Raw genomic sequence first — 57,671 nt, 5'->3', positions numbered from 1 at the left:
CTCAGCTAGCGGCTTAAATAAAGAGATACCGGCATTGTTAACCAGGATGTCGAGCTTTCCAAACTTATCTACTGTTTCCTGAAATAGGCGGCTAATGTCTGCAACTCGGGTGATATCGGCTTGCGTGGCTATTGCCTTTCCGCCTTGTCCTGTAATAGCCGATACGACTTCCTGCGCTTTATCAGCACTATGAGAATAGTTAACAACGACTGTGGCACCTTCTTGAGCTAATTTTTCAGCAATAGCCCGTCCGATACCACGCGATGCACCTGTGACAATTGCCACTTTTTTAGCGAGAGATGCCATAGTCTAAAAACCTCGTTGACTAAGGAATTGTCTAAAAGATTGGCAAATGTCCGGAGGTGTTGTCTTTTACGTTCTTGCGGAAAATGTTCTCATCTTGCGAAAACTTGACAAACAGATCAGAATTTCTCCACCGCAGGTCGTAAATCAAGTTCCAAAGTCCATGCAGTTGCATCCTGCTGATAAAGTTGCCAATATGTTTGGGCGATCGCCTCAGGAGCCAGTAAAGTATTGTCCTCACGCTCCGATGCCATTGCTCGCACTCTTGGAGTGTTAATCATGCCATCAATAATGATATGAGCTACGTGAATGCCCTGAGAACCAAACTCCCGCGCCAACGACTGCGCCAATGCGCGTAACCCAAATTTGCCCACCGCCAATGCTGCAAACTTGGCTGAACCTCTCACCGCAGCAGTTGCTCCCGTCAACAGGATAGTCCCGCCACCTCGTTCAATCATCGCCGGAAGGACCTGCTGTACCGCTAGAAAAGCTCCAAAACAATTGACTTTCCAGTTCTGTTCAAACTCTTCTGGTGTCAGTTCCAGTATGCCAGCCATCTTAAATGCTCCGGCATTGTAGACAAAGACTTCAGGAGAACCGAGTTGCGAGGATACCTCTTCAAAAGCAGCTTTTACTGATGCGGCATCAGTGGCATCAACGGTAACAGACAATGCCTTACCGCCAGACTGTTCAATCTCTGACTGAATTTGAGTCAGCTGCTGTGAGCTTCTTGCCATCAACCCTACAGCAAAACCTTCTCGTGCAAACCGATGAGCAACTGCGGCTCCCAGCCCCGGACCCACCCCCAGAACAACTGCAACCTTAGACTGACCCATGTCATCCTATCTCCTTACAGCGCTCATTCTTATGATTAGACCACAGAAAATAGTAGGGTGGGCGATGCCCACCCTACTATTTACATAGCAGAACGAAGACGGCGTTGACGCAGAGGAAACCAGCAGCCGTTACTTCTAGGCCGATGAGCACCAAGTTCATTTTCGGTTTCTGCAACTTTTCGACAAGTTCTGGAAACCACTTAAGAAAGCTTTACCTCTTAGGGGAGCAGTTGGTATTCATCAAGTGGTTCAGTCTCAGAAAAATTCAGTATGCCAGTAGCACCAACGAATCTACCCGAACCGCCAGTGATAGTTATAGTGCCAGTACCATCTAATGTACCGGTTACGTTGTTAATGACAGCGGTGGCGTTACTGCTACCAAACAGCTGATCCTCGCCATTGCCAAAAAATCTATCAACGCCTACTGGTAACCCTTCTAAACCAAACTGTGTTGCGTCAGGAACAAATGTGAACACACCAGTAGCTGGGTTAAACTGACTGTAGTTATTAATGCTTGTAAAGTTAGTTAGACCGTACGGAGCATCAGGATTAAATCCTGAAACAGAAGCCCCTAAGACCTCCGGCGTGATGGGTGTCAAAATAACATTTGTATCATAAACTACATTAAATGGATATGTAGTTTGGGCAGTTGCTTTCGCGGCACTTGCCGCAACACCAAGTAAAGTGACAGCTACAGAAACAAACCATGCAGCATATGAGCGAAATATCATTTGCAACTTCCTATGATTTTGTTGGTTGAACTGCAAGAAATGGGTAGTCAGTGTATCCCTTATCGTCTGGCCCGTAAAACGTTCTTGGATTTGGCGCGTTCAAAGATGCATCCAATTCAAAGCGTTTTGGTAAGTCAGGATTAGCGATAAATAACTTGCCAAAGGAAACTAAATCTGCATCACCGCTCTTAAGTATGCTATCACCCTTGAGATGGTCATAGTCGCCATTGGTAATTAAAGTCCCTGTGTAAATTTTACGGAAGTATGGTGTTACCGGGTTCATCACATCACGGTTTGCCAAATCAACCTCATTTGGTTCCATCAGGTGGAGATATGCCAAATCAAAGCGGTTGAGAGCATCTATTGCATAACCAAAAGTCTCTTGCGGATTCGAGTCGCCCATTCCGTAGTATGTGTTACTGGGCGAAAGTTTGATACCAACACGATTTGCACCCCACACATTAACGACGGCTTCTACAACTTCCAGCATAAATCGCGCCCGATTTTCTATAGAACCACCGTATTCATCAGTACGTTGGTTTGTGCAATCTTGCAGAAACTGGTCGATTAAGTAACCAAATGCCCCATGAAATTCCACGCCATCAAATCCTGCAGCAAGAGCATTTTCTGCACCTTTGCGAAACTGCTCAACAATTTCAGGAATTTCGTGGGTTTCTAAGGCGCGAGGAGTTTCCATTGCTACTTTGCCTACAGGAGTGTGCAGTTGCCCAGGGGCGGCAATAGCAGAAGGTGCAACTGGCAACTCCCCACCCAGTAAAGAAGAATGGGAAATCCTTCCAGAGTGCCACAGTTGCAAGAAAATTCTTCCCCCTTTCTCATGTACGGCATCGGTCACTTGCCGCCATCCAGCAACTTGTTCTTCTGAGTAAATACCCGGACAGTTGATGTAGCCCAAGCTCAAGGGTGAAACCATCGTGCATTCAGTGACAATCAGCCCTGCTGTTGCCCGTTGCGCGTAGTATGTCGCCATCAATGAGTTGGGGACGTTGTCAATTGCTCGTAAACGAGTCATTGGTGCCATCACCATCCGGTTTGGGAGGGTGTAGGGACCAAGTTGAACGGGGGTGAAAAGATTGATATTGGAAGTCATAGGTTAAATCTCCGTTACAAAAAGCAAACACCAATTCATCAAAGTGGCACGTTGGTAAGCAACAGATGATTTAACGGATGTAACCCATAGATTGAATGTGGAACTTACAGATATATTCATGCGCTACATCTGCCACATCATCCGTTGCTAAGCTCATTAATCAGCAGGCTGAGTGTAAACTACCTCGTAAAGATGAAACTGGTTTTCAGCCAAACCTTGCCAATACTCACTCAAAGGCTTGTACTTTGGGTCTTTCAAAAGTTCCTCAAAATCTTCAAAGCTGCGCCATTGCCCATAATTTACATTGTGGACACCATCAAGGGAACGGTGGAAATTACCAGATAAAAGCCCAGGATTTTGCAAACCCAGAGGTAGATATTCCCTTTCCAATTCCACTAAGCGCATCTGGTTTTCTGGCTTGACTCGGAATTCGGCAAGGTGAATTTTACCGCCTTTAGTAATTTTGAGTTCGGCGTCATCTGGTAGCGAAACAACGACTTCGTAGACGTGTGCTTCATGGATCTGGAACTGAGAAAGTTTTGCTCCCTGCGCTTGCACCTCGGAATTGTTGATAAAGGCTTGGTAGTCTTCTTGAGTTTTCCACTGGGCATAGTTCATCACCCGCACCCCATCTATACTTTTATGGATGCTGGATGAGACAAAACCAGGCTGGTGTTTCACCGTGGTTTCGAGAAATTCCACAATAGTATCAATGAGTTCTTGCTGGCGTTCCGGTTCTACGGCGAAGATAATGATCACCGTAATGACATCGTTGTTTTTGGCGATCGCAGGCATCCCTTAATCTCCTGATGACTTGATAAGCAATTATTTTGAATTACGGAAAATCGGAAGCTTGGAAGCATCGTACCTTGTATCATGCACCACTGCTACTAGCCATTTTTCTAGGTTTGGAGTTACAAAAGTTACGCTAAGCGGCACAGCAGCTTGAATTGGAAGCACAACCATTGTTGTCAGCAATAAGCGATTGTAATGATTCTATTTATTAAGATAAACAGAAATTTTTGTGTCTTCCTCTCAGTTCGCCTCTTTAACCTCAGCAGAAACCTTGGCTGATTCTCGAACTTTTGCTTCAGCAGCAACCTGATTGGATCCAAACACAACCGATAATAAAGGCGGTGCTAAAAAGGTAGTGACAATCACCATCACAATAATGGCAGCATCCAAGGCACTTGAGAGAATACCACTTGCTGAACCAATACCAGCAAATACAAGTCCCACCTCACCTCGTGGAATCATACCGACACCAATTGCTAGCCGATTTGTATCTGGTTGACCGAACACTGCAAAGCCGCTAACCAGTTTACCCAAAATTGCGACTACAATCAGAAAGCTTGCCATAATCAGCCCTTCGCGATTCTCAGGGATCAATGGATTTAAAACACCGATATTCGTTTTGGCACTGACAACGACAAAGAAAACAGGTACCAGTATATCTGCAATTGGTATCACCTGATCTTTTAGCTCTCGGCATTTTTGAGTTTCGGCTAAAATTAAGCCAGCGGTAAAAGCTCCCAGAATCGCTTCTAACTTGATAATAGTTGCGATATAGGCAAGAACAAAAGCAAAAATCAGGGCTGGAATGAGAAGTTGACCGCGTGTTTTGAGTTCACTAACTATTTTCACAAAGTAAGGATTGAACAAGCGACCGAGAAAAACTGCTCCTACCAAGAAAACTACTGCACTGACAATGAGATACAGCACATTGGTCAGTTCCACCTCTCCAGTCTTTGCCAGACTAGCCACCACTGCGAGGACGATAATACCTAAAATATCGTCTAGCACTGCTGCGCCAATAATAATCTGACCTTCTTTACTATTGAGATATTGGAGTTCTGCCAGCACTTTCGCCGTAATGCCGATACTTGTTGCAGTTAAGGCTGCACCTGCGAAAATAGCAGCAATAGTAGGAACACCGAACAAGAATATTAACCCTAAAGTTCCCGCAACAAAGGGTGTGACGACTCCTACCACTGCTACTATTGCTGCTTGGGGACCTACTTTGAGTAGTTCTTGTAAGTCTGATTCCAAACCAATTTCAAACAGCAGAATGACTACACCAATTTCTGCCAAGGTCGAAATCACTTCGCTGTCTACTTGAAAAATAGCTGTTGCATCGTTTGGACTCAAGCCAGCGGTGACTTCCAAGAAATTCATCATCAATGAGTCACTAATATCACCACCTTCAGGAAAGACCAGCAAATGAAAGGCTGAAATACCTACCACTAAACCGCCTAGCAGTTGTCCCAATACAGGAGGTAAATTGATGCGGACACAAATTTCTGCACCGATGGTGCTAGCAAGGTAAATGACAACCAAACTCGCCAGTACCCCTGACAGTACCATCGGTGCATTTTCTGCTTCTGTGGCTGTTGCAAGCAGAGGGATGATTTCGCATAAATTAAGAGAAGTGATGGTAATAGTATCTACTAGCGCCATGATGTTTTCTCTAATATTTGATTAGGCAGATTGTTGGGATAAGTGTCTTCGCCTGTCCATTCTTCAATAGCGGACAAAGAATAGGGTGGGCAATGCCCACCCTCAGTCAATTTACTTATGGATCTCAGTAGGAACTCTACCATCCTCAACTGGTTGTAGCTGTGGAGATTTGCGGCGTCGTTGTAGGCGATCGCGAATGTTGCCAATCACGATATACAGAACTGGCACAACAAACAGAGTTAAGAAAGTAGCGATAAACATCCCGCCAAATACCGCTGTCCCTAGAGATTGACGGCTTGCTGCGCCTGCGCCTGTAGCAATTGCTAGCGGAAAAATACCCAACAGCGTAGAAAGGGCAGTCATGAGAATTGGTCGCAAGCGTTGCTGTGATGCTTCCACAACTGCTTTGGTGGTTGAAAGACCTTGGTCTCGCAGTTGGTTGGCAAACTCCACAATCAAAATCGCGTTCTTACTTGCCAAACCAATAAGCATCACCAGACCAACCTGGCAAAAGACATCGTTGGGTAAACCCCGCAATGACTGTGCTAACAGCGCCCCAAAGATAGCCAAGGGAACTGACAGCATAATGATTATGGGGTCAACGTAGTTTTCGTACTGAGCAGCCAGCACTAGGAACACGAAGACGAGTCCCAAGCCAAAAATCAGCGGCGCTTGACCGCCTGAGTCCCGCTCTTCTGCGGAGGTTCCGGACCATTCGTAACCAAAACCTGCTGGTAAAACCTGCTTTGACAGTTGCTCCATTGTTTGAAGGGCTTGTCCTGAACTAAAACCTGGAGCCGGTCCACCGTTAATTTCAATTGACCGGAACAAGTTGTAGTGGTTAATTGTTTGGGCGCTGGTCGCTGAGGTAATTTTCACCAGATTGCTTAGGGGAACCATTTGGTCGTTGGCAGAACGGACATATAAACGACCAATATCCTGGGGATTAGAGCGAAACTGAGAGTCTGCTTGGATATACACCCGATAAGTCCGCTGGAGATAGTTAAAGTCGTTGACGTACCGCGAACCTAAGTAACTTTGTAAAGTGTTAAAGATATCGTCTACATTGACTTGCAGTGCTTTGGCTTTATTACGGTCTACGTCAATCAAAAGCTGAGGCGTATTCGCTGCAAAAGTGCTAAATACAGCTTGCAACCCTGGTGTCTGATTTGCACGCCCCAGTAACTGACCCATGATTTGCACCATAGTATCCAACCCACCAGTGCCTTTCCTATCTTGTAGCTGAAATTGAAAGCCGCTAAAACTGCCTAAACCTCTAATTGCCGGCGGGTTAACTGGCAAAACTCTCGCTTCTGTAATTGTTGAGAGCTTTCCTCGCAAATTATTTAAGATTGCTTGCACTGACTGACCTTGTCCAGTACGCTCCTCCCAAGGCGTGAGGGTAGTAAAAATCACACCATTATTAACAGTGCCGCCACTAAAACCAAAACCACCTATGGCAAAGGTACCCACGACTTCAGGCAATTTGAGAATTTCGTTCTCTACCTGGCGCATAACATTGCTGGTGTAATTGAGCGAAACACCTTCTGGACCTTGAATAATGGTGATGAAATAGCCTTGGTCTTCTTCCGGGATAAATGCCGTAGGTACGCTGGTGTAAAGCCACCCTGTCAACCCTAAAGACAGAATAAACAGCAGCAGCACAATGGCTTTTAAGCGTGTGAGGCGCTTGAGTGACCACTCGTACCCCGCGCGCATGGACTCCAGGAACCTGTTAATGACACCAAAAAACCAGCCGATGATACCGCCCTGTTTTCGTCGGCGACGCAGTAGCAAGGCTGAAAGGGAAGGTGTGAGGGTAAGAGCAAGGAAGGTGGAGATAGCGATCGAAAAGGCAATTGTTAAAGCAAATTGTCGATAAATCTGACCAGTAGCGCCAGGAAAGAAGGCAACGGGGACAAACACAGCCATCAGCACTAGCGATGTGGCGATAACTGCCCCGAAAAGTTCGTGCATTGCCGAAGAAGCAGCCTGACGCGGCGACATCTCTTCTTCCTGAATCAAACGGGCAATGTCCTCAACCACAACGATCGCGTCATCGACTACCATCCCTGTTGCCAGCGTCAAACCAAATAAGGTCAAGGTATTGATCGAGAAGTTGAAAGCCTTAACGAAGGCGAAGGTACCAATCAATGCCAAGGGAATGGTGAGGATCGGAACTAGGGTAGTTCGCCAGTCTTGCAAGAAAAGAAAAATCACCAAAACAACCAGGGCGATCGAGAGCAACAGGGTTATGAGTACTTCCGATAGTGCCGCTTCTACAAATGATGTTGTGTCAAACGCTACCTTATATTCCATCCCAGGAGGAAAATCTGGCTCCAGTCGAGCCATTTCTTCTTTAACTGCCTTGGCAACAGTCAAAGCATTACTTCCTGGAATGGGAAATATCCCAATACCTACACCCTCCTGACCTCTAAACCGAAGGAAGGTGTTATAGTTTTCTGCTCCCAGTTCCGCCCGACCCACATCTTTAAGCTTGACAAGCGTACCATTTTGACCTGTTTTAATAACCATATCGTTAAATTCCGATGGTTCCCTAAGTCTGCTGAGGGCTCGCAGGTCTATTTGATACATTTGATCCTTTGGACCAGGCTGCTGTCCAATTTGCCCAGCACCCACCTGTATGTTTTGTTCGTTGAGAGCATCAACGACATCCTGGGCGGTGAGGTTCCGACTGGCGAGACGGTTGGGGTCGAGCCAAAGACGCATTGCATAGCGGCGTTCACCAAAAATCCGCGCCTCACTCACACCATTGATTCTTTGTAGGGCATCTACTAAGTAGAGGTCAGCGTAGTTGCTTAAAAAGACGTTGTTGTACTCGTTGTTGCCGCTGTATAAACCTATCGCTAACAGAATGTCGTTGGTTTGCTTGCTTACAGTCACCCCAGTTCGTTGTACTGGTTCTGGCAACTGCGGTTCAGCTAGCGACACTCGATTTTGCACATCCACTGCTGCAATATCTTTGTTCCGCGATGCATCAAATGTGACTGTAATCGTACTGGTGCCAGTGTTACTACTACTCGAGGTCATGTACTTCATACCTTCGACGCCGTTAATCTCCCTTTCTAAAAGAGTCGTAACGGTATTTTCTACGACTTCAGCACTGGCACCTACATAGTTTGCACTAACGTTAATTTGAACTGGGCTAATTTCTGGATACTGCGCCGTGGGTAGTGTGGGGATACTAATTGCCCCAACCAGCAAAATAATGATGGCGCAGACACTGGTGAAGACAGGTCGCTTGATGAAAAAGTCAACGAACATAGGGGCATAGAGTAATGGGGAATTGGGGAACTCGCGCTTCCCCGCTCCCGTTGGCACGCATAGGGAGTGGAGATTAGGGGTAATGGGCATTAGAAATTGGGGATGAGAGATTAGGGATTACCTATTCCCCAGTCCGCAGTCCCCAATCCCTAGTCACCATTACTTATGATTCAGGAACGATAGGAGCACCATCTCTAAGATTGAGTAACCCTGAGACAATAATTTTGTCTCCTGGCTGTAATCCTTCCAGAACTTGGTAGTTATTACCTTTGATATTGCCTAGCTTCACGCGTTTTTGCCGAGCTACCAGTTGAGATGCTCCTTGTTGAGCTGCTTGAGGTTTTTCTCGTTTTTCTCCTTGAGGAGGTTGTGAGGGTGCTTGAGCTGTTACATACACAAAAGTTTCTCCTGCCACACGAGTTACTGCTGTTGCTGGGATTAATACTCCAGGGCGCTGGCTCCAGATCACTCTTGCGCGTACAATTTGGTCTGCTCGTAGTTGATTGTTCGAGTTATCAAAGAGCGATTTAATAAGTATACTTTGAGTATTATTACTTGTATTTGGAGCTATAAAAAATACCCTACTCATACCTATAACCTTGTCTTGTGCGTCCATGATCTCCACCGGTGTTCCCTTACGCACTTGAGGTCCCCGGTCAATTGACACGGATATATTGACTTCTAAAGGTTGGTTTTGAGTGATAGTGACTAATTGTGTAGATGTATTGACAAAATCACCAATTTTTACTGGTACGTCCCCAACTGTGCCAGCAAAGGGAGCCGTGATTTTGTAATACTGAAGCTGGACTTGTCGTTCACTGGTATTAGCTTGTGCTTGCTTTAAGGATTTTTCAGCTTGGTTAATGCTAGCTTGCTGTGCTTTAATCCGGGCTTCTACTTCACGGACAGCAGCCTGTGATGTTGCCAATCTGTTAGCATACTGCTCACTCGTCTGGCGAGAGACAGCTCCTTGAGATGCCAAATTGGTATACCTTTCGTAGTCCTGCTGATTCAATCTCAAATCAGCTAGGCTAGATTGCCGTTCAGCTTCCAGGGATCTCAGGGTAGCACGGGCATTTTCCACTTGTGACTGAGCCACCTCAGCAGCAGCGTTCACACTACTGACAGCTGCTTGTTGCTCTCTAGGGTCGAGTTGCATAATGGGATTTCCCGCAGCCACTGTATCTCCGGATCTAACAAATATTTGGGCTACTTGACCCTGAACTCTCGGCTGAAGATTCACCGAGCGGCGGGATTCCAAGCTAGCATTGTACTGCTCACTATCCTCAATAATACCAGCTTGTACTGTGGATATCTTGACTGGTACTTTTGGCGGTTGAGCGTTAGCAGCTGTGGGTGCGCTTTTTTGAGGAGCAAGCCAACGCCAAAGTCCATAGCCTCCACCTGCTACTACTAGGGCTAACAATAACCAAAGCCACCTTCGCGATCTGCGGGGTGGCTCTTCTAATCGGCTTTCTGGACGATTGTCTTCAAAATGAGTTTGAGGCTCAGGAGATTTCATGACTTACAGGCACCTGTGAAGAAATTAACAAAGAACCGAATCAAAACTGGAGCCGTTGATAGAGAAATTGCTTAAGTAGCATAAGGCTCACCTGTGAACCACTTAGTAATCCATTTCAATATACTTTTTCTGTCCTGTTGTCAAATCTATCGAAAGGGGAATGCTAAAAATAAGCTTACAAATAATTTTCCCCTGTTGTCTTTTCATTTCTTGCGAAAAATGTTTTAATCTTGCTATTACTGAGTTTTTTTGCTTTTGAGTGCGTTTTTGTTGTTAAGCCTCAAATGTCAAAAGGTTTGCATTGACTCACGCTGGGCTTTTGACCAAGTTTCAACTCACAACTGTTGCACTCACAAACCCGAAAAAGTTGTGTGCAACTGGGTGGCAAGTAAGAAAAAGAACCTGCCACTAGAAAATCATAATTCAGAATTCTTCTCAGTTCTGCGTTCACTGTTCTGTGTTTTTTTGTTATCGCAAGTTTTACTAGTAACGGTATAAATTGCCTCTACCCTGTAGAGCAATTGGTAGATTCATGAATGATATAGTAAAAAATAATACATAAAATTTATTTACGTAAGTATTGACCTTTTTTGAATTCACGCGTTCACGCGTTCAATCCGGAAGAATAATTTTGAATTGATTAATTCTGGGTACAAGCTCCCACCATGCGGATGCAGATTTGGTGGTCAATAAGACAGTAGCGCTACACCCGCTCCCACTAATTAAATTTTGAACGCGGCGGCGTGAATGTTTGAGAAGCGAGTGACGGTGAGGCTTACGAGTTCACAAAAAGTAGATTTTATGAAATTTAGAGCCTTCTGCCTTCTTGCAGTCGTTTGAACAAGCTCACTTCTTAGTAGCAAAATTAGTTAAACCTTTTTTCAGGAATATCAAATAAATGTGTTGTAGGAGTAGACAAGTAATGCATTTTTAAGGATGAAAAATCAATGGCAATCTAAGGAATTTCTACACCGGAACGTCAAACAGCACAAGGATATCGTATTCCTGATTACTCCAAAAATAATTATAAATAATTGATGAATCTATTGGATGAATTTGGACATGTAAACCCAGAAGACTAAAGCAATAATGTTGATAAAAAAGCTCTGAATAATTTCTAAAAAAATATCAAAAATACATTACAAATGATGGAATTTATGATCCAAAGAGCCAAGAAAAACTAGCTGAAGCTATGAGAATTTTTCACGGAAAATTAAACAAAGTTTTAGGAACAAATTTCTCTTTCAATGAACCATTTTACGAATCTATAACTACTGATGCAGTAGAACAGTTTCAGAAAAAGTATAACGTAGGTGCACCAGCAGGAGAAGCTAATTTAGCAACTCGTACTAGACTTGCCGAAGAAGCGAGTAAACGTTAGGAACCAGAAATACACAAAGAAGACAAAAGTATAAAATCCAGTTTTTGGGAGAATTTTGCGGAACACACTGTCCTTCGGGACAATCACCCTAATAATAATTTCCCCCAGAACTGCCATGTGCGATCGCTTCTTGGCTCCCGTTTCTAGGGAACAGAAAATTTTATGAAGTATGAATTACTGATTGAAATCAGGTAGTCTTAACTCACACTCAAGAAAACAAAGGAGTACAAAACAATGCAAAGTAAAAAACCTTGTCAAGCTATAAGTTTGTCTTTGTCTATCTTTGCTGCCTCTGCTATTGGCTTGCTGGCTAGCACCACTGTAGTACAAGCACAGAAAAAGCCAGTTCAAAGACCTACAATTGCCACAGTAAAAAGCATAGTAAATGGTGACATCATGTGCTACGTCAACTTAGTTGATGACAAAGCAAGACAATATAACAGTGTCGGTGCATCGTTTGAGTTGTGTGCAAATGAAAAAACTTTTTTAAACAAGAAAGTACGGCTATCTTATAGCCGAGTTTCGGTAAACGATTGCCAAAGCGCTGAGCCTTGCGGTAAATCTCGATTAGAGACTTTAATTACGAAAATGCAGATCATCCGATAAGTGTAAGCGTACTGAAGATTATTCAAAATTAGCATATATAGCAATCCGGTTTTATTCTTGAAAAAATCTAAGTATCTGTAGGGTGGGCAATGCTCACCAAAACCCAGCTATAACTTAAAGACAGTAAGCATTGCCCACCTTACGTGTATTTCAAAATTTAAATAGGAGTTCTATAGATATTTGATGAAAAAGCTGAACTTTATATTGATTTGGAAAAATAGTAAACTAAATTTTTCTTAAAATCAGTAATCAAGCTCATAAATAGCACCTTTTTCTTAAATTATAACTACATAAAGGAGAAAATCATGTATAGATTATTCAACAAGCGATTGACTGCTTTAGGACTTTTAATGGCTACTTATGTTGGTGGGTATACTCTTTTTCAAACACCAGTGAGTGCTAAAAATCTAGAAAAAAATATTCAAGAGCTAGCTTTAATAAATATCCCTACCGCTGAGGATACTAAAACTATACCTTCAACAATTAACGACACACAACCCACTACACTTCTATTAGCAAAATCTTCCCAAAATTACGTCGGTACATGGTCGAATGGTCGAGGAGAAACTCTGTTAATTAATCCAAATACCATAAAGTTCGGTAACGATAAAAAGGTTAGTTACAAAAATGTAACTAGAGCTACTGATGGAACTTACTTTGAAATTCAAATCACTAGTTCTGGAAAAATAAACTTTTTTCAAAAATTTCTTTCTTTGAAAATTGAGGGAAAACAGATGACAATGACAGGCTACAACTCATACAGAGATATGAACTTGGCGCAAAACCAAGGCTTACAGGTAACCTGGTATCGTGATTAATCACTTCCTTTGCTGACAGTGTCAGACAAATTCCCCTTTATCTGCTTCGCGATTGTTGGCGCGAAGCAGTACAGTAGTTGGAAAATTTCTATTTAGCACGCGTATATACATATCTATCAAATCTCTATAAATTTGGCTTTTGTAAAAAACTCCATGAGCAAAAGCTCACAAATAAAAATAAAAATAGGCTTTAAATGAAACTTTATTATTTATTGGTAAATAAATTATCAATATATATGTTATGGTTTGTATAGGAATCAAAAAAAGCAAAAGCACAAAAAGACTTCAATAAAAAATTGAGGTAAGTTGAATATAGTTTATTTGCTTTGGTCAATCCACTTCAATTCGCTACAGCTTTTAATTAAGGGATAAAGCCAGATGAAGCAGGATAGTGACCTTTGTAACAACTTCAAGTTAATCAGAACTCGTCTGGTTATGAGCCTACAAGAGTTGGCTAACTAAGCTAGCTTATAATCAAGCACGCTATTTGCTCACTACCTTGGGACATTCGCAGGTTCACTGACAGTTAGAGGTTCTCGGCGGTTATGATACTAGCAAAACTGGGAACGTGGTAGCAACGATTTAGAGTGGATTGCTATTTTGGTTGGTTGTGTGGCAAAAACTTTACGTAAATTCAGAACTCCTGCTGCAACCATTCTAAAGATTTGAGCTACGATTAGGGTTTTGTTGTAAAAGCTGGCGATGATCAGATACAAGTTTTCAAAGCTTCGTTATCGATACATATAGAGTTTCCCTACATCAACTCCAAGCACGCTTACTCTACCCTATGGGAAGCAAGCTACAGATAGCGTCACTTCGTTTGGAGAAATCATCTATCTGATACCAAGTTGCGTTCATACATCTTACCCTCTCTCCTTTGTGTCCCTTGTCCCAACAACTGGCTGATATCTTTGAACGCAATTCCCTATAACTGCGCGTCTGGTGACATTTGCACTATCCGCCAAAACGCCAGAATTCATCTGAAATCGACGAACGACTCGTAGCGGTTTGACGAGAGCTAAATCGAATAGGACTTACGCATTCTCATCTTTTTATCTGCGTTAGCAGCCGCTTTGCGGTTCAATAAATTGAGCTTTTTGGCAATTTTGGCGTCAGTTGTGTCGAACTCAAACGAGAGTGGAAATATATCTGCCTCAGTGTGGATTGTTTTGGCAACCCTCAAGATTGACATCAAAGCCAGACTGGGCGATCGCACGCAGTACCCGCAGCCCGCTGCAATGGCACAGAGTGCCCGCCTCCGGGCGATCGCTGTTGACTGTAGAACCAGATAGTCAAAGCAATTGAGCCATTGCTTATTAGTCATTGTTCAGGAAAAAAGGACTCATGACTAATAATCAACACAAACTTATCAACACTTGCATATGTTCTGGATTGTAACTGTTTTTGAGGTGGTTCGTTCGCCTCCAGTAGGCGCTATATGCCAACGCAAGTGTGAACGTCTCACATAAACCTTCAGATCCACCAACAAAATCATTGTAGGAAAACACTAACCATGACTACTGACGAAAAAATCAGACAGATAGCTTTCTACGGTAAAGGCGGTATTGGTAAATCTACCACCTCTCAAAACACCCTTGCTGCTATGGCAGAAATAGGTCAGCGTATTTTGATTGTAGGATGCGACCCGAAAGCTGACTCTACCCGTTTGATGCTACACAGCAAAGCTCAAACCAGCGTTCTCCAATTGGCTGCTGAACGAGGCGCTGTGGAAGATATAGAACTCCATGAAGTCATGCTCACCGGCTTTCGCGACGTACGTTGTGTGGAGTCTGGCGGTCCTGAACCTGGTGTAGGTTGCGCCGGTCGCGGTATCATCACTGCCATCAACTTCTTGGAAGAAAACGGTGCTTACCAAGACGTTGACTTTGTGAGCTACGACGTGTTGGGTGACGTTGTCTGCGGTGGTTTTGCTATGCCTATTCGTGAAGGCAAAGCACAAGAAATCTACATCGTTACCTCTGGTGAGATGATGGCGATGTATGCAGCTAACAATATTGCTCGCGGTGTTCTCAAATATGCTCACACTGGCGGTGTGCGCTTGGGTGGTTTGATTTGTAACAGCCGTAACGTTGACCGGGAAATCGAACTGATTGAAACCCTGGCAAAACGCTTGAACACCCAAATGATTCACTACGTACCTCGCGACAACATCGTTCAGCACGCAGAATTGCGCCGGATGACTGTGAACGAGTACGCACCTGACAGCAATCAAAGTAACGAATATCGGACATTGGCTAACAAGATCATCAACAACAAGAATCTCACAATCCCCACACCCATTGAGATGGAGGAGCTAGAAGAGTTGTTGATTGAATTTGGTATTCTCGAAAGCGAAGAAAATGCTGAAAAGCTGATTGGCAAGTCCAGTGCTCAAGCAACAGTCTAAGTAAGCAATGCTCTAGGGTGGGTAGCAGCACACCCTTTAATTCATAGCCAAGAAACGGGTTGGTGGGTAGGGATTGGTGGTTGATTATTGGGGATTGGGGATTAAGAAGATTCTTCCCCAGTCCCCTATTCCTAATGTCTATTCGGCGTCATTCGACTTCATTTTTGCTCAGCCATGTCTGTACAGATTGCAACCCAAGAGCGATCGGCTGTTATAACGAGGACTCCAGCCAAGCTGGTGCCGGATTGAGTCATTCTTAACTACGCTAGAAAATTTAAGCAAGTCCACTGCTTGTGCTGTAATAATGAGTAGCACAAGCGATAGATGCGTGACTCAAAAGGTGACATGCTCCCGGTCGTTTTCTAGCTAGCGTGAAGGCAAAGTTATCAATTGATAGTTGATATTGTTGGGAGACCGAATTTTTTTATCCGCCTTATATCCCCGGACTACGGCGTTGGGGATGGGGTACTACGGCTTTGATAATTTTAAGAAATTAACTATCAAAACTTTATATTTCGTTTGCTACACTTATATAAGCAAACATTAAGTTTGCTCCTCACACCACACCGTAGCTCTCTTGTTAGTCAATGGCAAGAGAGCTTTTTCTTGGTTAGTATCAAGTTTGCTCATGCATTAACTGACAAAAAAGGAATATTCTCAGCCAATGCATCATTAACGGTAATACCCTGTTTTTTTGCCCAAAACTGACTTAAAAAGTGAATTTGCCTCAAACCGACGATTAAATTCAATCCTGGTATAAACAGCCACCAAAGCACCAACGGTTCTTTCATTCCTGCTTGGCGGTAGAGTTCGTTGACTGTTTTGTACAACTTGAACTGAACGATGTAAATCCAAACGATACCCAGCAACGAAAACCAGCCAAACCATCCTGGAACATCTGGATCGAATATCCGCAAGGCTTGGGGAACTGTTACCCCCAAGACAAACGGCGCTAGCGATCGCGTACCCGACCAACCATAGCCGTTATAGCGCCGTAATTCCTCTTGGATAATCCATTTATACCACCCGTAATACAGCATCAAAGTGACTACAGATAAAAGAATGACTCGCCACAGAGGACGGGGTTGACCTAATGGTTGACTGGACATACTTACGCCTGAGATGTCAAAGTATTGTTCTTAACATTTCTTAATGTATAACAACTTTGACAACCCAGGTAAGATGATCTAACTACCTTGCTGCTGTGGAATCTGTGGTACTTGTTCGCTAAGCTTTTCCTGATCTTTACGGCGTTTTCTGGCGTAAAGCTGAATAGTCGCCGCCATCGCAATCACCAAGCCAACAATGCCCCAAGCTGTGATATCTGTCGGTAAATTATTCTTGAACACAGCCAGCAACACAATGACTATCAACATCACAGTTGGCGCTTCATTTAACGCCCGCAACTGCTGACTATTCCATTTGCACTTGTCTTCTGCCAACTGCTTCATCAGACGCTTGCAGTAATGATGATAGCCAATTAAAAGGACAACAAATCCTAGTTTGACGTGCAGCCATCCTTCTTTAAGAATGTCTGGTTCCGTAGTCAATAAACCAATTGCCATTGCTACGGTCACCAGCATCCCTGGAGTTGTGATAATACTGTACAGACGCTTTTCCATGATTTGATACTGATTTTTCAGTATTGTGCGTGCTGGTTCCGGTTCTTGGTTAGCTTCAGCGTGATAGATAAAAAGACGCACTAGATAGAACAAACCAGCAAACCAAACGACTATACCAACAATGTGAAAAGCTTTAAACCAGGAATAAGCCATGAATATTTTTCTCCATTAATGCATTTTCGCCGCAAGTTAAGTAACACGACAGCGCTATAGAAATCCTATCTGATCCATGAAACTGAACTTGAGTTATTTAATGAAGCGCAAAATAGATGGCGGACAAAATGCCCACCCTACAGACACAAGAATCTTAAGAATATATAAAGGAAATTTGAATTTTGAATTCCAATTGCTATCATTGGTACCAAAAAAGAACTCAGAACACAGTTGTCAGAACTCAGAATAAAAAGCGCCTATGCGCCCTTCGGAATAAGTTCTCCACAACTGGATGCAGAGTATTGGTATAAAGGCGAATGTATTTATTCATCGAGAAAAAAAGAATTTTTTCCTTGCCAAATAGAACATATTTTCTTTATGGAAACCCAACTGTGTTCTGTGTTCTGCGTTCTGTGTTCTTCTTAACTTACATCTTTGACACGAACAAAAGGCAAAAGGTCTTCAAGAATTGTTTCGTGGTAGTGTTCTTGGGGATAATGCCCAACGTTGTTAAGTTTAATTAAATCTCCTTGTGCTAGCGGGCTTACAAAATCTTGCGCTATTTTTAGCGGTAGCCAAGGGTCTATCATTCCCCACAAAATTAAAATTTGTTGTTGCCATTTTTTAAAACCAGATTCGATTTCTGTCATTGCTGACGGCAACTGTAGATTACGGATAGTTGCTAGAAGACTTCTTCCAGCAGCAGAACTTTTCAAAAAGGGTTTACGATAAATATCTAAATCCTTATCTGTAATGACGTAACGAGAACCACCTTCTAGAGTCCGGTCAACAAGTAAGGGGTCTTGGGTAATCATTTCACCTGCCAAAGGTAATCCCATTTGTTGAATTTTCCAGGGTAACTTTGCTTGGCTAGAAATTGGTGTATTGAGTATAGCGATATTGGCAATTTGTTCTGGATGACGCAAGGCATATTGTAAACCGACAGAACCTAAAAAGCCTTGCACAACTAAAGAAAAACGTTCAAGCTCTATGGATTTTAGAAACTCTTCTAAAGCCGTAATAAAGGCATCAGGTGTGTAAGCGAAATCTCTTTTTTCTGGCTTGGAAGAAAAGCCAAAGCCAATCCAATCAGGCGCTATTGCTCTTGTCCCTTGCTTTGCCAAAGCTGGCAAAATGTTGCGCCAACTGTAACTTTGTGATGGTAGTCCATGCAGCAGTAACACAGGGAGCAAATCAGTTCTACCAATGGGTAAAGATTCACGGTAAAACCATTCTAATGACCCAACTTGAATTTTTTTTTCTGTTATTGACATTTCAATGAAAAGCTTCGCGCAAAGGCGCAAAGACGCAAAGATAAAAAGGGATGTTATTAAAAATACGTGAGTTCGATGTATATTGATTTGACCCCTCTCCAAACCTCTCACGCCAGATGCTTCAACGGGGCACCCAACGCCAGTCACCTGCGACGGGAAACCCGTCTTCAGTGCTGGCTCCGCAACACACTGGCTCCCCTGCAAGGGGAGAGGCTTAAAACTCTGATTTTTACCTTGCTCCTCCCTCTCCTTGTAGGAGAGGGAGGTTGGGTGGGAGAGGTCTATCAAACTCACGTTAAAAATCGTTATGAACAATCATCTCACGAATTGCGTCAGCTGTTGCAGGCGCTAGTAAAACGCCGTTGCGATAATGTCCGGTAGCAAGCAGGATGTTATTATATCCAGGCAATTTACCAATCACTGGTGCTGGGCGTCCTTCAGGGCGGGGACGTAACCCTGACCAAGTACGGATAGTCGTTGCTTTGGCTAAGTCTGGGCAAAAGGCGATCGCTTGTTGTCTAACAGACTCCAGCAGTTCTTTGTTGGGTGGTATTTCATCTTTATTGCTAGGAAATTCAACAGTAGCACCTATCCAGTAATCTCCAGCACCTACGGGGACAATATGGACATCATCACCAGTGATCACAGGTTGGAAGTCGGGATTTCCCAAAGAATACCCTAAGCGGAGGTGCAAAGCTTGCCCAAGCACAGGGCGGATATCAATCATTTGCTGTAATTGTGCTGTAAGCAAAGATGAACCCAGCCCAGCCGCCACAACAAACCAATCGGCGGCAATTTTTCCCTGTGTTGTCTCAAGTTGGTAGCAATATTTTTCAGCACCTCTTCCCCGTTCATGCGAAGGGGACAGAGAGTGGGGTTCTGTATCCCCTCTCCTTTCAAGGGGAGGGGGTAGGGGGTGGGGTTCTATACCCAAAACCTGAACGTCAAATTTGAAAGTTACGCCGTGATGCTGTGCAGCGTCAACTAAAGCTAATGTGAGTGCTGTGGGGTCAACTTGGCGATCGCATCTTGAGTAAACAGCGCCCACAATCTTATCGTTATCGACCTGAGGACAAATTTGCTTAAGTTTAGTCTTATCCCAAATTTCTAGGGAAAAACCTTGAGATTGACGGATTTCTTGGAGCTTTTCCCATTGTAAGATTCCCGCATCTCCTTCTAAACAAGACGTTGAGGGTTCAGGGAGTAACATGAGAATTCCCTGGCGGTTGAAGAGAATTTTACGACCTGTGACGGCTTCCAGTTCAGGGATGAGAGTTTCATAACGCTGGATGCTTGTTTGTCGCATCTGCCAAGCCTTACCCTTGGTTTTTTGGCTGATGATACCCATCAAAACACCCAGTGCTGCTCCTGTCGAGGCAAGGGCTGGTGGCTGTCGGTCAACAACTGTGATTTCTAGCCCTTTTACCTTGCTGAGTTCGTAAGCAATTGTTGCCCCAACCACACCGCAACCGATGATAACTACATGACTCATTCTTTCTTTTTGCCAAGAGAGAGAAGATCGGGAGGTGGAGTGATGGGAAGCGCTTAAAGACAAATTCATCTTTTAATCTCCCTCATTTCCCTCATCTCCCTTATCTCCCTCATCTCCTCAGCCTATCACGCTTCGCTTTCTTCTGACTGGCTGCTTGTTTTAGGAACCAGCTGTAGGAATTTGTCAATATCTGCGAAAGCAGCTACGGAGTTATTCAAGGCACTATTCGTGTTACCCACATCAGCGGCTTGGTCGATTTTAATCAGGTGATCCAATAAATCACGCACTAACTCACGCCCTGCTGCTTGGTCTTTAGGGAACAGATTGGATGTGATGTAGTTCATCGACAGCCTGGCTTCTGCCATAGGACCGTGTGTGAAGTTTCTGACGTTGATCCACTGTCTGGTTTGGATCAGGTTTTCCAGTTCTTGTGAGCGATCGCGCACAGCCTGAATTTCAGGAGTATATTCCTGAATTTTCACGATTTGAGCTTGTGTGTACGTTGGAGGTGGTGTTGCGACGCTAGGACCGCCACAACTAATGAGAAATGTTGCCAACAATACCAGAATCAATGACAAAATTGAGCGTTGACGCGGCATAAGCTGAACTTATTTACTTGCCAATTATCAGTGTCATTTTAGATCGCTAGGGTATTTTCTCGTGCTTGCTAACGAGGGATTTTGCTGAAAATCCTCTATCTTGACGTGATATTTTGCCTCGAAGGCATATTTTCAGTATCTTTTCTAAAAATATTAAGTACAATTACTTAATATAGCCATACCAGTTTCAAAACCGCTGAATTAAGATTTTTGGACGATTGGTTAACCGCATGAGTTTTGATAGGAAGGCACGTGAGCGCAAAGAGCGCTCAATGAGTTTAGGACTAAAGTCCTTACTACGAAATCAGACAACCATCATAATTAATGCGATAGACCACTAGTTGCTAAGTTAAAGAAGTCTTGATAAGCTGAAAGCCAAACACGTCAAGCCTTATAGCGGTTTTTCTGTCGTCACACAAAGTCAGCCGAAACAACATAGGAGCATTTTTCGTGAACGCATCTGAGATGGCAACAAACCTTGAATTCGCCAGCAAGATTGCTACCGTAGTAAATTTATTCAAATTTGAGTTTCCAGATGCCAGATCGGATCTCAAACCTTGGAAAAATGACCCGCAAACCAGGGAGTTAGTCGATCCAGATTCTATAGACATAGGTTTTCACTTTCCTGGTATCAGTAAATCCTGGCAAAGCCGCAGTATACTAATTCAAATCCGTTTTTATCAAGACCCCTTAAACGGTTCACGTCGTGCAATAGGTGTGGAAGCCGCTGGGTTCAACCATCTTGGTGAACAGTGGCGGCTTTCTACAGTGGAAAACTGGAATTTTGTTGGTGCATCTGAACCTTCCCCACAGATAGGGGAAAAGCTTAAACAGTTTTGTCAGCAGACACTAGAAATTTTTAACTCTGATTCGGTAACTGTCACGGATGATAATTCTGAATCATAATGCATCGTTTTTAGCTGTGTTGCAGCTACCGTCAACACAATACACAGATTTATAAGTACTGGAACGCTTGCCAAAAATGGTGTAACGGTTATCGCGGATTTGTTCGTAAACCTGGTCGCCCATCCACTTTACCCCAGGTAAAGCGCGATATGCATCCACAAATACACTCCCTAAAGGTAACAGCCGTCCAATTTCCTCAGCCGCCGCACTGCCTTGCCAGCGTCTTTCTGGTGCATCCGCATCAATGAGAATCATACCAAGCTCACAATCTTGGGGTGTAATTCCCCACCGTTTGATAGTTGCCTCATCTTGCATGGGGGCGTAGCGAAACAGTTGTCCTTGGTCAAGGTTCTCCAGCAATTGCACACTGGTGACACAGAGATTACAATTCCCGTCGTAGATAACAAAGTAACTCATCAAAGTCGCAAATTATTTTGAACGCTTAGTGTGTTAATATTTTAAACATTAAACATTTTGCTTTTAAAGACAACCATCCAGGGAATAAAAAAAGTCAGCAAAGGTTAAAGGTTAAAAGCAATCGTTTCTGGAGTGAGAGCGATGCCAATAGAGGAAATCATAAATATTGATTTTACTCAGGAAGATGCCTGTTCACAAATTCTTCCGCGATCGCCCCTTGCGTCCAGTTACCATGCCAACTGGGATGGTATCCGCTTGGATCATCATCAACAGCCAGCTTTTGAGACACCAGAACATACTCCTCAACAGCACGTCATTGGTGTCAGCCTGACAAAACAGTCTATTAACGCAGAACGGGTGTTGAATGGACACGTTCAGCATGAGTGTATCAAATATGGCGATGTTGCAGTCGTTCCAGCAAACAGTTATCACAAAAGCAGTTGGGAGTTAGAATCTGAATTTTTAGTCCTGAGTTTAGAAAAAGCTTTATTTGCTCGTGCTGCCTACGATTCAGTCGATTTGCAACAGATGGAGATCATACCACATTTTGCTGCCGCAGACCCGCTGATTCAGCAAATTGGACTGGCGCTACACTCAGAACTGGAATCAGATGGCAAAGGTAGCCGTGTTTACATCGAATCTCTCGCAACCACCCTCTGCATTCATTTACTAAAGCACTATTCTGCACCTTCCGCTAAGATTGCCAGACATTCCGATTCCGAAGGGCTTTCGCGTTTGAAGTTGCAGCAAACAATTGAGTATATCAATCAAAACTTAGAAAAAGATTTAGGCTTGGCTGAAATTGCCACTGCTGTGGGAATGAGTATGTATTATTTCTCACGCCTATTTAAACAATCAACTGGTTTTTCGCCGCATCAATACGTGATGAATTGCAGAATAGAGAAAGCAAAAAGGTTGTTGGCTAAAACAGAAGAAGCAATAGACCAAATCTGCGAGCAAGTAGGTTTTCAAAGCCAAAGCCACTTCACAAACGTCTTTCGTAAGCTCATGGGTACAACACCTAACGCTTATAGAAAACAGGTGAAAATTTAGCTTTAGTCACTTTTGGGTGATGTGTTAGTGCTAGTTAAAGCAAGATGAGCGTTGCATGATTCAATTGTACAGAGACTAATTCTCGGTCATTCGTGGCACATTAGTGTACTAATTTAATTAAGAGATGAGCTACTGAACAAAAAAACAAGGAGGAGCATGAGCAGGAACACAGCAATAAAGTTGAAAGGAACAACAAGAAAAACAAAATAATCCCTTTAATTGTTGAAGCGCAAGGTATAGTACAAGCCCCGATGGTCAAATCTATTTTGTTGCTCCTGCACCTGTTGCTACCCCATCATCTCAACCTACCGCTTCTCCTTGTCCTAGCCAAAATTAGGGGATAGGGTTTATAGTTCTGTTACATACTAAAATTAGTAGACAAAGCCTATAAATGAAAATAGTTTGTATAGATTTTTAGTGAATTATCCATCTTTTCAGACTCCTACTTTGTAAGCTTTTTGCACTTTTATAGTGGTCGAAGGAACATCGTTGGTAACAGTTTTCGCTTCTTCAAAAGCTTCTCGACCTGTAATCAATCTAGAGCGACGACTACGAGTGAGATAATTCCATGCCCACTGAAATACTACTAGTAATTTAGTATCGAACTCAATTAAGAAGTAGATATGAACGACTAACCAAAATATCCAAGCAAGGAAACCTTGGAGTTTGATAAAGCTTAAATCTACAACAGCTAAATTTTTGCCAATCATCGCCAAACTACCTACGTCATTGTAACGAAATTGTGGTAGTGTTTGACCTTGAAGGCGTTTTTTAATGAGTTTAGCTACATACTCTCCTTCTTGTTTGGCTACGGGTGCAACACCAGGTAAGGGTTTTCCATCTTGATGAGAGAAGTTGCCTAAATCTCCGATGACAAAGATGTTTTTATAACCCTTAATCGTCAAGTCTGGTTCTACAATTACACGTCCGGAGCGATCGCACTCTACACCTGTGCGGTTTGCTAAAACTTGCCCCAAAGAGGAACCTTTCACACCTGCTGCCCATAATATAGTTTTTGAGGCAATTTCTTGAACTTGATCACCTTGCTTGAAAGTAACAATATCATTTTCAATATTTGTCACTCTGGTATTAGTTTGGGTATCCACACCCAACTTTTGCAAAGATACTTTTGCTACTTCTGATAACTGTGGTGCCATATGAGGGAGGATGCGATCGCCACCTTGCAATAATAAAATCTTAGTATCTGAGGTGTCGATGTTGCGGAAATCTTCGTTGAGAGTTTTGTATGCCAATTCTGAGATCGCACCTGCTAACTCTACACCAGTGGGACCCGCTCCGACAATTACAAAAGTCAACCAAGCACGGCGTAGTTCGGGATCAGTTTCTTTTTCTGCTGCTTCAAATGCCGAAAATATCCGGCGACGTATTTCTATGGCGTCTTCAACAATTTTCAAGCCTGGAGCCAATGGTCTCCAGTTATCGTGACCATAATAGGAATGGTTAGCACCTGTAGCAACAACTAATGTATCGTAGGGTATTGTTCTATCACGCAGAATAACTTCTTTGCTTTCTGGATCAATATCATTTACTTCTCCCAACAACACTTTTGTATTCTTGCTTTTCCTGAATACAGCTCGTAATGGTGAGGAGATATCAGCAGGTGATAGCGTACCTGTCGCAACTTGATATAAAAGCGGCTGAAATAAATGAAAGTTACGTTTATCGATGAGAGTAACATTGACATTCGCTTTGGCAAGAGTCTTTGCTGTATACAGTCCACCAAAGCCTCCACCAATGATTACAACGTGATGTGGTGCATTATTCTCATGTACAACTACCATCAAAACTATTTCCTTTCGTTAAGCGATTGTAAACTTTCTTAACAAAGATCTAGCAAAATTAGAATAAAGGCTGCTGTTTATTTGTGGCATTTGAAGAAATACTAAAAGTAGTCTAAAGTACACCAATTCAAGCAGAAAGTTGATAAACGCGGGCGTGTAAATCTGAGACAGATCTGACTTTTGATGGGATGTGGAAAAGAGAAAGTGGTTCGCGGCACAACAAAAGTGCAAAGTAACGGAAAGTAAGGTGAAATCTATATAAGATAAGCTTTAACAGTTACCAGTTATTAGTTATCAGTTTCATCCGAAAGGGGAAACACCACACCAAGAGCACCTCAGGCGTTGGTGGTGAGCCACTGCGGTCTTGGGGTTTCCCCAAGTAGAGCAAGTGGCGTTCGTCGAAGACGTGCCGAAGGCATACCCGGAGGGCGGTGAGCGCATCCCCCACCATATGCCTGACTGACTGATAACTGATAACTGATAACTGATAACTGATTTAAGAGCCTCTATTTCCGTAGTATGCAGAATTCAAAGGCTCAATGCCCTTGAGACACATGAGAAACAGGAGCTAGGAGCATCTCCCTTAGCTTTCAACCACACCCTGCTTTTTGATGACAACTATTTTTTACGACGGTACTAATCTGTCACTGTAGATGAATGTTCCTGATCTTTTTTTTGGAACGTGTATAAATATATATACTTTACTTCTAAATCGGGAAGATATTTATCCCCTTGTTTTCATTTCTATTTTTAAGCCTGGAGAGAAAATTACTGAGACGAGTTTTTTGTACTTTATGTAATTTTTTGAACAAGAACCTATGAAGCTCCAGGAATGAGGTAGCCACTAGGCGTTTCTATTTCTTAGATTCTTGATCACTTGGATGAGCAGCGTAATCAGTTATGAACAAATTAGAGTTGAACAACACAGCTTTTATAGTAATTCAAACAGATGTTTTATGTACATGGGTAATTCTTGTTTAGCTGGCTGCAGGAACTCAGTTAATATTACCTAATTTAAAAAAATTGTCTAGTGTCCATTAAACTAAAATTAGAATACTTAAGATAGTGAGCTTCCCACTCCCAAGTAATGAAGCAGCCAGGATTAAGGCGCTACATCAGTACAAGATTCTCGATACCTCTGCGGAAGAAGCATATGATGATCTTACCCGTTTAGCTGCACATATTTGCAGCACGCCAACGGCGCTCATCAGCTTGATTGATACTAACCGACAATGGTTCAAATCAAAAGTAGGTTTAAACGCATCAGAAACCCCTCGCGATGTAGCCTTTTGCGCCTACACAATTCTACAGCCTCACCTGTTTATCGTTGGGGATGCTTGCCAGGATGCTCGCTTCTGTGACAATCCTCTGGTAACTTCAGAGCCTAAGATTCGGTTTTATGCTGGTATTCCGCTGATTACTCCAGAGAATCTAGCATTAGGAACCTTATGCGTCATTGATTACGTACCACGAAATTTGAGTGCTGCACAACAAGAAGCTTTACGGATTCTAGGACGACAGGTGATCACACAATTGGAGTTACGGCGGAATCTGACAGCTTTAGAAGAGACGATGATACAGCGCCAGCAATCAGAAGCAGCGCTGAGAGAAAGTGAAGAACGCTATCGCCGCCTGATAGAACTTTCTCCGGAATCTATCGCTGTTTATAGTAGAGGGAAATTAGCCTACATAAATACGACTGGTGTCAAACTATTTGGTGCAGCAAATCCAGAAGAACTCATCGGTCAACCAATAGAGAATCTCATCTATTTAAATGAGCAGCAAAACCCAGAGGTGCAACTGAAGCTTTTTCAGGAGAAGGCAAACCAACCTGCTGTCAACGAGGGAAAGTTAGTCCGGCTTGACGGTCAGGTTATTGATGTGGAGATCACAGGAATACCAGTGACTTATCGCAGCAAAGGGGCAACGCAAGTTATCATTCGGGACATCACTGAGCGTAAACAAGCAGAGAAGGCTCTGCTACGAGCGAAGGTGGCTGAGGTTGCCAAACTTGAGCTAGAAAAAGAAATTGCCGTTCGCCAGCAGGTAGAAGAGCAATTACTGCACGCCGCCCTTCACGATACCTTGACGGGCTTACCCAACCGAGCATTTTTTATGAACCGCCTCAAGCAGGCACTTGATCAGGCTCAATGTCAGGAGAATCATGAGCTGTTCGCAGTCCTGTTTTTGGACTTGGATCGCTTTAAAGTGATCAATGACAGCCTTGGACATCTTGTGGGTGACGAATTGTTATGCGCGATCGCCAACCAGATTAAAACCTGTCTACGTCACTCAGACACAGCGGCTCGACTTGGAGGAGACGAGTTTACAATTTTGCTAGAGAAGCTTCAGGATGTCAGTGATGTCCTCTACGTTGCTAACAGAATTCAACAGGTTCTCTCATTGCCCTTTATTCTCCAAGGGCAAGAAGTTTTTACGAGCGTAAGTATTGGCATCGCCCTAAGTACAACTGGGTATGATCGACCAGAAGATTTGCTGCGCGACGCGGACACAGCGATGTACCATGCTAAGTCCTCGGGTAAGGCACGTTGCGAGATATTCAATCCCAAGATGTATACTCAAGCCGTAGCTAGATTGCAGTTAGACACAGATCTGCGCCACGCCCTTGAGCGCCAAGAGTTTCACGTCTATTACCAACCAATTGTGGCACTTAATACTGGTCGGATAGCTGGGTTTGAGGCTTTAGTGCGCTGGCAGCATCCAGAACGAGGTATTATCAATCCAGCCGAGTTCATACCTATAGCAGAAGAAACAGGATTGATTGTTCCAATTGGCTATTGGGTACTACACGAGGCTTGCCGCCAACTACAAGCTTGGCACATACGATTTGGTGATCACGCGCCTGGGAAAATCAGTGTTAATCTCTCTGTCAAGCAGTTTTTGCAACCTAATTTGGTGGTGCAAATTGTAGACATTTTGAGGAAAACAGGTTTGAGCACTGATCGCTTAATGCTAGAGATTACTGAAAGCGTGATCATGGAAAATGGAAATGAGGCAGCTACTGTACTCTCACAACTGCAGGAACTTGGAATTGGGTTATCAATTGATGATTTTGGAACAGGCTATTCCTCACTAGGTCGTCTCCACCAATTTCCCATTAGTATGTTGAAGATTGACCGTTCCTTTATTAGTGGTATGGGTGCTTTGTCAGTAGATTCAGAAATTACTGAGGCGATCGTCACTCTCGCACACAAACTTGGTATAAATGTGACAGCAGAAGGAGTTGAAACAGAAGAGCAACTGGCATTCCTTCAAGAGTTGAAATGTGAATATGCTCAGGGATATTTTTTCTCCTCACCATTGGACAGTAAAGCCGCAGGAGAGTTAATTATGGCTAAAGTGCAGTAGTAGTTCCAAAACTATATCCTGAATACTGGATACTCCGGATGTTTTGGATTTGGAATCAAACGCTGATTCTTGCGATCCACAAGTAAATCTAACGTTTCCAATACAGTCTGACCAATCAGCACCTCATCACCTGCAACTAAAGCAGCTTCAGTCGTCTCACGCCCTTCTATCTCAATAATCACAGGTTCGGTCAATCCTATTGCTTCCTGTCTGCCATCAGCATATTTTGCCATTTGCTGACCTCGAATTCTTAAACCAAGCTTTTCCAGTATTTCCCTTAGTAGCACAGTACGTACCGCACCCGTGTCTACAAGTCCTTGTGTTTCATGCACACGCAACTGATTTGGGTTAAGCAGTCCTCGATTGACCAAAGCTTCATCCACTGCATTTGTGAGCTTTACCTGCACTCGAACTTCTCCCATATCCTGAGTAACCACACGTTCAGAGCGATTAAAATCTAACACCATCATCCGTGGCTCCAAAGTCTAGATATTTTTCTAATTTGGTGCACCCACTCACATAGAGCTTAGCTTTCCCCACGACTATTTACAAAATGATACAATTTGCGAGCCTGCCAAAGCGGGGGGCTTCTCAGTAGCCCAGACGCTACGCCTATGCCTGCGGCACGCTTTGCGCTTACGCTAACGCCTCTACGGTGCTACATACGGTGCTATAGACAACTATCGGAATCAATTATGAACCGAAGAGTAAAATATTAACAAAAATTATAATTGGTTCAGCAAAAATTCCATCTGTCGGTAGAGAGTTTCCGGCAGCATAGCAGTATCTGTAAACTTGTTTTGTCACGCTGATCAGAAAGGTAGAACAATGAGCGATAATCTTTCAACACGTTTGTACCCGACCCGTATTGACATTCCAGCCGAGGCGCGCAAGCAGATTGCTGGCATTCTTAACCAAACTCTAGCCGCAACATCGGATCTGAAAAGCCAAGCCAAGCAAGCGCACTGGAACGTTAAAGGCACCGACTTCTACCAGTTGCACGAATTGTTCGATGAAATTGCAGGTGAGTTAGAAGAGTACATTGATATGTTTGCTGAGCGCATCACCGCCTTGGGTGGTTATGCTTGTGGCACAGTTCGTATGGCTGCTGCAAATTCATTCGTGCCAGAATATCCTACTGATATTTTAATGGGTATGGAGCATGTCACAGCTTTAGCAGACCGCTTTGCACCCTATGCTAAGCAGTTGCGGGAAGCTATTGACAAAACGAATGACCTAGGCGATGCTGACACGGCAGACCTTTACACCGAAGTGTCTCGTACCATTGACAAGCGGCTCTGGTTCCTAGAAGCCCATCTGCAAGCAGCTGTCACCCAAAATGGAAATGGTAATGCAGCCAATATTAAAACTGAAGAGCAAGCTGTTGTCAGACAACCTGCTGTCAGATAAGTCTCTTGTTGCTAATAGCTAATAGCTTATTAGTCATATATTGTAGGCTGGGTTTTGTTCTTCAACCCAGCTTATCTATTGATTTTGTCCTACGCTCAATCCAACCTAAAGTCATGGTCATTGTTGAGCGATAAGGAAATCACATAGCAGTATCCTTTTGGTAAGTACCGCACTTGAAAGTGCGTACTTTTCATTTTATATGTACATATTTTAAGATTGAGATAGTTGAAAACCAGGTGCAATTAGAGAAATCTAAAGAAAAAGTTTGTTTAGTGATTTTGTAAACATAGCTGTTGTAACCTGGTATTCAAACATACCTAAATTGAGTATTGGTTCAGGAAATTTCTTAGTTTTCAAGCAACTACAAAATTATCATTCCTGCAGTGTAGCTACCAAAGAGAAAAATTGTTCTGGTGCTGTAACCAGAATTGATGAATGGTAGCCAACAAGTGTACTGATTTTTTTTACTGTAATAAACCATCAAAATGGAAGGACAATCTATGGCTGCTAATACCAAAACTCACCTCATTCATGATAGAAATGCACGTGGTCGTACCAAAATAGGCTGGCTCGATAGTTACCACACATTTTCCTTTGGTGGTTTTCACGATCCAGACCGCATGGGATTTCGCGCTCTACGAGTGATTAACGATGACCGTGTTGTTCCCGGCGCTGGTTTTGGGACACATGGACACCGTGATATGGAAATTTTCACCTATGTATTGGAAGGAGCACTAGAACATAAAGACAGCTTGGGAACTGGTTCAGTCATACGTCCTGGTGAAGCGCAAATCATGAGCGCTGGTACTGGTATCACACACAGCGAATACAATCATTCTGAAACTGACCCAGTCCACTTTCTGCAAATTTGGATTCTTCCTAACAAACAAGGATTGCAACCAAGGTATGACCAAAAAGCTTTTCCCCTTGAAGAAAGGCATGGAAAACTACGTTTAATTGGTGCCAAAGATGGGCGTGATGGTGCTATAACCATTCATCAAGATGTGGATTTATACACATCTGTTTTACAACCTGGTGACGTTATAAATTATCACGTCAAACCCAATCGTTATGCTTGGTTGCAAATAGCTCAAGGTATCGTAACGTTGAATGGTGAGGAACTCAGAGCCGGTGATGGAGTACAAATCAGTGGCGAAGAGCAACTTGAAATCACTACCGATATTGGTGGAGAAATCTTGCTTTTTGATTTGGCATAAGAAACACCTGAAGAAACGAAAATTCTTGAGCAACAGTTGCTAATTCTCAAGAATTTTCTAGAGACATAGAAACACCCACCTTTGCTTCTAGGTTGAACCTAGAAGCAAAATTAATGTTTAGTAAAGGAAAGACATATATGGCACCTCTTGCAGAAAAAGTTGCGCTTGTGACCGGTGCATCACGGGGAATTGGACGAGCGATCGCCCTGAAATTAGCTAGTAACGGTGCGTCAGTTGTCGTGAATTATGCGGGTAATGCAGACAAGGCACAAGAAGTTGTTGCAGAAATCGAAAAGCTTGGAGTACAAGCAATTGCACTCCAGGCCGATGTCAGCAAAGTTGCTGATATTCAGGGACTTTTTGAGCAGACAATTGAACGTTTTGGCAAAATCGATATTTTAGTCAATAATGCTGGTGTTATTTTCTATAAACCAATTACTGAAGTAACAGAAGAAGATTTCGACAAGATTTTTGCCATCAATGTCAAAGGGACTTATTTTGCTTGTCAACAAGCTGCACACCACTTGGCAGACGGTGGACGCATTATCAATTTTTCTTCATCAACGACGGCTATGATGCTACCTACCTATAGTGCTTATGTGGGAACTAAAGGTGCTGTCGAACAAATCACAAGGGTTCTGGCGAAAGAGTTGGGAGGACGGCAGATCACAGTCAACGTCATTTCTCCTGGTCCCACCGACACAGAACTGTTCAGACAAGGCAAAACTGAAGAACAAATAAATCGTTTTGCCCAAATGGCAGCGTTAGGACGACTGGGACAAGTGCAAGATATTGCTGACGTGGTGGCGTTTCTTGCCAGTGACGAAGCGCGTTGGATCACTGGGCAAAACATCCGCGTTAATGGCGGAACAGCTTGAGATAGCAGGGGCAATTAAATCAGTTATCAGTTATCAGTTATCAGTTATCAGACGGGCGCTTTGGGGGATGCGCTCACCGCCACCAACGCATAAAGGTGCTCTTGGTGGGGGACGCGCCACCACTCGTATTTAACTGATAACTGCGTAGGTAGCTGTTCACTGTTAATAGGCGCTTGTGAATCTGCCTGTGAGGGGAAGCTATAGTGCTTCAAAAGCCGCTAGTCTATCAATAGAAGCGTTGATAGTGACTTCAGCAACGATGATGACAAATCGAAGACAAATTCGGCTGAAGTTGCAACGGTGGCATTACAAGCGGTGATTGATCAAGTTCAAGATGTCTATTGCGCTAAGGAAGCACAACATACAATTGCTCAACTGAACAGGAACCGCAAGCCAAGAGAAAAGCAAGTTGCTCTAATCCTACCCACTTCCGCTAAGTGATAGCATCCTTCCGATGATAGCAGTGCCTCAAACCCTCCGCCTCTCAAATCTAAAACTCAACAGGCTTAATGAAAAGGAGAATAACAGTTATGTCTCAAGCAGGTGTCACTGAATTTTTAGCAGATGCCAAAAAAGACCAAGAATTAAAACAAAAACTCAAAGCCGCAACCGATACCCATGACTGGGTCAAAATTGCTCAAGATAGTGGTTATAACTTCAGTGCCGAAGAATTGCAAACTCAACTCAACAGTCTGCCGGAAGAAGAGGTGGCAGAAATGGTTAATCCCGGTGTTGCTCCTCGTCAGCACATTGAGCCCCAATAATCTTTTGCTTTTTGGTGTCAAAGCACTATTGAGATGATGCAAATGGCATAGTTGCAGCCGGGCGGTAAATGCTACTTCTGTCACCCTCGTTCGCCGCTAGGTGTTCCGCTAGGGTAGATTAGCTATGAGCAATTAGTCATTGATGGAAAGACAGCGTAGTCCCCTATAGCAATCCTGAATCATAAGCCCTACGAGCTGCCTTCGGCTACGTCAACAACAAGATTCCCGACTTCTTTAAGAAGTCGGGAATCTAAGCGTTTATGGGCGATTGGGCAAGGAACAGTGTCATGGGTAGCGATCGCGTGGAGCGCAGGGTCCGCGCATGGCGATCGCTACCCAGCGACAAAACTTTTGAATCTATTGAATTGAAAGTGCATAAGATAATTTAACTGATATTTATTAAGAATACAGATGAGGCGAAGAAAAATGAAAACTGCGAATGCCAGAACTTTTCGGAACTTATCTGTATCGACACTCGTTAATTCATCGAAGAAACTGAAATTGTCACTTTCTTGGTAAAAATATTATGACTACAAACAATCAAATACGGCAGAATGCTTTGCCATTACCAGCAAGTTTAGCTCGTCGCAACAAACCAGAGCCAAACTTTGCTGAACTTGCTGCTAACCCAATGGTAACGAGGGAACTACAATCAAAGATTCTCAAGCCTGGACCTCGTGAACCAAGAATTATCTCCTCTGCTCATGGTCAGATTAAACACATTCTTCTGACTTATCCAGCGTATGCTAATGGAGAGTATAGTTATAAGCAAGTTTATGAGGATTTGATTCGCCAATTGCCCGCAACGACTCAGTTTACTATCCTGAGTCATCCGAGTGTCACTGGCGATTTACAAGCAGTCCTAGATTCAGCGAATGCTTCTGAACGTTCTACTATTGTGGAAGCACCTGACTATTTGAATTTTCTGGTATGGGCTGAAGATCCTTACGTTGTGGTTGAGGATGTGTCAATCCAACCGCCAACGGTTTTCTTGGTTGAGCCATACGCTTTTAGAAGAGCGAGTGATGCTGCAATTGCAGAGTTGGTGGCAGAAGCCACTCATATACAAAGTATTCAGTCTCCTCTTTATTTTCAAGGTGGAAATGTGCTGATTGGGGATGATTTTGTTCTCATAGGTGCTGACTACCCAGAAAATACCAAAAATCTTATTCAAGATAGTGGAAATATAATTGTTCCCGAAGGTGCTGATGTAGATACGTTTGTCAAACAGCTCTATGAGAAAACCTTTGACTCAAATCGCCAAATCATTTACGTCGGTACAGAATTACCTGTTCCTCAGGAAACGGTACGTCAAATTTCTGTAAACGGAGAGATATGGACTGAGGTGATATATTCTGGCACTGGAACTAAACAGCCGATATTTCACATTGATATGTTGATTTCTCTTGCAGGACGTGATGCAAACGGCAAATATCGGTTACTGGTGGGTTCACCTGCTGATGCAGACCGAATTCTCGGTCGTCCTAGTGTGGAACATGCGATCGCAGAAATTTTCGACGACATAGCCCAAAATCTGCAAAACTTGGGATTTGAAGTGATTCGCAACCCTCTACCAATCACCTATGTGGATGATGCTGCAAGCAAAACCCGTTTTTGGTATTTTGCGACAGCCAATAATAGCCTAGTGCAAATTGATACGTATAATGGAAATCACGTCTGGTTACCAACATACGGTCATGGTGATTGGGCGGATCTTGCTTCCATCGATGCGGAAAATAAACGCATTTGGGAAGGACTAGGTTTTGTGGTTCATCAACTCGCCGACTTTCACCCCTTTGCACAAAACTTAGGTTCTGTGCATTGCATTAAAAAGTATCTGGAACGTGGTTAAGCTGATCAAACTACAATTTATGGAGGATTTGAATTATGGCACCAACAACTAGTAAAGAATTGCCAGTTCTAAAAAAGGGTGATACTGGTAGTAGTGTAAAATTGCTACAGAATATCTTGATTGCTCTAGATTACCTTGACAGTGATTCACCCACTACAAACTTTCAAGACCAAACAGATGAGGCGGTGAGAAACTTCCAAGAAGAAAACGACTTGAAAGTAGATGGTATCGTTGGTGCAAAAACCTGGGATAAGTTGGGTACCATTCTCTGGGATTAAGGTCTACTAGTTTTCAGCTGGAAAATTGAAACGATATTAAAGCCCTCGGTGAGAACTGAGGGCTAATCAACGGCTTCACTCTGAGGTTGAAGGCTGATAAATTTGACGTAATTCCACTAGGTCATTCTTAAACAGCACAAGAACTTTCTTAAAGGGTTAACACTGCTGTGTGCGCGGTAGTGGCTAAAAAGCTTGAGCTTAACCTTCCTGAAGTTTTTTGATTAAAGCTATCATTTCTTGATGTTCCGCAGTCTGCCCATGATTAAAAAAGAGCCCAGCAGCTTTTTGTAAATCCTCTATAGCTGCTGAATCACTTTCCATTTCTATACGAGTCAAACCTCGAAACTTATAACCTTTCGCGTAATCAGGTTCGAGACGAATTGCCTGATCGTTATCTTTAAGAGCCTCTTGATATCTATTTAATCCTGCATAAGCAATACCTCTAAAAGCGTATGCAGAAATATATTCTGAATTGAGTGCAATAGCACGGTTTAAGACTCTAACTGCATATTCATAATTTTTCAACTTTACATAAGCAACTCCAAGTTGGAAATGAGCTTGAGGTATTGAAGAATCGATATACAGCACCCGCTTGTAATCCTCAATAGCTCCTTTTAGATCTCCAAGTGCCTCACGAGAAATGCCTCTGTTACTATAAACAGCAGCAGCAGATGGAGCTAGACGCAGTGCTTGATTGTAATCTTCTATTGCTCTTTTGTCGTCTCCCAACAAAGCAAATGCATAACCTCGCTGTCCGTAAGACATAGCATCATTTGGCTCAAGAGACAACGCCTGATTGTATTCCTGGATTGCCCCCTCAAAGTCTCCTTGTCGTAGCTTGCGATCTCCTCGTTTAGGCGGAGAATTGCCGATAAACAGATCAAATATCTCTCTCATAAATAGTTACAAAGACTTTTTGCTCTTGTTCAATTTAACCTCTGCTTTTAAAAGCCGTCCTCAGCAAATTACCGGAGACTATTGTTAAGCTTGCTTTTAAAAAAGTGACTCATAGTTAATAATTGGTCTAGCAGGTACAAAAACAAAAGAGGGTATAAACCTTTTCATTCCACACCCTTTGTGCTTCTACACATCCTGTTAGGATATGGTTCTAGTTTATTTGTCCGACAACCGAATCCCTTAATTTACCTAGCTAACATACACGTTTACACGTATACAGGCTAGCTAGCCATGACTAACAAAAGAACTGACCCTCATTACAGCTGTGGTTAAAACAGTTCTGGTAACGTTAGTTTTGAATTTACTAGACCAGCGTAGTTTTCATAAAGTGTTTCTACATCATGTCCTGTAATGCTGGCAACTGTTACAGGATTCATACCTTGCTCTAGACAATGAGAGATGAAGCTATGACGAGTATTATAAGGCTTGCGATACTCCACACCAGCTTTTTCTAGAACTCTTCTCCAAGCACGGTTACAGAAATTGTGGTCATCTATAGCTTTACCTTCTGGACTAGGAAAGACTAAATCATCTGGTTGGGCATTCTCTAGTTTGATTAATTGTAATAATTCCTTTAATTTTGCATTTATAGGAATAGTGCGAACCTTGTTCGTCTTTGTAGACTTACGTATTCCTCTGGTAAGGCTTTCTCCAATCCAAATATGAGAGAAGTTATCAGCAATATGCTTCCACTGTAAACCAATAGCTTCTCCAGTACGTACTCCTGTAGAAAACAGGAATTGTACATAATTTGTGTAGTGATTATAATGAGGATCTTGTTGGAATGCTTTTATAATTGCCTTTATTTCGTCCTTATTAAATGGTTTAGGTGGTTGTTTTGGAGAAACTTTAACTTGCTCCTGTAATTCTTTCCAAGGATTGTACTGGGTTACTTGCTTAGTTCTACCCCATTCCCAACAAGCGTTCAGCAGGCACAGATAGATTTTGATAGTAGCTGCTGACATAGATTGCTGAAGATACTCTACAAATCCCTCTGCATTCTCCAATGTCACAAACTCTGCTGACTTTTTAGGATCGAAGTGAGAAGCAAGATACTTACTTACAACTTCATACTTCTGTTTAATAGTTCGTGGTGATACAGTTTTAGTTTTATGCTCTGTAAAGGCTGCAAATAGTTGAGAGATAGTCATCCTTGGCTGTGTCGGTCTAGTTTCGTGAACACTTGCATATTTAGTCGTAATTTGGGGCTTGTATTTTGCCAGTGTTACGTCAAACCTCTCAAAAGCAATATCTGACTCTATCTGCTTTGCTTTAGCTTCAGCCAGCTTTCTATTCTCTTGAGTATCTTCTAGCCCTAAAGATAAGCTATATCGCTCTCCACGAACTCTCCAACGAAGTCTTAACCTATCTCGGAAGTTCTCTACAACTACAGTGCCTTTACTAGCCTTCTTCAAATTTGGGCTGCCTTGCATTTGGGTATCAAATATTTGGGTATCTCATTTATGTACTCTAGAAACAGAATACCCATTTGATACCCAAAAAACAAGATAGGATACCCAGAAATCTTTATCCTGGAGTATCCCATGACTTGAAAGCTTTGATTTTTCGTTATTTTCAAAAAGCCCGTGACGAGGATTGAACTCGTGACCTCACCCTTACCAAGGGTGTGCTCTACCACTGAGCTACACGGGCAGACTTAGTTTTTAAATGCTGAGTTATGAATGCTAAATCACTATATTAGTTTTTTAGTCACTCAAAACTCAGCACTCGGTACCGAATTTGAGGTGGGCCGGGCTAGATTCGAACTAGCGTAGGCGTAAGCCAGCGGATTTACAGTCCGCCTCCATTAGCCACTCGGACACCGACCCTTGTCACCCAACGATTTATTATCTTATCACAAGCGTTTGGAAATGCAAGCTTTTTTAGAAAAAAAGGGAATAGGTGACAGCGGACAGTTAAACTATCGCGTACCCTACCTACACCCTGTACTTCATACCCTAGCCTACGAGTTCACCTGTCTCTTGCAAGGAGTGTAAGCGGCGGTAAATTCCCTCGTGGCGCAGAAGTTCATCGTGGCTACCTACTTCCACAATCTTGCCTTGATCCAGAACCACAATTTTATCTGCTTCGCGTACTGTACTCAGACGGTGCGCAATGATAATTGTGGTGCGGGTTCCCAAAATTGAACGCATCGCTAGCTGAATCAATCTCTCAGACTCGTAATCTAAGCTAGATGTGGCTTCGTCAAAAATCAGGACATCTGGATTGACTAATAACGCCCTAGCAATTCCCAATCGCTGTCGTTGTCCTCCAGATAACCTGACACCCCTCTCACCGACAACTGTGTAGTAACCTTGGGGTAACTGGCGAATCACTTCGTCTAATCTGGCAATTCTACAAGCTTCCTCAACTTGCTGAAAACTCGCTTGTCGATCGCCGTATGTCAGGTTATCCAACAAAGTCCCGTTGAAGACGTCTACCTCTTGGTGAACGATCGCCAACCGCCGCCGATAATTCCCAACATTTAACGTCCGAATATCTTGCCCATCAATCAATATACTCCCCTGATTCGGCTCAAAATAGCGAAACAGCAATTTCACTAAAGTAGACTTTCCTGAACCTGATCGTCCAACCAGTGCGACTGTTTGATATGGTTCAATTAACAGATTGATGTCAGAAAGAACTGGGCGATCGCTGTCGTACCCAAAACTCAGTGGGAAAACTTCAACTTTTCCGGTGAAATTGTAAGCCTCGGTAGTCTCTTTCCAAACTGGCTGCATCTACCCCAATGGGCTGCTGCATTAAGTCGTGATACCCCAGCATTGACGCATAACGACGGGCAAAAATTTCTGCTAGGTTGCTGATCTGGTTCCAACTCAGCATAAGCCATGCTGGAAACAGTTAAAGTGGTTACGAAATGTCCCAGAGAAATTTGTCCTTTTACCGTAGCCGCGAGCGTCAAACCTAGCACCATAAAAACACAAAACTGAATGACAGCCGTTCTTAAAGTACCCAACTTGATGTAACCAAGATGAATTCGGAAAACAACCACTTTAAACTCGCGGCTTAACCTTTGTTTTTGCCGTTTCAGTTCTAGTCGTTCTGTGGCAAAAGCTTTCGACTGTTTTGATGTTGGTGATAATTTCTGAGTTGCGGCTTTGGGTATTTTCCATGTATTTATCTAGCCGTCGTTCTTGTTCCGTCAACTGCTTCAAATCTTTAAGAGTGAAGCTGAGGATAACCACGAACGAAAGTAGAAATAGTAAAGCGATGCGCCACTCGATCAACAAGATAACTACAAAAATTCCCAGTACTCTAAACAGCTTTGGAATCAATTGTCCCGCGACTTCTGGGTAAGTCCAGGTGTGGTTTTCTATACCTTTGGAAATTTTTCCGGCAATGCGTCCTGGGTTATTTTCGTCGTAAAATTCTAGTGGTAGGGTGAGGATTTTTGCTACCGTTTTTTTGAAGTGATCTTGCCGACTACGTAAAGCAATGTACCAATGATACCACCATGCTGACCACATTTGAATCGGCGCTCTCACAACGGTGACAAGGAAGATTAAACCCATTAGCACTGCAAGAGATAGGAACCGATTTTGTGGTAGTTGGGTGATGTTGGCAACTGCGGCGATCGCATTCTCCATAACACGATCCACCGGTTGTCCAGAAAGTACGTTTAAAATCTGTCCGGTAGCATAAGGTACAATTAAATCAATAATTTCAAAGATGCTAGCTGCAGCAATACTGAAAATAATGACCGCTCGATAGCGATCGTAGTATGTGAGAATATCTCTAAATTTTGCCATGATGCACTCTGGTCAAGAGCGTTAGCTTGGAATTTTATACTACATTTATACTACAAAAAATTCAACATCTCAACGAGTAAATCATTCTTAAGGAGTAGTTGGAACCTCGTCGATGGGAAGAAAATCCAGGCGATAGCGATAGAGTGCGACTGGTCGAGAGCCAGCCTTAAAGTAATCTGGATCTTGAGGCGACAGATAAACAGCAGTGATTTGATCCGCCTCAATAGCTTGATTGGATGTCAAAAGTTTGCGGTAGGCGGTGGTGGATTCTACAGTGTTGAAATAAGGACGCCCACCACCTTTAAACAGTTGTTGAAACACTTCTGTGGTAATGAACTTGCCATCTGGTGTATTTTCTGTAGCGCGTGCTGCGACAATGGAAACAAGCTGACGCTCACCACGTAAAAACGTAATCTGACGATTGGGAGAATCTGGATCTACTTTGACGGATAATACAGTGTCGCCTAAATATGCTTTTGCCAAATTCAAGCCATTAAAAGCTCTATCCGCTACTACTGCTGATTTGGGACTTGTTTGGGGAAGGATTTTTAATCCAGGTTCAGGCGTTGTTTCTCGCACAAATCGCACTGGAAAACTTATAGGCTCTTTGAGATACTGACGATTACCCTCAAATCCAGGTGTAACGATGTCGGGGGCTAAGGGTGCAACTAAATCCACCAGCGTACTTTTCACTTGCCAAGAACCCATTATCCAGTCAGGATAAACCAAATCTCCGACAGCAGGTCGCACGGAAGTTAATTTTTCCCATTGGGGAAAATGTAGCAAATGCTCAGATAACTCTCCAGCTAACGCCTCCCTATTTAACAGAAGGAATAAACAAACCAAGCAAAAAGTCCAAATCACCTTCATAGCAAGCATTAGTAATATATGTTGCAAAATATGAATTTTTATTTGAGTAATAACTCATTCAATCAAAACTTGTATTGCTATTTTTTCATAAAATTTCACATACACATCTATAAACTCAATACTTAACCCAATCTCTTTGTTAAACACAAGTCAACAAAAAAAAATAGTATTTTTTATACCATAATTTTAATATTTTTTAAGTAATATTACGCAAAAAACGAGAAAGGTTTTTTTATTGGTAGAATTACTCGTTCTCTTAATTGAAAATTGTATTTATGCTTCTAGTGAATGAAGTAGCTTTTGACTAAAGCACAATATCAAACTTTCTAAAAAAAGTATTTATCAGGGTGCAAGTTCGGATGAATTGATTCTTTTATAGTTCTTGCACTCATAATGAGCCTATCTAGTTCTTTTACGGATTTTTCCTTGGCTGAATTGTTTCAACTGATTGACCAAGGGCGAAAATCTGGTTGTTTAACAGTCTGTACTTTACCAGACCTTCATGCTCCAGGTTCTAAATCTCATTACTACTACATTTGGTTTCGCCAAGGGCGTGTTGTTGCTGCTACTAATAGCTTAAACGGTGAAGGTTTAAGCTACAAAATTATACAAAGGGGCTGGGCAAACCGGCAACTGATTGAACAACTTTGTCCTGAAACATCGCCACCAACACCCCTTGGGTTACTCCTGAAAACTCAGGAAGTGTTAAGTGCTGAGCAGTTAAACCTATTATTTGCCAGCCAATTACAACAGGTTCGAGAGCTTTTTGCAATCCAAAAGGGAGTCTTTAAACTGGATAGCAAAGCAGCCGTACCTTTAAAAGAGATGACAGGATTAAGCCTGAGAACGATAGAAGTGGCTCTGATGGCTGTAAGAGCTTTAAAAGACTGGAAAGTGCTAGCCGATGTCCTCCCGGATGCTAGTTCTGGTATTACGAGTATTACTAATAACAAACCTCAGATTCACTTGCATCCTTTGGAGTGGCAAGTGTGGGAATTTGCTAATGGTAGTGTTTCTTTAAGTGCGATCGCCTCTCAACTCAACCAACCAATAGCAATAATCCAGCAAGCTGCTTTCCGGCTCATGCTTGCGGGTTTGGTAGAAGAAATTCCCTTAGCAGATTCTACACTAAACCTAAATGATTATCCGATGGATTTTAACTCACTTAATTCCTCTGTCTCCCAATTCCAAAAATCTAAACAACTAGAACCACATAAGATAAGTACCTCGTTTTTGCAAAATCTGGTTGGTTTTCTCAAGAGCAAAGCTTAATCGAGAATCGTAGCCCCCAACAAAGCTACGTTTACGAAAGAGTTTACAGGAACCTACTAGAAGCCGGAGGTACAGTCTAATTCTTTTGCAGCAGCCATCACGCGTCTACATCTGTGGTTTCATGCGTTCCCAGTTGAGAAGGCTTTTATGTGGAATCAGGGTTTTTGTCCTGTTGAGAACAAACTAAGAATGTAAAAAGTAGATGGACAAGAAACTTTTTTGACAAAAAGGAATGTAATAATAAAAACTACCATATTGGATAAGCTGTTTAGCCGCTATGCCTTTTGGGAAACTCCTGAAGCTACTTTCAGTAGTATTTCAAAGAATATTCTCTCAGTTTAAAAAGGTATCAAATTTATCATTTGAAGAAGATTCTTTGTTACCCACATACGTGGAAAATACTGAAGAACCAGAACACCACCCCTTATCCCTTGCTGCAAACGACAAGGCGGAAAATTCCCCCATTTTGCCTAGTGAAGAGGAGTTTGGGAATGTTGTATGTCAGTCTTTCGAGAATCGCTGGATATCGAATTTAGTGACAACTACAGAAAATACTGGAGCACCTTTACCAAAAATTTTGGAGGAAAGAATCATGATCAAAGTTTCAATGCTACAAGATGAATTACAAGACTTTATCTCTGGTAGTGCTGAAGTTCAAGGGGCAATTCTTGCTAGCCCTGATGGTTTAGCATTAGCTTCTGTACTCCCAATTGGAATGGATGAAGAGCGTACTGCCGCTATGTCTGCATCGATGCTTTCGTTGGGCGAACGCATTGGACGCGAGTTAGCTCGCGGCAGTGTTGACCGTATTGTTGTAGAAGGTGAGAAAGGCTACGGCGTATTGGTAGGTTGTGGTGTTGAGGCAGTTTTATTGGTTTTAGCAAGTTCTGCTGTCAAGCAAGGCATTTTGTTTCTTGAAATCAAACGGGCTGTTGCGAAAATTACACCCCTTTTGGCTTGATTGCGAATACAGAAGAGCCTGTACAGCAATGTTTAGGTTTCTAATTAAGGTTGCTTATTTTTATTGATACGAGGAGAACTTAGATAATGGCTTTAGAACCACATGCATTTATGTCCGCGCTGGAAAAGCGTTCTAGCTTTACAGATGAAGACAAAGCTGTGCTGAAATCTCATGCAAACTGGGGGTTAGAAATTGCTCCACAAATGGCTGACCACTTTTATGCCTACCTGGAACGCGATCAGGAGATGAATGCGATTTTGCACACTGGAGAATCTCGCATTCATCGCCTCCGCCAAACCTTTACTGAATGGTTTCACGAAATGTTTACAGGTATTGATGAGTGGGGTCCAGCTTACGCCGATCGCCGTTGGAAAATTGGTTTAGTTCACGTCCGCATTGGGATTGGACCTCAGCACGTTGTTCCAGCAATGGCGACGGTGATCCACGAAGTCGGTAAGCGCCTGCAAACAGAGGGGAAAACTGAAGCTCTCAAAGATTCGCTCAGCCGTATTTGTATGATTGACTTGGCTTTTATTGAGCAAGCTTATGTGGAAGTTTCTTCAGCTGCTGTTCTTCAAGAAACCGGCTGGACAGAAGGCTTGTTTAGACGCTTAATTACCACTGGCGCACGTTCTATGTGATATTGTCTACTATAGGATTCCTATTTGATTTTTGAAATATACGTAGGGTGGGCAATGCCCACTATATCGGGATTATATCTGGGTTTTGCTGAGCATTGCCCACCCTACAGAATACTTAAATTTTTTCAAAAATCAAAGCGGATTGCTATAAATATCCAATAAGTAGATCGGTACAAATAAAGTTAACTCGTTAACCCAGTCATTAGTCATTAGTCATTGGTCTAGGGCGCGGGTTTTAGAGGCTTTTACATTTATTAACATAGTTCTGTTTATTTCTACCTATTTACTTATTAAAAACAACAGTATAGCTATATAAAAATTTCAGGGTGCGGAATCTACAAATGCAATACAAAAAAAAATTGCATTGGTACACACAAAAGTGATGACTGTCGAATTTCCTGAAGAGGACAAAAATTGATGTATTTAACACAATCATCCGCACTCGAGCGCTCCAAGTTACTTATTAAAGTTATAGCCCCTAGTCTTGAGATTAGCTTTGTTATTTCCCCAGCAGCGTTTGGTAACTATGGTTCTAGTGCCATTGGGGAGGTATAAATGGAAATCCTACGCATAGTGGTGACAGGAGGCGTAGGTGCAGGAAAGACAAGCTTGATTCGCACAATCAGTGAAATAGATGTCGTGGATACCGATAGGAAAGCGACAGATGAAGTCGGACAACTGAAGGAGAAAACCACAGTCGCTTTGGACTTTGGGCGACTCAACATTGCAGCAAATCAATCGCTGCACCTGTATGGTACACCCGGACAGTTACGGTTTGACTTTATGTGGGATATCCTCATTGCCAAGGCACATGCCTACATCCTGCTAGTAGATGCACATCGCCCGGATCATTTACGTTTTGGACGGCGTATTCTCAACTTTGTTAACCAACGGATGCAGATACCATATGTGATTGGGCTGACTCACACCGATTGCCCGGATGCATGGGAAGCAGAAGATGTGGCGATCGCTTTGGGACTGGTGGATGAAAAGGCGCGATCGCCGATCATTTCTGTCAATGCTACCTGTAAAACTTCGGTGACACAAGCGTTGATTGCTCTCATCCAAGAAATTGCCGAATTTCACCAAAACTCCACTGAATAAATGTCGTCCAAAGCTTATATAGCGGTTCTGGCGTTAAGTGCAGTACATCAAGAAATAAGAACCACAGATGGACACAAATGGACACAGATAAATAATGACTTCATCCAAAGGAGAAGCGCTATACATTGCTTTCAAAGGCAGCGATTGAAAAAGATAAGGTGTAAAAAAATTCGTTCATTTAAAATTCAAAAAAATAATTTTGAATTGTCAAAGTTCCATACCCTATATCCCAAATTTTGTTAACAATTCCCCAGGAAAGAGTCATGATTAACATTTCAATGTTGCAAGATGAACTGCAAAACTTTGTCTCTGGTAGTGCAGAAGTTCAAGGGGCAATTCTTGCTAGCCCTGATGGTTTGACGTTAGCTTCGGTACTACCAAGTGGAATGGATGAAGAGCGTACTGCTGCTATGTCTGCATCTATGCTTTCCTTGGGCGAACGCATTGGACGTGAGTTAGCTCGCGGCAATGTTGATCGTATTGTCGTAGAAGGTGAGAAAGGCTATGGCGTGTTGGTAAGTTGTGGTGCTGAAGCAGTTTTATTGGTTTTAGCAAGTTCTGTTGTTAAGCAAGGTATCTTGTTTCTTGAAATTAAACGTGCTGTTGCCAGAATTATACCCCTGTTAGCTTAAAGGTTAACTCGTTTTGGAGTTGAGATTGTACATTCAAAATCCGCGCATTCAAAATCTAAATTCGCTACACCAAAAGACCTTTATTTACTGGAGCATAATGTATGTTACGTCCAACACTTGGAGATTTCAGCAGTATTGTCTGTTTTAAGTCAGCAGTTGTTGGGATAGAAGATGCTTTGGGTGAAAAGGCAGCTGCGATCGCCTTGATTGCAGCTGGACGTAATCGTGGTAAACGTCTCGCACAAGAATTAGGTTTGGCAGAGCCATCTTTGTCCTTTGAGGATATTGCTTACAAACTTGGGTTCGCTTTAGGTAAAGATGGAACTCGCTTATGTATTATTCACAGCATTGTATCAGAAGGCGATGTTATTAAAGTTTACACTTCAGAAACCTTTTGTTCTGCAGGCGAACCTCAAGGTTCCGAGCGTAAATGTACTTATACGCTCGGTGCTGTTTGGGGTGTTCTAGAGGAAGTTACTGCTAAGCGCTTGCAAGGTAAACACACCGAATCTGTGCTTCGCGGAGGTGATTACGATGTATTTGAGTTTACAAAATTGTAAAAGCCAAGAAGACGCGGACAATTCTCTGGTCAAATAGCTAATGGCTAATAGAGCACTCCTAAATGATTTGTGAAAAAACAAGATCAACAAGCTCCCCGACTTCTTAAAGAAGTCGGGGATCTGAATAAGGTCAATTTTCACATCAAATTTCTGCTGGTGCTGGTTCCCAAACTTCCCCATATTTCTCCTGTAGAGTATGCCATGCCTCTACCTGTCCAGGTTCATATTCTCCTGGTTTACCCCATTGTAGAAATAAACTCAAAGCTGGTTCCTGTTTGTCATCTAAAAACCGAATGGCATAAGTGGTAAAGTTGCCTCGCTTCGCTTCACCTGTTTCAAATTTCACCTGTGTAATTTTATCCATATTCAAGTGAAATTCAAAACCTTCTGTGTGCATATTCGCGTACTTCCCTTTCGGGAGTTCTGCATAAAACAGCTTTTCTAGCTTACCGCGTGGTTCTAAAACAGCGGCGCTGCTAGTCACTATGAAACGCAATGTTCCCAGGGTTTCACAAGCTTCCAAAAATTCTTTAAGTGTTTTAGTCATGAGTTATTAGTTATCAGTTATTAGTCATCGAGTCGTACCAAGGTAACCCCCGAATCGCATCTATCTTGGTGGGGACGAATCGGCGCTTTGGGATTGGGGATTAGCGATTGGGTTGGGAGCCCCAATCCCAACTCCTTATCCCAATCTGTGGAATAGGGCGGACTGTTGTAATCCCCGTTCTCAATTCCTCCCAGTCCCCAATCCCTAACGTTTCGGACTTCGGCGTGAGCGCTCAGTCGAACGCTTCGCGAGGCGTTAGCCCCGAGCGAAGTCGAGGGGCTAATCCCTAGTCCCCGTAAATAGATTTCTTGCAAAAATCGGGTTTCTGACTATTTGAAATCACATATCCACACAGAGTGAAGCCGAGAAATACAGATAAATTATCTGTGTCCATCTGTGTCCATCTCTGGTTTTCATTCAAAAAAATTAGACTTTTGCAATAGATCTATTAGTCATTGTTTCATGACTAATGACTATTTTTCGTACTTTTCATAAGCGGCGACTATGCGCTGAACGAGAGGATGGCGTACAACATCTTTTTGGGAAAATTCACAAAAAGCTATGCCTTCAACATATTTTAAAATTTGTACAGCCACTGTTAATCCAGATTGTTGATTGAGTGGTAAGTCGGTTTGCGTCATATCACCCGTAATCACCATACGAGAACGGAAACCCAAACGAGTCAAAACCATTTTCATTTGAGCTGGTGTGGTGTTTTGAGCTTCATCGACAATGACGAAAGCGTTGTTGAGCGTACGTCCCCGCATATACGCTAAAGGAGCCACTTCAATTACGCCTCTTTCGATCAATGATGGAACTTTTTCTGGATCAATGAATTCGTTGATGGCGTCGTAGAGTGGACGTAAATAAGGATTAACTTTCTGCTGCAAGTCTCCTGGCAAAAAACCAAGTCTTTCACCAGCTTCCACAGCAGGACGAGTTAAAATCAGCCGTTCAAATTGGTTGGCAAGCAGTGCTTGTACAGCGACGACAACTGCTAGGAATGTCTTACCAGTACCAGCAGGACCGGTGCAAAAGGTCAGATCACGCTTGCCTAGGGCTTCGATGTACTGTCGCTGGCGGAAGGTTTTGGCGCGGATTTCCTCACCTTTGCGCGTTCTAGCGATGACATCTCGCTGTAAATCTTGCAGTTCCCCTTCACGATCGCTGTCTAAGGCTTGACGCGCTGTCAATATATCCGTGCTAGAGATACTATTGCCTTTATTCCAAAGGTCTTCAAGCGATCGCACTAATCGACTAGCTAGGTCAATTTGCTTTTCTGTGCCAGAAATATATAGTTCTTGCCCGCGCAATACTAGAGTTGCTCCTGTTTGCCGTGCCAGAGTTTTAAGATTTTCTTCCCCCTCTCCTGCCAGTGCGATCGCACTTGGAATATCCGGCAGTTCAATTGTTAAGCTACCTGCCATCATAAATTCTAAATTCTAAATCCAAAATTATAAAAATACGCAATAGACTTTACTTGAACTAGACAATTCAAATAATTTTGTTGTTTTCTTTCTTGAGAACATTTGCGTCTAAATTAAGACTTCTTGATGAGAAGTAGAGAAGCACACAATCACTTCTCTACTTTGTCTTGGTTGGATTTACAACAAATTCAAAGCTTAACTTTAACAGCTAGTTGGCATTAGTCAACCGCCACAATCAAAGACATTGCTTTGATTTAATAGCGACCCCCTTTGCGTGCCGTTTCTGCTTTGCGCTTACGACGCAAGCTGGGTTTTTCGTATCTTTCCCGGCGCTTGACCTCTGATAAAATTCCAGCTTTCTGAATTTTCTTTTTAAAACGCCTTAATGCTGAGTCAATCGACTCATTCTCACCCAAACGGACTTCAGCCACTCCCTGTTTTCACCTCCTTACAGAGATTCTTTGATGAATTTGAGAGAAGAATTGATATAGCATCGTGTGTTCACAATGTTATTGCTATGTAGTGCCCAATTGTGGATGAGCGCAGTGTTCCATTTATGAATTAGGGTTTTGCGCTACAACCAGCAATTGCACTAACCAAGCCACGTCGGCGTACCAAATTTGCTCGTTTTTCACCCCTTCGGGCACTACAAGGTTGAAGTATCAAATATGAAGAATAGGGTAAAGGCTGAAGCATAAAGGCTGAAATACACCGTATTTTACTTCATACCTATACTACCCTACCCTACGGGAAGTCTTCTTTTGGGGATCTACACACTTGATACTTCACTTGGCAACAATCTAATTGAAACCTAGTGGAAGCGTGATCTAGCAATAGGTTTGTGTCCGTTTCCACGTTTTTCTCTGGGTTTTGGCGGCGGTAATCGCTCTTCTGTCTCGTCATCAAAAGACAAGCCCTCTCGAGTAGCAGTGCTGCCATAGATGTCCAAGTACACTGATTGTCCAGCTGCAGTAGCTGCTGCGGCAACCACAGTGCGAATCGCCTGAATATTGCGTCCACCCCGACCAAACACTTTTCCTTTATCTGAGCTATCAAAGGCAATGCGAATCCAAGCGCGTTTGCCGGTGCCAGACATTTCACAATCGACACTCAAAGACTCCGGAGAATCTAAAAACGGCTGTATCAGAAACCGTACTAGTTCAACGTAGTCGGGATTGGTTGTGGCGGATATTTTTCCGACCTTATGATGAGGCTTTTGCACTAACCTGTTCAAGGACATTAGCTTTTTGTAGGATGCGACGCACTGTGTCAGTCGGTTGAGCGCCCTGTTGTAGTCGCTTGACGATACCGGGAACGTCCAGTCGTACTTCATCAGTTCTAGGGTTATAAAAACCCAGTTCTTCTAGGGGACGACCATCGCGGCGAGCGAGGCTGTTGATAGCGATGATACGGTAACTCGCTTCCCGCTTTTTACCGTATCGCTTCAGGCGCAGTTTAATCATGGTTAAGAAATCATTCTCCTGTTTGGTGGAATCCGTTTGCAAGTAAGTTTATGGGGAAGTCACATTATAGAAGCTTCCCGAAGACAGTTCAAAGGGCAACGTTACTCCTCTAAAAACAGTCTATCTATTTGTGTAGGCTCCTCCCATTAAGTAGGCGGGTGAACCTAGTGATGCTAAAATAAGCATTTTAGCACTTGCACAGTGTCAGGTGTTAGTTGTTATTTTTTAGTTGCAACTAAGCACTCACTTATGACTAAAGCGTACCGAAGCCTTTCTTCTTTTTGTCTTTCTTCGGCTTCTTTTTGGAGGTAGCACCGCCACTATAACCCCGCCAACCAGGGGCAGCTGGACGGTTAAGGGCAGCCCCTGGGTTACCCATACCACCGAACATTCCTGGCATACCAGGAAAGCTTCCTTGACCCATTTGCTGCATGAGATTACGCATTTTTTGGAAGTCACTCACCAGCTTACTAACATCTGCTTCCTTATAGCCAGCTCCATTAGCAATCCGCCGCCGCCGACTAGGAGAACTTGCCAACAAATCGGGGTTAGTGCGTTCTTGGCGGGTCATGGAATTAATCATCGCTTCACAGCGCTTAAGCTGAGTTTCTCCTTGCTTGAGTTGTTCATCTGACAGCTTGTTCATCCCTGGAATCAGTTTCATGATTCCTCCGAGCGAACCCATGTTCTTGAGCAGGCGCATTTGCTTAAGAAAGTCAGTAAAGTCGAACTTCGCTGACAGGATTTTCTCCTGCATTTTCTGGGCATCGGCAAGGTCAATTTCTTCCTGAGCCTTTTCTACCAAGGTCAGAACATCGCCCATCCCTAAAATCCGCGATGCCATGCGCTCAGGATAAAACGGTTGCAGAGCCTCAACCTTTTCACCCACACCAACAAACTTGATCGGTGCTCCTGAAATGTGCCGCACAGACAGTGCTGCTCCACCTCGGCTATCGCCATCCAACTTGGTGAGAATTGCACCAGTGATGCCAATCTGCTCGTGGAAAGTGCGGGTCAAATTGGCTGCTTCTTGACCAGTCATGGCGTCCACTACCAACAGCGTTTCATTGGGTTGGACAGTTTCTTTGATGCGGGCTAACTCCGCCATCATATCTTGGTCTATTTGCAAGCGACCCGCAGTATCAATAATGACTGTATCAATCCCTTCTGCTCTGCCGCGTTCCACACCCTGCCGCGCAATTTCAACCGGGTCAGCATCAGATCCTAGCTCAAATACTGGCACGTCTATTTGCTTACCTAGTGTCACCAGTTGGTCGATCGCTGCTGGACGATACACGTCTGTCGCCACCATCAAGCAGCTACGTTCTAATTTACGTAGATGCAAGGCTAACTTAGCAGTAGCAGTTGTTTTCCCAGTACCCTGCAACCCCGCCATTAGCACAACTGTCGGAGGCTGCTGAACCTGTGCTAAAGGAACGTTTTCTTCCCCCATCACCTTTACCAGTTCATCGTAGACAATTTTGATGAACTGTTGGTCAGGTTGTACGCCAGCGATGACCTCTGATCCCTGTGCCTTGGCTTCAACTTCGGTGACAAAATCTTTAACTACCTGGAGATTGACATCCGCTTCTAATAGGGCGCGACGCACTTCCCGCAAAGCTTCTTGAATATTAGATTGGGAAATTTTGTCCTGACCTCGGAGTTTCTTCCAGGTAGATTCTAAACGGTCAGCTAGTGCTTCAAACATAATGAGTTAAGTGACAGGTAGTTAGCAGCAGAGTTTTAACGCGCTATATACAGCTTAGTGTTTTTTAACTTCCACTGTAGCAAAGGGATACTGTGTAGAAAGTCTAGAGGAGAAAAGAGCAAGGAAAAGAAAGATTTTATACTTCGCTTTACCTTATAGAAAGCTACCCTAAGTGCGTCTACAAACTTTATCATTATAGAAATCTGAATATATTTAAGTTTTTCGTTTTAGCCAAATGCACTTCTTATTTTATGTAAATATCTAGACTTTATTTGAGTTTTTTATAATTGTTATAATAATGAAAAAAATGATACTTTAATGTAAGTAGTGAAAGACAAAGTTCCAGTTGAACCATTATAAATTTTAGAATATTTAGGTTGACCTGTAGTTAGAAGCTCATCTACAGCGCTCAAAAGAAGGGTTCAATAACATATTGTTGGCGTTACCAATTGAACGCCCTGTACAGTTCAGGATCATAAAAGTTGGTGCATCCCACGCTTAACTGCTTGTAGTTAAGTTTCTTAAGAGATTTTGCTCACAAATTATGCTGTCAGTAAAGTTTGACAGACAAAAAATATAAAAATACTTACTAAAATAAGTTAGTATATTAATATACATATTTATTAGGTATATTTACCATCAAAATCAGGACGCGTTAAGCAGAAATGCTCTTCTTGGTCGCTTCCTTCAGGGTAGCTCGAACCAACAAAACTCGTCCTGAATTATATTTTCACAATTTTAAACTTAATCGGGCAGCACATCGCGTGATAAATGCATTTTATGAGCATGATGTTTGCCTGCTTTGAAAATGGCTTGTGTCTACCACAGTATGCCAGGTTTGAGCATATTGACATTTAAGGTTCTTCTATGGCGTTTGCTTGTAGGTTAAATAGCTAGCCAGTTTTAAGCAAATTTGAGTAATTCCAACAAAGGCAAGGGAGGTATTGAGCATGACTTTAACTAACCGTAAAAAATTTAGTGTCTATCAAGAAGCGAAGACTAGAGTGATTTCGTTAGTCAAGCCAATGGCTTGGGTTGGTTCAGGTTTTACCGTGATGCTGCTGCTGACAAAAGGTAAACCACCAGGGTTTGTAGTTGGTTTGTACTTATGTTTATGTACTTTATTTTTTGCTTGGAGCGAACAGCAGCGCGTCGAGAAGGAGTCTGAAAAAATATTGACAATTTCTCAAGCTCTTAACAACACAGACTTGAGTGACGCAGAAAAAGAACTTAATTGTCAATCTGATTTGCTTGAGCAAATTATTAATCTGAAATCTCACAATCAAGACATTAACAGTTTGAACCTCATCCTTGCTAACCTTAGCAATGCTCAATTAGCAGGTGTTGATTTCAACTCTGTCTACCTCAACGGTAGCAACCTCAGTAGTGCCAACCTCAGTGGAGCCAGCATATCGGATGGTAACCTCAGTGGTACTCGATTAGTAGATACTAACCTCAGCAATGCCAACCTGAAGAATGCAAACCTGAGCAGTGCTAATTTGATAAATGCCAACCTCAGCAATGCTGACTTGAAAGATGCAAATCTCAGTAATGCAAACCTCAGCAATGCTGACTTGAAAGATGTAAATCTCAGTAATGCAAACCTCAGCAATGCTGACTTGAGGAGTGCAAACCTTAGCAGTGCAAACCTCAGTAGTGTCTATTTATGGCGTGGCAATCTTAGTAAAGCCACGCTTTTGGGTGCTAATCTTAGCAGTGCCTATATGAATAGCACCAAACTCAGCAATGCGAACCTTAGTAGTGCCAACCTCAAAGAAACCAATCTCAGCGATGCCAAGCTTAAGGAGGCGAACCTCAGCGGTAGTAACCTTTGTGGGGCTAACCTTTGTGGTGCCAATTTGAAGAACGCCAACCTCAGCGATGCCAACCTAGAGAATGCTAACCTCGAAGGTGCTAATTTGGAAGGCGCTGATCTCAGCAGAGCCAATCTCAATGGTGCGAACTTGAGTAGTGTAAAAATTAACCAGGCAACACAGTTGGAGAAAAAATGGCTTGTAGTCTGGGAAACTTTAAATCAACCAAAGTTAGGAACTTCTAGTTAGGTGATAAGAGTGTAGATAGAAAATTTAGAAGCAACTGGTACAATCGTCCCAATTTCTACAGTTTCTGGAAAAGCGCTAACGCCCTCACTGCTAGACTAAAGTTAGGGCAGGGTTATTTCATTCTTCCTCAATTCGCCAGGAACTCAAGTTCCACAGCTTATAGCTTAAATCGGTTAAAATCGGCTAAAATTCTGATTTTCAGTCAGCTGTAACCGAATTCGGCTAAAACCTAGTGAAATTTATTTCTGCGTGGTTGTGCATAGAATGAAATAGCCTTGAAAATAAGGGTAATAAATATTTTCTATTTGTCAATTTATTGATATGACTAGTAAAACTCTGATTCAACCTCAAGAAATAATTCACTTATCAGGTATTAGCTGGCAAACTTATGAAACTTTGCTCACTGAACTTAGTGCTAGTCGTCGCTTAAGGCTCACGTATAATCGTGGTAATTTGGAAATAATGGCTCCTTCTCCTGAACATGAAATTTACAAAAAGGTAGTCGGACGATTTGTCGAAACTTTGGCTGAAGAATTAGACATTAGGATTTATCCCCTTGGTTCCACGACTTTCAAACGTCCAGAATTAAGTGGTGCAGAACCAGATGAATGCTTTTATATTACAAATATTAATGCGGTTAGAAGTAAAAAAAGAATCAATTTGCAACAAGATCCACCACCAGATTTAGTTGTAGAAATTGACGTTACCAGTAGTTCAGAGAATCGTTTTCAAGTTTATGCAGAAATAGGCGTCCCTGAGATTTGGCGATATGACGGCAATTCTTTCACTATTCATATATTACAACCTTCTTATAAATATGTAGCTGTTAACCAAAGTTTAGCTTTTCCTAATCTACCCATTCGAGAAATTGCTAACTTTTTACAACAGGTTGGGCAGGAAGATTATTTAGAGTTGGTTAGGGAATTTCGTAAATGGGTGAGAAGCCAAATTCAACAAAAATAAATGCTTGATAACCCAATCCCCAATCCCTAATCCCCAGTCACCTTTACTGATAATTAACCATTTGCTTAAAAGCCAAGCTATTAGCGACAAGTCATTGTCCTTTTTAAGAGACTTCCAATTAAAAAAATCTCCAATTGATAGTGAGCCAAACAATGGTGGGTTACGGCGCTGCGGCAAGTCCTGTATGTAAAACCTCAACTGTCGTGCGCCGTCAGCCCCCCTACATAATGGATAATTTATTTTTTGGTACTGCCTAACCACGGACTAAATTCTCGACAGCACTGGCTTGTGTCGGCAATGCCGCAGTTAAAACTTCACTCCCTTGTTCTGTCACTAAAACATCATCTTCAATGCGAATTCCTCGCACGTCGGCAAATTGAGATAACCGCTCCCAGTTAACAACATTCTGATATTTGGAACGCCAATTGGCATCATTTAAAATTGCTGGAACTTGATAAAATCCTGGCTCAATTGTGACTAACATTCCCGGACGTAAGGGACGATTTAAACGCAAGTAGCCTAAACCAAAACGGTTACTCCTTGTGCGTTCCTCTTCATAACCTGCTAAATCTCCCAAATCTTCCATATCATGGACATCTAAACCCAGTAAATGACCGATACCGTGGGGGAAAAAGAGCGTGTGGGCGTCCATTTCCACTAAATCTTGGGGGTTTCCTTGTAAAATGCCTAAATTCACCAAGCCTTCCGCAATCACAGTACAGGCGAGTAAATGTAAATCTTCATACTCCACTCCAGGGCGTATCTTGGCGATGCAAGCATCATGAGCGGCTAGTACAATATCATAAATATGTCTTTGGGTAGATGAAAATTTACCAGTAACCGACCAAGTACGAGTAACATCAGCTGCCCAACCCATCTCGGTTTCAGCGCCAACATCAGCAAGCACCAAGTCGCCTGGTTGTAGTGCGTGATGATATTGCTCGTTGTGCAGAACTTCGCCGTGAACTGTGACAATACTGGTGTAGGAGGTTGCCATATTATTGCCAATAATGACTCGTTCCATCGCCGCACGGACTTCTGCTTCAATTTTGGCGCTAGCTGTCGCCGCCATGCCAGCTTTGTGAGCTTCTACGGTGACAGCGGCAGCTTTTTGGAGTTCGGCTAATGCGCCATCGTCGTGGATGAGGCGTAACGAGATAATTGCCTTGGCTAACTCCAAGTCACTTCCTTCCGGTGGCTTTTGCGGCAAAACCCATCTATTCAACAGTTGCGACTGCTGTGTCCAAGTAGCGGCATCTTGTGCGGCAATTGTTGCTGCATCTTCTGTCCACATTTCTAATTCTGCCATTGGTCTAGCAGCCTCTGCTCCAATCATCTGAGCAATTTCCTCACGATGAGGCGTTTCTCCATGCCAAAGAGCGCTTTCTGGTTGGGGATCATCCATGAAGAGTTCTAGCTTACCTGCTGCAAGCCGAATTGCTGCATTCGGCAGTGGAAGCCCTGCAAAGTAGAGGAAATGACTGCTTGCACGGAACGGAAAGACATTTGCTGGAAAGTTACGCGGGCTGCTACTTCCTGACCAAAGAATTGCCGGAAAATCAATGAGGTTGGCGAGTCTTTGTCGGCGATCGCGTAAAGTCTCGATGAGACAGCTAGAGGTTTTTTGGATCATAACTGGGAATTAAAACTTGAAATTCGCATATGTAGCACGAAAGGTAAAACTTTCTGGAAAATATTTTACTCAGTGCAGTTGTGTGATAGGTTACGGAATGAATAATGGTATGACTTAGCACTGAAAGAATCATATTGAAATATTGTAGAGAAAATTCTCACTAATTAGCGCAAAAAAGACAAGCATAGAAGAACATGGGAAACAGACAAATTTTTCGTAACTTAAGAGTGATTATCGGAGCTAAGCTTCGTTCTATCGGTGCAGACATCCTGTCTCGCTGGATTTTGTATTTTAAAAGTCAGCCACTAACAGTGAGTCAAAAATCAGCAATGGTGTTTTCTCCCCATCAAGATGATGAAACTCTAGGTTGTGGTGGTACTATTGCCTTGAAACGGTCACTAGGAGTGCCTGTAGAGGTCATTTTTCTGACGGATGGACGGTATGGCAGACCCGACTGGATTACACCAGAAACAATCACAGATATTCGCCAGCAAGAAGCTACGAATGCCCTAAATATTCTAGGAATTGCAAGTTCGGAAACTCACTTTCTCAATCAAATAGATGGTTCTTTGCAAAACCTGGCTGATGACCAACACCAATACATAGTAAATGAGTTAGTTAAACGGCTACAGTCCTTTATGCCAGAAGAGATTTATGTTCCTCATAGAAAAGACGCTCATGGGGATCACGAAGCAACTTACGAGTTGGTTCAGGAGGCGATCGCCGCATCAGGAATCCAAGTCGAACTATTACAGTATCCAATTTGGATGCTTTGGCAACATCCACTGTCTTTTGATCTAAACTTTGAGGAGATAGGTAATGCTTACCGATTAGCGATTGATTCTGTTAAAGACAGAAAAAAACAAGCTATTGAAACTTACTCGTCTCAAATGCCTGGATTACCCAGTGGCTTTCTTGCGCGTTTCTTTTTGCCCTATGAGATTTTTTTCAAAAGTTAAATTGTCATAAGGCGAAAATTTATTTCTTAACTATAGCAATCCTAAATCATTTATAAACAATTTCTGTTCCCTGTTAAGAGTTCCCTGCCCTCATGAGGCAATTTACAACTCAAATACGACTGCTATATGAATGAAAGCACTACTCTCCTACCTCATAAAATTATTGGCGTTGCTGTGATTTGGAACGACAAGGGGCAAATTCTCATTGATCGCCGTCGTTCCGGTGGTACAATGGGGGGTTTGTGGGAATTCCCTGGAGGTAAAGTCGAGCCAAGCGAAACTGTCGAGGAGTGTATTAAACGGGAAATTAATGAAGAACTGGGAATAGAGATAGAAGTGGGAAAGCATCTGATAACAATTGACCACACCTATACCCACTTGCGCGTTACTCTGACAGTGCATAATTGCCGCTACCTGGGTGGTGTTCCTCAACCAATTGAATGTGAAGAAATTCGTTGGGTCACTTTGGATGAGCTAGATCAGTATGCTTTTCCGGAAGCAAATACTCAAATTATCGCCGCTTTGAGGCTTTCAGGAAGCCAGGAAAAGTATTGACTCAAACAAAGTCAAGAATTAGGGATAATATGAGCCACCTGACTGATAGCATTCCCACGCTTTGCCGGGGAACGAAACAACTCACATCCAAAAACTAGCTAACTTGGATACACTGGTAACGTAAAGTGGAACCATGCTCCGCCATCGGGTGCTGTATCTACCCATATTTGACCGTAGTGCGCCTGGATAATGCGCTGGCATAAACACAGACCAATGCCGTAACCTTCTTTACCTTGATCACGTTCGAGGCGATAGTGATTTTCAAAGATGCGCGAGCGGTTTTCTTCAGGAATACCAGGACCAGTATCGCCAATACTAAACTGAACCTTTTGGCTAGTGCGGTGAAGTCCACAAACGCTGATGTCGCCACCTTCAGGCGTGTATTTGATAGCATTATCTAACAGGTTGATCAGCACTTGGCGTATGCGTTCTGGATCGGCGTAAACATTGGGTAAGTCTTTGGGGATATCTTTTTTTATTTTGTGGGATTTGGCGATGTAGCGATCGCGCAATTCCTCCAGAACCTCAAGGCAAACTTTGCCTATATCCACCTTTTGCGGTTGAATGGGAAATTCTCTTTCATTACCACGACCTACTTGCAAAAGGTCAGTAATCATACGGTCTATTGTCTTGGCTTGGTTACGGGCGTGCTTAAATAAATGCAACGTCATCTTTGGTGTTAGACGCTCGAATTCACCTTTTTGAGGATTGTAGTTAGATTGCAGGGTATCTATAGCTATAGAAGCCGCAGTCAGGGGATTGCGGAGGTCATGGGCTAGTATCGCAATCACGCGGTCTTTAAATTGGATCTGCTCCTGGAGTTTCTCTTTTTCCTGTTTTAGGCGAAAAATTTCATCTGAGAGTCGTATCAGTTCGGCTGAAACAGCAACTGAACGAATAGACGACTTCGGTTCTCTGACACGACCATTTTCATCATTTTCGTGTAAACCACTTTGTAATTCTAAGTAGGCGTCTACAGCTGCTTGCCACCTGGGCCACCAAGTTTTCAATTCACCAGTTATATTACTACCAGCTAGGATTTG

General features: G+C 42.8%; 53 protein-coding genes, 2 tRNA genes and 2 pseudogenes (1 of these 57 running past the window's edge). 24 read left to right on the top strand and 33 right to left on the bottom strand.

The genetic code is table 11. The features are described 5' to 3' along the window. The 9 genes from V5G28_RS28125 to V5G28_RS28085 all read right to left on the bottom strand — a co-directional run. Nucleotides 1–306: the start of an SDR family oxidoreductase gene (locus V5G28_RS28125; protein ID WP_332991905.1), read on the bottom strand. 435 nt of this gene lie to the left of the window's left edge; the window shows 306 of its 741 coding nt (coding positions 1–306); the start codon lies at nt 304–306; its stop codon lies off the left edge, out of view. A 116-nt stretch (nt 307–422) separates the two neighbouring features. Continuing rightward, nucleotides 423–1,139 carry an SDR family NAD(P)-dependent oxidoreductase gene (locus V5G28_RS28120; RefSeq protein ID WP_332991903.1) on the bottom strand — a complete coding sequence of 239 codons (717 nt, stop codon included), beginning with the start codon at nt 1,137–1,139 and terminating at the stop codon, nt 423–425. A gap of 218 nt (nt 1,140–1,357) precedes the next feature. After that, nucleotides 1,358–1,870 carry a hypothetical protein gene (locus V5G28_RS28115; RefSeq protein WP_336231390.1) on the bottom strand — a complete coding sequence of 171 codons (513 nt, stop codon included), beginning with the start codon at nt 1,868–1,870 and terminating at the stop codon, nt 1,358–1,360. A 10-nt stretch (nt 1,871–1,880) separates the two neighbouring features. After that, on the bottom strand, nt 1,881–2,981 hold the full coding sequence (locus tag V5G28_RS28110) for an alkene reductase (protein WP_332991899.1): 1,101 nt from the start codon (nt 2,979–2,981) through the stop codon (nt 1,881–1,883). A 156-nt stretch (nt 2,982–3,137) separates the two neighbouring features. Beyond that, the gene (locus tag V5G28_RS28105) at nt 3,138–3,776 is read right to left on the bottom strand and encodes an antibiotic biosynthesis monooxygenase family protein (RefSeq protein ID WP_332991897.1); all 639 of its coding nucleotides are present in this window, start codon (nt 3,774–3,776) and stop codon (nt 3,138–3,140) included. A gap of 30 nt (nt 3,777–3,806) precedes the next feature. Further along, complete coding sequence (locus tag V5G28_RS28100) at nt 3,807–3,947, bottom strand: hypothetical protein (RefSeq protein ID WP_332991894.1); 141 nt, start codon at nt 3,945–3,947, stop codon at nt 3,807–3,809. 69 nt (nt 3,948–4,016) lie between these two features. Next, complete coding sequence (locus V5G28_RS28095; RefSeq protein WP_332991892.1) at nt 4,017–5,438, bottom strand: cation:proton antiporter; 1,422 nt, start codon at nt 5,436–5,438, stop codon at nt 4,017–4,019. Nucleotides 5,439–5,549: 111 nt separating this feature from the next. Continuing rightward, nucleotides 5,550–8,723 carry an efflux RND transporter permease subunit gene (locus V5G28_RS28090; protein WP_332991890.1) on the bottom strand — a complete coding sequence of 1,058 codons (3,174 nt, stop codon included), beginning with the start codon at nt 8,721–8,723 and terminating at the stop codon, nt 5,550–5,552. A gap of 163 nt (nt 8,724–8,886) precedes the next feature. After that, on the bottom strand, nt 8,887–10,245 hold the full coding sequence (locus V5G28_RS28085; RefSeq protein ID WP_332991888.1) for an efflux RND transporter periplasmic adaptor subunit: 1,359 nt from the start codon (nt 10,243–10,245) through the stop codon (nt 8,887–8,889). Between the two features lie 1,192 nt (nt 10,246–11,437). On the opposite strand from V5G28_RS28085, the gene V5G28_RS28080 reads away from it, so the two are divergent. The 3 genes from V5G28_RS28080 to V5G28_RS28070 all read left to right on the top strand — a co-directional run bounded on the left by V5G28_RS28080 (nt 11,438) and on the right by V5G28_RS28070 (nt 13,050). Further along, the gene (locus V5G28_RS28080) at nt 11,438–11,626 is read left to right on the top strand and encodes a hypothetical protein (protein ID WP_332991886.1); all 189 of its coding nucleotides are present in this window, start codon (nt 11,438–11,440) and stop codon (nt 11,624–11,626) included. A 234-nt stretch (nt 11,627–11,860) separates the two neighbouring features. Further along, nucleotides 11,861–12,232, top strand: coding sequence for a hypothetical protein (locus V5G28_RS28075; RefSeq protein ID WP_332991883.1), 372 nt, complete (start codon nt 11,861–11,863; stop codon nt 12,230–12,232). A gap of 305 nt (nt 12,233–12,537) precedes the next feature. Next, a complete protein-coding gene (locus tag V5G28_RS28070; RefSeq protein ID WP_332991880.1) occupies nt 12,538–13,050 on the top strand; it encodes a hypothetical protein in 513 nt (170 codons plus the stop codon). 1,018 nt (nt 13,051–14,068) lie between these two features. Here the strand turns inward: V5G28_RS28070 and V5G28_RS28065 are convergent. Further along, nucleotides 14,069–14,374 (bottom strand): hypothetical protein, encoded by a 306-nt coding sequence (locus V5G28_RS28065; protein WP_332991877.1) that lies wholly within the window; start codon nt 14,372–14,374, stop codon nt 14,069–14,071. A 189-nt stretch (nt 14,375–14,563) separates the two neighbouring features. Between V5G28_RS28065 and nifH the strand changes: the two genes are divergently transcribed. After that, nucleotides 14,564–15,457 carry a nitrogenase iron protein gene (gene nifH, locus V5G28_RS28060; protein WP_332991875.1) on the top strand — a complete coding sequence of 298 codons (894 nt, stop codon included), beginning with the start codon at nt 14,564–14,566 and terminating at the stop codon, nt 15,455–15,457. 626 nt (nt 15,458–16,083) lie between these two features. Here nifH and V5G28_RS28055 read toward each other — a convergent pair. From V5G28_RS28055 to psbQ, 5 genes are all read right to left on the bottom strand, one after another. Continuing rightward, nucleotides 16,084–16,566, bottom strand: a complete 483-nt coding sequence (locus V5G28_RS28055; protein WP_096569140.1) for a hypothetical protein — start codon at nt 16,564–16,566, stop codon at nt 16,084–16,086. Nucleotides 16,567–16,644: 78 nt separating this feature from the next. Continuing rightward, nucleotides 16,645–17,232 carry a protoporphyrinogen oxidase HemJ gene (gene hemJ, locus V5G28_RS28050; RefSeq protein WP_332991871.1) on the bottom strand — a complete coding sequence of 196 codons (588 nt, stop codon included), beginning with the start codon at nt 17,230–17,232 and terminating at the stop codon, nt 16,645–16,647. Between the two features lie 422 nt (nt 17,233–17,654). Continuing rightward, nucleotides 17,655–18,506, bottom strand: coding sequence for an alpha/beta fold hydrolase (locus tag V5G28_RS28045; protein ID WP_332991869.1), 852 nt, complete (start codon nt 18,504–18,506; stop codon nt 17,655–17,657). A gap of 295 nt (nt 18,507–18,801) precedes the next feature. Continuing rightward, nucleotides 18,802–19,998: an NAD(P)/FAD-dependent oxidoreductase gene (locus V5G28_RS28040; protein ID WP_332991867.1), complete on the bottom strand. Its 1,197-nt coding sequence runs from the start codon at nt 19,996–19,998 to the stop codon at nt 18,802–18,804. Nucleotides 19,999–20,123: 125 nt separating this feature from the next. After that, nucleotides 20,124–20,597: a photosystem II protein PsbQ gene (gene psbQ, locus V5G28_RS28035; protein WP_332991865.1), complete on the bottom strand. Its 474-nt coding sequence runs from the start codon at nt 20,595–20,597 to the stop codon at nt 20,124–20,126. A 450-nt stretch (nt 20,598–21,047) separates the two neighbouring features. Here psbQ and V5G28_RS28030 point away from each other — a divergent pair, with 450 nt between their 5' ends. Beyond that, nucleotides 21,048–21,503 (top strand): hypothetical protein, encoded by a 456-nt coding sequence (locus tag V5G28_RS28030; RefSeq protein ID WP_332991863.1) that lies wholly within the window; start codon nt 21,048–21,050, stop codon nt 21,501–21,503. Here the strand turns inward: V5G28_RS28030 and V5G28_RS28025 are convergent. Then, on the bottom strand, nt 21,498–21,920 hold the full coding sequence (locus tag V5G28_RS28025; protein ID WP_332991862.1) for a thiol-disulfide oxidoreductase DCC family protein: 423 nt from the start codon (nt 21,918–21,920) through the stop codon (nt 21,498–21,500). The genes V5G28_RS28030 and V5G28_RS28025 overlap by 6 nt on opposite strands. Before the next feature lie 141 nt (nt 21,921–22,061). On the opposite strand from V5G28_RS28025, the gene V5G28_RS28020 reads away from it, so the two are divergent. Continuing rightward, nucleotides 22,062–22,973, top strand: a complete 912-nt coding sequence (locus V5G28_RS28020) for an AraC family transcriptional regulator (protein ID WP_332991859.1) — start codon at nt 22,062–22,064, stop codon at nt 22,971–22,973. A gap of 434 nt (nt 22,974–23,407) precedes the next feature. Here the strand turns inward: V5G28_RS28020 and V5G28_RS28015 are convergent, their stop codons facing one another. Then, a complete protein-coding gene (locus V5G28_RS28015) occupies nt 23,408–24,775 on the bottom strand; it encodes an NAD(P)/FAD-dependent oxidoreductase (RefSeq protein ID WP_332991857.1) in 1,368 nt (455 codons plus the stop codon). Nucleotides 24,776–25,840: 1,065 nt separating this feature from the next. Here V5G28_RS28015 and V5G28_RS28010 point away from each other — a divergent pair. Then, nucleotides 25,841–28,144, top strand: coding sequence for a sensor domain-containing phosphodiesterase (locus V5G28_RS28010; RefSeq protein WP_332991855.1), 2,304 nt, complete (start codon nt 25,841–25,843; stop codon nt 28,142–28,144). 11 nt (nt 28,145–28,155) lie between these two features. Here the strand turns inward: V5G28_RS28010 and V5G28_RS28005 are convergent, their stop codons facing one another. Continuing rightward, complete coding sequence (locus V5G28_RS28005) at nt 28,156–28,614, bottom strand: retroviral-like aspartic protease family protein (protein ID WP_332991853.1); 459 nt, start codon at nt 28,612–28,614, stop codon at nt 28,156–28,158. Nucleotides 28,615–28,972: 358 nt separating this feature from the next. Here V5G28_RS28005 and dps point away from each other — a divergent pair, with 358 nt between their 5' ends. The 7 genes from dps (at nt 28,973) to V5G28_RS27970 (ending at nt 34,543) form a co-directional block, all read left to right on the top strand. Beyond that, nucleotides 28,973–29,554, top strand: a complete 582-nt coding sequence (dps, locus tag V5G28_RS28000; RefSeq protein WP_096569103.1) for a DNA starvation/stationary phase protection protein Dps — start codon at nt 28,973–28,975, stop codon at nt 29,552–29,554. Between the two features lie 500 nt (nt 29,555–30,054). Further along, nucleotides 30,055–30,771, top strand: coding sequence for a pirin family protein (locus tag V5G28_RS27995; protein ID WP_332992026.1), 717 nt, complete (start codon nt 30,055–30,057; stop codon nt 30,769–30,771). A gap of 137 nt (nt 30,772–30,908) precedes the next feature. Next, complete coding sequence (locus V5G28_RS27990; protein WP_332991850.1) at nt 30,909–31,649, top strand: SDR family oxidoreductase; 741 nt, start codon at nt 30,909–30,911, stop codon at nt 31,647–31,649. After that, nucleotides 31,633–31,782: a hypothetical protein gene (locus V5G28_RS27985; protein WP_332991848.1), complete on the top strand. Its 150-nt coding sequence runs from the start codon at nt 31,633–31,635 to the stop codon at nt 31,780–31,782. Before V5G28_RS27990 ends, V5G28_RS27985 begins: the two co-directional genes overlap by 17 nt. A gap of 397 nt (nt 31,783–32,179) precedes the next feature. After that, nucleotides 32,180–32,413, top strand: coding sequence for a Nif11-like leader peptide family natural product precursor (locus tag V5G28_RS27980; RefSeq protein ID WP_332991846.1), 234 nt, complete (start codon nt 32,180–32,182; stop codon nt 32,411–32,413). Nucleotides 32,414–32,939: 526 nt separating this feature from the next. Then, nucleotides 32,940–34,265, top strand: coding sequence for a hypothetical protein (locus tag V5G28_RS27975; RefSeq protein WP_332991844.1), 1,326 nt, complete (start codon nt 32,940–32,942; stop codon nt 34,263–34,265). 35 nt (nt 34,266–34,300) lie between these two features. Next, nucleotides 34,301–34,543 (top strand): peptidoglycan-binding domain-containing protein, encoded by a 243-nt coding sequence (locus V5G28_RS27970; protein WP_096569089.1) that lies wholly within the window; start codon nt 34,301–34,303, stop codon nt 34,541–34,543. Nucleotides 34,544–34,741: 198 nt separating this feature from the next. Here the strand turns inward: V5G28_RS27970 and V5G28_RS27965 are convergent, their stop codons facing one another. The 6 genes and pseudogenes from V5G28_RS27965 to V5G28_RS27930 all read right to left on the bottom strand — a co-directional run bounded on the left by V5G28_RS27965 (nt 34,742) and on the right by V5G28_RS27930 (nt 40,149). Next, nucleotides 34,742–35,440 (bottom strand): tetratricopeptide repeat protein, encoded by a 699-nt coding sequence (locus tag V5G28_RS27965; RefSeq protein WP_332991841.1) that lies wholly within the window; start codon nt 35,438–35,440, stop codon nt 34,742–34,744. A gap of 329 nt (nt 35,441–35,769) precedes the next feature. Beyond that, nucleotides 35,770–36,933 carry a tyrosine-type recombinase/integrase gene (locus V5G28_RS27960; RefSeq protein ID WP_332991839.1) on the bottom strand — a complete coding sequence of 388 codons (1,164 nt, stop codon included), beginning with the start codon at nt 36,931–36,933 and terminating at the stop codon, nt 35,770–35,772. 148 nt (nt 36,934–37,081) lie between these two features. Then, nucleotides 37,082–37,153 (bottom strand) — tRNA-Thr (locus V5G28_RS27955). A gap of 93 nt (nt 37,154–37,246) precedes the next feature. Then, nucleotides 37,247–37,329, bottom strand: a tRNA-Tyr gene (locus tag V5G28_RS27950). Nucleotides 37,330–37,458: 129 nt separating this feature from the next. Next, nucleotides 37,459–39,270 (bottom strand): annotated as a pseudogene (locus tag V5G28_RS36890) (ABC transporter ATP-binding protein). A gap of 87 nt (nt 39,271–39,357) precedes the next feature. Continuing rightward, nucleotides 39,358–40,149: a DUF6816 family protein gene (locus V5G28_RS27930; RefSeq protein WP_332991837.1), complete on the bottom strand. Its 792-nt coding sequence runs from the start codon at nt 40,147–40,149 to the stop codon at nt 39,358–39,360. 384 nt (nt 40,150–40,533) lie between these two features. Between V5G28_RS27930 and V5G28_RS27925 the strand changes: the two genes are divergently transcribed. The 6 genes and pseudogenes from V5G28_RS27925 (at nt 40,534) to V5G28_RS27900 (ending at nt 45,310) form a co-directional block, all read left to right on the top strand. Further along, nucleotides 40,534–41,412, top strand: coding sequence for a DUF4388 domain-containing protein (locus V5G28_RS27925; protein WP_332991835.1), 879 nt, complete (start codon nt 40,534–40,536; stop codon nt 41,410–41,412). A 277-nt stretch (nt 41,413–41,689) separates the two neighbouring features. Then, nucleotides 41,690–42,373 (top strand): roadblock/LC7 domain-containing protein, encoded by a 684-nt coding sequence (locus V5G28_RS27920; RefSeq protein WP_442994298.1) that lies wholly within the window; start codon nt 41,690–41,692, stop codon nt 42,371–42,373. Between the two features lie 86 nt (nt 42,374–42,459). Continuing rightward, nucleotides 42,460–43,014, top strand: a complete 555-nt coding sequence (locus V5G28_RS27915) for a protoglobin domain-containing protein (RefSeq protein ID WP_332991831.1) — start codon at nt 42,460–42,462, stop codon at nt 43,012–43,014. A 555-nt stretch (nt 43,015–43,569) separates the two neighbouring features. Continuing rightward, nucleotides 43,570–44,118, top strand: coding sequence for a GTP-binding protein (locus tag V5G28_RS27910; RefSeq protein WP_332991827.1), 549 nt, complete (start codon nt 43,570–43,572; stop codon nt 44,116–44,118). A 260-nt stretch (nt 44,119–44,378) separates the two neighbouring features. Then, nucleotides 44,379–44,750: pseudogene (locus V5G28_RS27905) on the top strand (roadblock/LC7 domain-containing protein); the annotation flags it as partial. A gap of 101 nt (nt 44,751–44,851) precedes the next feature. Beyond that, nucleotides 44,852–45,310, top strand: coding sequence for a hydrocarbon-binding protein (locus V5G28_RS27900; protein ID WP_332991823.1), 459 nt, complete (start codon nt 44,852–44,854; stop codon nt 45,308–45,310). 142 nt (nt 45,311–45,452) lie between these two features. Here V5G28_RS27900 and V5G28_RS27895 read toward each other — a convergent pair whose 3' ends face one another. The 7 genes from V5G28_RS27895 to ffh all read right to left on the bottom strand — a co-directional run bounded on the left by V5G28_RS27895 (nt 45,453) and on the right by ffh (nt 50,455). Beyond that, nucleotides 45,453–45,857, bottom strand: a complete 405-nt coding sequence (locus tag V5G28_RS27895) for a ChuX/HutX family heme-like substrate-binding protein (protein ID WP_069351794.1) — start codon at nt 45,855–45,857, stop codon at nt 45,453–45,455. Between the two features lie 20 nt (nt 45,858–45,877). Next, nucleotides 45,878–46,171, bottom strand: coding sequence for a hypothetical protein (locus V5G28_RS27890; RefSeq protein ID WP_332991819.1), 294 nt, complete (start codon nt 46,169–46,171; stop codon nt 45,878–45,880). A gap of 159 nt (nt 46,172–46,330) precedes the next feature. Then, nucleotides 46,331–47,284, bottom strand: coding sequence for a PhoH family protein (locus V5G28_RS27885; RefSeq protein WP_332992025.1), 954 nt, complete (start codon nt 47,282–47,284; stop codon nt 46,331–46,333). Between the two features lie 254 nt (nt 47,285–47,538). Next, nucleotides 47,539–47,715, bottom strand: coding sequence for a 30S ribosomal protein S21 (gene rpsU / locus V5G28_RS27880; protein WP_332991817.1), 177 nt, complete (start codon nt 47,713–47,715; stop codon nt 47,539–47,541). Nucleotides 47,716–48,095: 380 nt separating this feature from the next. Next, nucleotides 48,096–48,524, bottom strand: a complete 429-nt coding sequence (locus V5G28_RS27875) for a KH domain-containing protein (protein ID WP_332991815.1) — start codon at nt 48,522–48,524, stop codon at nt 48,096–48,098. After that, the gene (rpsP, locus tag V5G28_RS27870; protein ID WP_096569056.1) at nt 48,487–48,747 is read right to left on the bottom strand and encodes a 30S ribosomal protein S16; all 261 of its coding nucleotides are present in this window, start codon (nt 48,745–48,747) and stop codon (nt 48,487–48,489) included. Before rpsP ends, V5G28_RS27875 begins: the two co-directional genes overlap by 38 nt. Nucleotides 48,748–49,000: 253 nt before the next feature. After that, nucleotides 49,001–50,455, bottom strand: a complete 1,455-nt coding sequence (ffh, locus tag V5G28_RS27865; protein ID WP_332991812.1) for a signal recognition particle protein — start codon at nt 50,453–50,455, stop codon at nt 49,001–49,003. Nucleotides 50,456–51,405: 950 nt separating this feature from the next. Here ffh and V5G28_RS27860 point away from each other — a divergent pair. Next, the gene (locus V5G28_RS27860) at nt 51,406–52,518 is read left to right on the top strand and encodes a pentapeptide repeat-containing protein (RefSeq protein WP_332991811.1); all 1,113 of its coding nucleotides are present in this window, start codon (nt 51,406–51,408) and stop codon (nt 52,516–52,518) included. 321 nt (nt 52,519–52,839) lie between these two features. Next, on the top strand, nt 52,840–53,481 hold the full coding sequence (locus V5G28_RS27855; RefSeq protein WP_332991809.1) for a Uma2 family endonuclease: 642 nt from the start codon (nt 52,840–52,842) through the stop codon (nt 53,479–53,481). 253 nt (nt 53,482–53,734) lie between these two features. Here the strand turns inward: V5G28_RS27855 and V5G28_RS27850 are convergent, their stop codons facing one another. Then, nucleotides 53,735–55,114, bottom strand: coding sequence for an aminopeptidase P family protein (locus V5G28_RS27850; protein ID WP_332991807.1), 1,380 nt, complete (start codon nt 55,112–55,114; stop codon nt 53,735–53,737). A 194-nt stretch (nt 55,115–55,308) separates the two neighbouring features. On the opposite strand from V5G28_RS27850, the gene V5G28_RS27845 reads away from it, so the two are divergent. Beyond that, nucleotides 55,309–56,073 carry a PIG-L deacetylase family protein gene (locus V5G28_RS27845; protein WP_332991805.1) on the top strand — a complete coding sequence of 255 codons (765 nt, stop codon included), beginning with the start codon at nt 55,309–55,311 and terminating at the stop codon, nt 56,071–56,073. A gap of 126 nt (nt 56,074–56,199) precedes the next feature. After that, nucleotides 56,200–56,628, top strand: coding sequence for an 8-oxo-dGTP diphosphatase MutT (mutT, locus tag V5G28_RS27840; RefSeq protein ID WP_332991803.1), 429 nt, complete (start codon nt 56,200–56,202; stop codon nt 56,626–56,628). A gap of 98 nt (nt 56,629–56,726) precedes the next feature. Here mutT and V5G28_RS27835 read toward each other — a convergent pair. Continuing rightward, the coding region (locus tag V5G28_RS27835; protein WP_332991801.1) for a histidine kinase at nt 56,727–57,671 on the bottom strand (945 nt) is incomplete at its 5' end.

Source organism: Scytonema sp. PRP1 (assembly GCF_036697665.2).
GTDB lineage: Bacteria > Cyanobacteriota > Cyanobacteriia > Cyanobacteriales > Nostocaceae > Kalymmatonema > Kalymmatonema gypsitolerans.
The sequence above is the reverse complement of the archived record's forward strand: the minus strand, read 5'-3'. Positions and strand labels throughout refer to the sequence as shown.

What these genes read in the sequence shown, in the direction of transcription:
- V5G28_RS28120 (WP_332991903.1), bottom strand. Translation starts at nt 1,139, where the DNA reads ATGGGTCAGTCTAAGGTTGCAGTTGTTCTGGGGGTGGGTCCGGGGCTG.
- V5G28_RS28115 (WP_336231390.1), bottom strand. Translation starts at nt 1,870, where the DNA reads ATGATATTTCGCTCATATGCTGCATGGTTTGTTTCTGTAGCTGTCACT.
- V5G28_RS28110 (WP_332991899.1), bottom strand. Translation starts at nt 2,981, where the DNA reads ATGACTTCCAATATCAATCTTTTCACCCCCGTTCAACTTGGTCCCTAC.
- V5G28_RS28105 (WP_332991897.1), bottom strand. Translation starts at nt 3,776, where the DNA reads ATGCCTGCGATCGCCAAAAACAACGATGTCATTACGGTGATCATTATC.
- V5G28_RS28100 (WP_332991894.1), bottom strand. Translation starts at nt 3,947, where the DNA reads ATGGTTGTGCTTCCAATTCAAGCTGCTGTGCCGCTTAGCGTAACTTTT.
- V5G28_RS28095 (WP_332991892.1), bottom strand. Translation starts at nt 5,438, where the DNA reads ATGGCGCTAGTAGATACTATTACCATCACTTCTCTTAATTTATGCGAA.
- V5G28_RS28090 (WP_332991890.1), bottom strand. Translation starts at nt 8,723, where the DNA reads ATGTTCGTTGACTTTTTCATCAAGCGACCTGTCTTCACCAGTGTCTGC.
- V5G28_RS28085 (WP_332991888.1), bottom strand. Translation starts at nt 10,245, where the DNA reads ATGAAATCTCCTGAGCCTCAAACTCATTTTGAAGACAATCGTCCAGAA.
- V5G28_RS28080 (WP_332991886.1), top strand. Translation starts at nt 11,438, where the DNA reads ATGAGAATTTTTCACGGAAAATTAAACAAAGTTTTAGGAACAAATTTC.
- V5G28_RS28075 (WP_332991883.1), top strand. Translation starts at nt 11,861, where the DNA reads ATGCAAAGTAAAAAACCTTGTCAAGCTATAAGTTTGTCTTTGTCTATC.
- V5G28_RS28070 (WP_332991880.1), top strand. Translation starts at nt 12,538, where the DNA reads ATGTATAGATTATTCAACAAGCGATTGACTGCTTTAGGACTTTTAATG.
- V5G28_RS28065 (WP_332991877.1), bottom strand. Translation starts at nt 14,374, where the DNA reads ATGACTAATAAGCAATGGCTCAATTGCTTTGACTATCTGGTTCTACAG.
- nifH (WP_332991875.1), top strand. Translation starts at nt 14,564, where the DNA reads ATGACTACTGACGAAAAAATCAGACAGATAGCTTTCTACGGTAAAGGC.
- V5G28_RS28055 (WP_096569140.1), bottom strand. Translation starts at nt 16,566, where the DNA reads ATGTCCAGTCAACCATTAGGTCAACCCCGTCCTCTGTGGCGAGTCATT.
- hemJ (WP_332991871.1), bottom strand. Translation starts at nt 17,232, where the DNA reads ATGGCTTATTCCTGGTTTAAAGCTTTTCACATTGTTGGTATAGTCGTT.
- V5G28_RS28045 (WP_332991869.1), bottom strand. Translation starts at nt 18,506, where the DNA reads ATGTCAATAACAGAAAAAAAAATTCAAGTTGGGTCATTAGAATGGTTT.
- V5G28_RS28040 (WP_332991867.1), bottom strand. Translation starts at nt 19,998, where the DNA reads ATGAGTCATGTAGTTATCATCGGTTGCGGTGTGGTTGGGGCAACAATT.
- psbQ (WP_332991865.1), bottom strand. Translation starts at nt 20,597, where the DNA reads ATGCCGCGTCAACGCTCAATTTTGTCATTGATTCTGGTATTGTTGGCA.
- V5G28_RS28025 (WP_332991862.1), bottom strand. Translation starts at nt 21,920, where the DNA reads ATGAGTTACTTTGTTATCTACGACGGGAATTGTAATCTCTGTGTCACC.
- V5G28_RS28020 (WP_332991859.1), top strand. Translation starts at nt 22,062, where the DNA reads ATGCCAATAGAGGAAATCATAAATATTGATTTTACTCAGGAAGATGCC.
- V5G28_RS28015 (WP_332991857.1), bottom strand. Translation starts at nt 24,775, where the DNA reads ATGGTAGTTGTACATGAGAATAATGCACCACATCACGTTGTAATCATT.
- V5G28_RS28005 (WP_332991853.1), bottom strand. Translation starts at nt 28,614, where the DNA reads ATGATGGTGTTAGATTTTAATCGCTCTGAACGTGTGGTTACTCAGGAT.
- dps (WP_096569103.1), top strand. Translation starts at nt 28,973, where the DNA reads ATGAGCGATAATCTTTCAACACGTTTGTACCCGACCCGTATTGACATT.
- V5G28_RS27995 (WP_332992026.1), top strand. Translation starts at nt 30,055, where the DNA reads ATGGCTGCTAATACCAAAACTCACCTCATTCATGATAGAAATGCACGT.
- V5G28_RS27990 (WP_332991850.1), top strand. Translation starts at nt 30,909, where the DNA reads ATGGCACCTCTTGCAGAAAAAGTTGCGCTTGTGACCGGTGCATCACGG.
- V5G28_RS27985 (WP_332991848.1), top strand. Translation starts at nt 31,633, where the DNA reads ATGGCGGAACAGCTTGAGATAGCAGGGGCAATTAAATCAGTTATCAGT.
- V5G28_RS27980 (WP_332991846.1), top strand. Translation starts at nt 32,180, where the DNA reads ATGTCTCAAGCAGGTGTCACTGAATTTTTAGCAGATGCCAAAAAAGAC.
- V5G28_RS27975 (WP_332991844.1), top strand. Translation starts at nt 32,940, where the DNA reads ATGACTACAAACAATCAAATACGGCAGAATGCTTTGCCATTACCAGCA.
- V5G28_RS27970 (WP_096569089.1), top strand. Translation starts at nt 34,301, where the DNA reads ATGGCACCAACAACTAGTAAAGAATTGCCAGTTCTAAAAAAGGGTGAT.
- V5G28_RS27965 (WP_332991841.1), bottom strand. Translation starts at nt 35,440, where the DNA reads ATGAGAGAGATATTTGATCTGTTTATCGGCAATTCTCCGCCTAAACGA.
- V5G28_RS27960 (WP_332991839.1), bottom strand. Translation starts at nt 36,933, where the DNA reads ATGCAAGGCAGCCCAAATTTGAAGAAGGCTAGTAAAGGCACTGTAGTT.
- V5G28_RS27930 (WP_332991837.1), bottom strand. Translation starts at nt 40,149, where the DNA reads ATGCTTGCTATGAAGGTGATTTGGACTTTTTGCTTGGTTTGTTTATTC.
- V5G28_RS27925 (WP_332991835.1), top strand. Translation starts at nt 40,534, where the DNA reads ATGAGCCTATCTAGTTCTTTTACGGATTTTTCCTTGGCTGAATTGTTT.
- V5G28_RS27920 (WP_442994298.1), top strand. Translation starts at nt 41,690, where the DNA reads ATGCCTTTTGGGAAACTCCTGAAGCTACTTTCAGTAGTATTTCAAAGA.
- V5G28_RS27915 (WP_332991831.1), top strand. Translation starts at nt 42,460, where the DNA reads ATGGCTTTAGAACCACATGCATTTATGTCCGCGCTGGAAAAGCGTTCT.
- V5G28_RS27910 (WP_332991827.1), top strand. Translation starts at nt 43,570, where the DNA reads ATGGAAATCCTACGCATAGTGGTGACAGGAGGCGTAGGTGCAGGAAAG.
- V5G28_RS27900 (WP_332991823.1), top strand. Translation starts at nt 44,852, where the DNA reads ATGTTACGTCCAACACTTGGAGATTTCAGCAGTATTGTCTGTTTTAAG.
- V5G28_RS27895 (WP_069351794.1), bottom strand. Translation starts at nt 45,857, where the DNA reads ATGACTAAAACACTTAAAGAATTTTTGGAAGCTTGTGAAACCCTGGGA.
- V5G28_RS27885 (WP_332992025.1), bottom strand. Translation starts at nt 47,284, where the DNA reads ATGGCAGGTAGCTTAACAATTGAACTGCCGGATATTCCAAGTGCGATC.
- V5G28_RS27875 (WP_332991815.1), bottom strand. Translation starts at nt 48,524, where the DNA reads ATGTCCTTGAACAGGTTAGTGCAAAAGCCTCATCATAAGGTCGGAAAA.
- rpsP (WP_096569056.1), bottom strand. Translation starts at nt 48,747, where the DNA reads ATGATTAAACTGCGCCTGAAGCGATACGGTAAAAAGCGGGAAGCGAGT.
- ffh (WP_332991812.1), bottom strand. Translation starts at nt 50,455, where the DNA reads ATGTTTGAAGCACTAGCTGACCGTTTAGAATCTACCTGGAAGAAACTC.
- V5G28_RS27860 (WP_332991811.1), top strand. Translation starts at nt 51,406, where the DNA reads ATGACTTTAACTAACCGTAAAAAATTTAGTGTCTATCAAGAAGCGAAG.
- V5G28_RS27855 (WP_332991809.1), top strand. Translation starts at nt 52,840, where the DNA reads ATGACTAGTAAAACTCTGATTCAACCTCAAGAAATAATTCACTTATCA.
- V5G28_RS27850 (WP_332991807.1), bottom strand. Translation starts at nt 55,114, where the DNA reads ATGATCCAAAAAACCTCTAGCTGTCTCATCGAGACTTTACGCGATCGC.
- V5G28_RS27845 (WP_332991805.1), top strand. Translation starts at nt 55,309, where the DNA reads ATGGGAAACAGACAAATTTTTCGTAACTTAAGAGTGATTATCGGAGCT.
- mutT (WP_332991803.1), top strand. Translation starts at nt 56,200, where the DNA reads ATGAATGAAAGCACTACTCTCCTACCTCATAAAATTATTGGCGTTGCT.